The organism is Pseudomonas sp. DWP3-1-3b3 (assembly GCF_049896305.1).
In the GTDB taxonomy this organism is placed as follows: Bacteria; Pseudomonadota; Gammaproteobacteria; order Pseudomonadales; family Pseudomonadaceae; genus Aquipseudomonas; species Aquipseudomonas azotoformans_A.
On sequence record NZ_JAFCUA010000013.1, the window covers coordinates 1 to 56,615 of the forward strand.

Below are 56,615 nucleotides of genomic sequence, written 5' to 3' on the forward strand. Positions count from 1 at the left end.
CTTGCTCGCGAAGGCGGCGTGTCAGCGATTACATCTCTGACTGATCCACCGCTTTCGCGAGCAAGCCCGCTCCCACAGTTTTGATCTCCTACATCAGGTAGATATCAATCGGCTCTGGCTCTGGCTTTGTTTTTGATTTTGATCTTAGGCGGCCCCCCAAATCGCTGTCGGATTACGGGCATACCGAGCCTAGGTGAGGTACCGAGTGTTGGGGCAAGAGCCTTTTGCTTACTTTTGGCTGGGCCGGCATTCCGGCTTTTCAAAAGTGAGCCGCTGTAAGAGCGGAACCAATACCAGCCGTTACCAAAGAAACGGATATGTACCCGATCAAAAAAATCCCCCCGCAATCGCCCGCAATCCCACTTTGAGCTCAACCCTGAATCAATTGAACCTGCGATAAAGCCTGCTCCACCACATTCTCAACGGTAAACCCAAACTTCTCCTGCAACTTGGCCAACGGCGCCGACGCACCAAAGCTGTTCATCACCACCTTGGCCCCGGTCTGCCCGACATACCGGTCCCAACCCAATGGCCCAGCCTGTTCCACCACGACCCGCGCCTTCACCGCTGGCGGCAACACGCTGTCGCGATACGCCTGGTCCTGGTCTTCAAATAACTCCCAACTCGGCATCGAGACCACCCGCGCCGCAATCCCTTCGTTTTCCAACTGTTCATACGCCGCCACCGCCAGACTGACCTCGCTGCCGGTCGCCAGCAGAATCACCTTGGGCTGGTCGGCACTCGCCAGCACATAAGCCCCCTTGGCGGCCCCGGAAGCCGCCGCATACTTTGTACGATCCAACGTCGGCAACGGCTGGCGCGACAACACCACACAGCTTGGCCGATGGGTTTGCGCCAAGGCGACCTTCCACAGTTCCAGGGTTTCATTGGCATCGCCGGGCCGCAGCGTCAGCAACCCCGGTGTGGCGCGCAGTTGCGTGAGGTGTTCGATCGGCTGATGCGTCGGCCCGTCTTCGCCAACACCAATCGAGTCATGGGTAAACACAAACACCACCGGCAATTCCATGATCGCCGCCAGGCGGATCGGCGGTTTCATATAGTCGCTGAACACCAGGAAGGTCGAGGTGTAGGGGCGCAGGTAGGACAGCGCCATGCCATTGGCAATCGCGCCCATGGCATGTTCGCGAATGCCGAAATGCAGGTTGCGCCCGCTGTAGTCATCGGCACTGAAACGCCCGGCACCATCGAAGGTGAGGTTGGTTTTGGTCGACGGCGACAAGTCTGCCGAGCCGCCAAGCAGCCAGGGGATCTGCTGGGCGAAGGCGTTGAGTACCTCGCCACCTGATGCACGGCTGGCTACGCCCTTGGCATCGGTCTCAAAGCTGGGAAGTTGCGCCTGCCACTGTTCCGGCATTTCGCCCGCGCGCATGCGGCGCAGTTCATCGGCCAATTGCGGGTCGAGGTCGGACAGGGTCTGGTTCCACTGTTGATACAGCGGCTCGGCGCGTTCCAGCAGAGCGTCACGCAAAACCGCGCGCGCGTCATCGGGCACCAGGAAGCTTGAGTCCTGCGGCCAGCCGTAAGCGGCCTTGGTCAGGCGGATTTCTTCATCGCCCAACGGTTCGCCATGGGCGGCGGCGGTGTTGTGCTTGTGGGGCGAGCCGTAGCCGATCACGCTGTCGACCACGATCAGGGTCGGTGCGCCGGTATTGCTTTTGAAGGTCTCCAGCGCGGCGCTCAGGGCCTGCAAGTCATTGGCGTCGGTCACGTGCAGCGTGTGCCAGCCATAGGCCTGGAAGCGCTTGATCACGTCTTCGCTGAACGCCAACTCGGTGTGGCCTTCGATACTGATGGTGTTGTTGTCGTAGATCCAGCACAGGTTCGCCAGCTTCAGGTGGCCGGCCATCGACGCCGCTTCGCTGCTGATGCCTTCCATCATGTCGCCGTCACCGCACAGGGTATAGACGTCGTAGTCAAACAACACCTTGCCATCGCGGTTGAAACGCTCACCCAACCAGCGCTCGGCCATCGCCATGCCGACGCTGTTGGCACAGCCCTGACCGAGGGGGCCTGTGGTGGTTTCTACACCAGTGGTCATGCGGTACTCGGGGTGGCCCGGCGTTTTCGAATCGGCCTGCCGAAATTGCTTGATGTCGTCCAGGCTGATCGCCGGCTGGCCCGTGCGCTTGCCATGGGCATCGATCTCTACCACACCGGCCAAGTGCAACAGCGAATACAGCAACATCGACGCGTGTCCCACGGACAACACAAAGCGGTCACGGTTGGGCCAGTCGGGATGCTCCGGGTGATAACGCAGGAAGCGACTCCACAGCGTGTAACCCACCGGCGCCAGGCCCATGGGCGTGCCCGGATGGCCGGAATTGGCCTTCTGTACGGCGTCCATGGCCAGGGTGCGGATCGTGTTGATGCATTGGGTGTCGACAGCGGTGGTGGCATGAGTCATGAAACCGGTCTCCCTCGAATGGCTATCTAGAGTGGAGGGCAGGGCGCCGCAAAGGTTTGATCCAAACACCTGCGCCGCGACGAACGGGGCAGTATTGACCCCGAACATGACAAGACCCCTCGCAATGGTCTAGCTTCTAGGTCGTAGTAAGCCATTGATCAACGTGCGGAGGTACGCCATGCCAGTGAAACACGACCTGTATCTGGATTTGGGGAAGAGCAAGGAAGAGGTTCACGAACGCAGGGCGAGCGACAAACGCCTGGACTCGCTGCTCACTCAATACGATGACGCTGACAAGGAGGTGCTGAAGGCAGAATCGGCAAGCGCCAGCGATGAGGATGTGGAGAAGCTGAAGAAGAAACGGCTGTTGATCAAAGACGACATTGTGGCGAAGTTGGGTTAGGCGATGGTCCGCGCTCCTACAGGGCGCGGACACATTTGTTCAGAATTGTCTGAAGGACAGGGCGGCTTTCACTGCCTATGATGCCCACCGCCCACCCGGCTCTGGGGACTGTTGCGGCGCAAGGATTGCGCTGGTGAGCCGGGTGGGTACTTCATTTCAGGCCAGCAGTGCCTTTGTGCAGTCATCAATCGAGCGCTGCTGCGTCTCTTCATACAGCTTCAACTCATCGACAGTCGGACGGCCCAGCGCCTTTTCGAATTCGGCCTGATTCGAGTTGGCCGCGTAATGACTCTGCGCCGCATCCCCCAGGTTCGACTGGAAAATCCCCGCCGCACTCACCGGCAGAAAATCTTCATACACCAACGGCTCTACATCGATGTGGCCCGCTGCGATCAGTGCTTCAAGAGTACGCGGTTGCTCGGCCGTACCGCGCGCCGCCAGGCCCTGTGCGGTGGTGAAGTAGCGGAAGTACGCCAGGCCCTGTTCACGCATCTGCGCGTGGTTATCCGGGAAGGCCTGGAAGTGATGTTCCATCAATTGCATATAACGCGCGGCGTTGCCCTCATTGGGGAAAGCGCCCAGTTCGTCGCGCGCGGCGTTCAGCAACTGGTCGTACAGCGCGCGGCCTTTGGGGGTGAGCGCCACGCCGCGTTGTTCGATTTCGCCGAAGCGTGCGCTGTGGCTGCCCTGGGCGTCGGTAAAGGCGATGGGTTCGTCGAGGGCCTTGAAGCTGGTCTGGCGCAGCAGGATCGGGCAGCGGCGGCGAGGCGGTCCTTCGATCACGGCTTTTGGCGTGATGCCTTTGCCGGGCATGGCGGCTTGGACCTGGTCGATGTCCAGGGTGCGCGGGGTCAGGTGGTTGATGTGCGGGCCTTTGAAGGCGACCACGTCGGCGATCAGGCGATGCTGGTCGCTCAGTTGCTGGTACTGCGCGCCGGTGACGGTGGCGGTGTGGTGCCAGCGGAAGGTTTCCAGGGCCTGGCGGATGAACTCATCGGCGTCCGCAACGTTGAGGCCGCCGTCTTTTTCCGCTTGTTCGATCAGCGCCAGGGCGCCGGGGGTGAAGATCGAGCGTTTGGCCAGGGCGGTTTCGGCAAAGGCGCGCAGGTCGTGGTTCTCGATCAGTTCCAGGCGCAGCAATGAGGTAAACACGCGAAACGGGCTGGTTTGCAGCGCCTGTTCATGCACGGCGCGAAACGCGGTGGAGTGCACGGGCACGCCAGCCGGTGTCAGGTCGTAGTAGCCCACCGGTTGCATGCCCATCACTGCGAACAGGCGGCTGATGGTCGCCAGTTCTTCTGCCGTGCCCAGGCGGATCGCGCCGTGGCGTTCCATGTCCAGGCGCTGGATTTCGCCGGTGCGTTGCAGCTGCTGCGCCAGGTGCGGCTGGGTGTCGAGCACGTGGGCATTGGTCTCGGCCACCAGCTCCATCAGCGCGCCATACAGGGGAACTTCATCTCGGTACATGTCGGACATGGCCTTGGAAAAGCCCTTGCGGATCTCGTCTGGGCTGACATGTGAAGTGGTGGGCATAGAAAAATTCCTGATGGCGATGACGATAGAGGTGACCTTTGCCTGGATTTTGTTGAGCGCAAGGCACGCTTGCAAACGAAGAATCCTCAGGACTTCATTCTGCAAATGAATGAGATGACGTGAATATGACAAAAAACAGCCCGTGAGAAATTTCATTTAAGGGCGATTTTCCTAACTAATTCTTCACGGAGTCTGCCCCGGTCGGCATGAAAGAATCGTCACGTTTGCAAGGATGAAAACGCCGTTATGCACACCAGACACATAAAAAAATGTTTAGGGGCTGTCGTTAATGAAAATTTCTACACTGGCGTTGTCGATCACCGCCGCCGTTCTTGCACAACAGGCATTCGCTGATGATTTCGGGCTCGGTTCGCTGGGCACGGGCAACGGTCACAGCGGTTTCCTTGAAGACAGTCACGCGGCCATCAGCTCGCGGACCATGTACTACAGCGCGGATAACCGCTCGGGGACCAACAACGACCTGCGCGAAACTGCAACGGCGCTGCGTTTTGACTACAAATCCGGCTTCACCCAAGGCACCGTCGGCCTGGGGTTTGACGTCATGGCCTTCGGCGCGCTGCGCCTGGACGGTGGCGATGGTCACACGGCGGGCGCGGGCCTGTCGGGTAACGGCAACAGCTTCTTCCCGACCAAGAACAACGGCACTGAACCTGCCGATTCCTTTGGTCGTGCCGCTGGCAATGTGAAGTTCCGTGTTTCCCAGACCGAGTTGCATGTCGGTGGCGGCTTGGCGCCGGTGCTGCCGATTTTGGTGTCCAACGACAGCCGAGTGGCGCCGCAGACCTTTGACGGCGGCATCCTGACCTCCAACGACATTCCCAACGTCACCTTTACCGGTGGTGAGTTGAACCGTGCCGAAGGCCGTGCCTCCAGCAACTCCACAGGTTTGAGCGTGGCCGGTGGGACGCGCGACAGTGACAGCTTCAAGTTCGGTGGGGTGGACTACAAGCCGTTTGGTTCTTCCGACAACGTCATCGCGAAAAACCTGACGTTGCAGTACTACTACGCGCAGCTGCAGGACTTCTACAAACAGAACTACTTCGGCCTGGTCCACGTCTTGCCGCTGGGCAATGACCAGTCGTTCAAGACCGACCTGCGCTACTTCGACAGCAGCAGCGACGGCAAGAACGGCGAGAGCGGCTACCAGTTCAACAACAACGGCGGCTACGCCAAGCACGCCGGCGAAGTGGACAACAAAACCTACAGTGCGGCCTTCACCTACCAGTTGGGCGGTAGCAGCTTGATGCTCGGTCACATTGGCGTGAGCGACGACGGCGGCTTCGTGTGGGTGAACCAGGGCAGCCTGGCTGACCCACACGCACAAGGCGCGGGCGGCAGCGACTTCTACCTGTTCACCGATGCTGTGGTCGGCCAGTTCTCCCGCGCGGGCGAGCAGGTCAATTTTGGTCAGTACTCGTATGACTTCAAGGCCTACGTACCGGGTCTGAAGGCATCCGTGGCTTATCTGGATGGCCGGGACATCAAGTCGAAGGTAGCCGGTGGCCCTGACCAGAAAGAAAACGAAGCCGACTTCCGCCTGGACTACGTCGTGCAGGCCGGTCCTCTGAAAGGTTTCGGTACGACTTTCCGTACTGGTACTTATCACGGCAAGAACACCGGCACCGCCGACCAGGACCAGACCCGCCTGATCTTCAACTACACCTACGCGATCTTCTAAGTCTTCATGTGCACCCGGGCGTCATTGGGCTCTACACTGCCTCTCATCTGGTAGGCGATGGAGGATCCGATGACGGCCACACCCGACAACCGAATACGTGCAACCCTCGAAGGCCAACGCCTGGCGCAGCAGGATGCCGAGCGTTGGCGCGAGTGGGGCCCTTATCTGAGTGAACGCCAATGGGGCACGGTGCGCGAAGACTACAGCGCCGACGGTGATGCCTGGACCTACTTCCCCCATGAACACGCGCGCAGTCGCGCCTATCGCTGGGGCGAGGATGGTTTGGCGGGTTTCAGCGACAAGGCGCAACGCTGGTGCCTGGGCCTGGCCCTGTGGAATGAGCGTGACGCGATCCTCAAGGAGCGTCTGTTCGGCCTCAACAACGCCGAGGGCAACCACGGTGAAGACGTCAAGGAACTGTACTTTTTCGTCGACGGCGTCCCGAGCCATGCCTACATGCGCATGCTCTACAAATACCCTCATGCCGCCTTTCCCTACGCCGACCTGATCAGCGAAAACGCCCGCCGTGGCCTGGCGGATGCCGAGTACGAGATCCTCGATACCGGCGTGTTCGAAGACAACCGCTACTGCGATGTCAGCGTCGAATATGCCAAGCATCAGCCCGACGATATCTTCATGCGTGTCACCGTACACAACCGTTCTGACCAGCCAACGCGTGTGCAGGTGCTGCCCCAGCTGTGGGCGCGCAATGACTGGAGCTGGACCTTCGACGCACCCAAGCCGCAGTTGACGCTGGACGGCGAGCAGGTGCTGGCGCGTCATCATGAGTTGGCGGATCGCCATCTCAGCGCCTGGGGCCAGGACGGGATGGAGTGGTTATTCTGCGAGAACGAAACCAATATCCCCCGGCTGGATGGGCAGGCGGCGCCGGGGCCGTTCAAGGACGGAATCAATGATTACGTAGTCGGCGGTGACCACGCTGCGATTCGACGCGACAGCGGGACTAAAGTCGCCGCGCGTTTCATCCTCGACCTGGCAGGCCTGGAAAGCAAAACCCTCTACCTGCGTTTTGCGCCGGTCGACGCGCCGCCGGTCAACGCCCGCAAGCTGTTCGAGCAACGCCGCCAAGAGGCCGATGACTTCTACGCCGCCTTGCAACACGGTATCGCCGATGAGGACGCGCGCAATGTGCAGCGTCAGGCCCTGGCCGGGTTGCTGTGGTCCAAGCAGCTTTACTATTTCGATGTGAACCAGTGGCTCGACGGCGACCCGGCACAACCCGCGCCGCCGCCCGAACGCCTGCATATCCGCAATATCCATTGGCGGCACTTGTCGAATTTCGACATCCTTTCCATGCCCGACACCTGGGAATACCCGTGGTACGCCTCATGGGACCAAGGCTTTCAGGCGGTGGCCATGGCATTGATCGATCCGGGCTATGCCAAGCAGCAACTGTTGCTGCTGGTGAAAGACCGCTTCATGCACCCCAACGGCCAGTTGCCGGCCTACGAATGGCGCTTCGACGACGCCAACCCGCCGGTGCATGCCTGGGCCAGTTGGCGCGTCTATCAGCAGGACAAGGCGCTGACCGGCGTCGGTGATATGGATTTCCTGGAGCGGATTTTTCACAAGCTGCTGTTGAATTTTTCCTGGTGGGTCAATCGTAAGGATGCCGAGGGGCGCAATCTGTTCCAGGGCGGCTTCCTCGGGCTGGACAATATCGCCTTGTTCGACCGCTCGGCCGCACTGCCGCCGGGGTATCAACTGGATCAGGCTGACGGCACGGCGTGGGTTGCGGCCTATGCGCTGGACCTGATGCGCATCGGCCTGGAGCTGGCCAAGCGCAATGGGGTGTATGTCGATATCGCCGTGAAATTCTTCGAGCACTTCCTGTATATCGCCGGCGCCATCAACCGCGTCGACGACGGCGCCGAAGGCCTGTGGGATGAGCAGGACCTGTTCTTCTACGATGTGCTGCACCGCCCCGATGGCCAGAACGAGCCGGTGCGCCTGCGTTCGATCGTCGGGCTGATGCCGCTGTTTGCCGTGCTGGTGCTGGAGCAGCGCGAGCATGAAGGCCTGGAAGGGTTGCGCGAGCGTTTGCTGGGCTTCATGAAGCACCGTCCGGACCTGGCCAAACTGGTCTCGCGCTGGAACGAACCTGGACAGGGTAATCGCCTGTTGCTGGCGCTGCTGCGCGGTGAACGCACCAAGGACCTGTTGCGACGCATGTTGGATGACAATGAGTTCCTGTCGGCGTTTGGTGTGCGCTCTCTGTCCAAGGCGTTCGCCGAACAACCGCTGGCGTTGAAGATGAACGGCAATACCCTGTGTGCGAGCTACCAGCCCGGCGAATCCGACTCGCGACTGTACGGCGGCAACTCCAACTGGCGCGGGCCGTTATGGATGCCGGTGAACTACATGCTGATCGAATCGTTGCGCGAATTTCACCGCTATTACGCCGATAACTTCTCGGTGGAGTACCCGACGGGCAGTGGTTATCTGTCATCCCTGGAGGAAGTGGCTGACAGCCTCAGTCAGCGACTGACCCGGTTGTTTCTACGCGATGAGAATGGCCTGCGGCCGTCGATGGCCGGGTATGCGCAGCTGGAGGCTGACCCGGAGAGTCGCGACCTGGTGCTGTTCCATGAGTATTTTCATGGCGAGACCGGGCGCGGGTTGGGGGCTTCGCATCAGACGGGGTGGAGTGCGTTGGTGGCGTTGTTGCTGCAGCCCAGGTGACGCCGTTCACGGCTCCTTTGGGGTGAGATAGGAGTCGAGCCGGCCTGGCTCTCCAGCGGCAGTCGTGCGCAGGCACTCCATCATTGTTGGCAACCCTGTATCAACGAAGACTTCATCGCGCCAGCACATACCGACTGAGCCGGCGGTTCCAAGCGGAAAATCCAATGACACCAGCAAGCCGCGATGGGCAAAGTGTTCCGCCACCCGCGCCGATGTGACCGATAGCAGGTCGCTGTACTGCAATAACCACAGGTTACCTACCAGGGACGATGACTCGATGCGGCAGGGCAGCGGTGGTCGGCCTGCGTCTGTCAGCGCAGTGTCGAGTTTACTGCGCACCGACGTACCGCTGGGCCAGACAATCCAGTCGAATGTGTAGAGTTCCTCCCACGTCAGGTGGGCGCGTCGGGTCAGCGGGTGGCCGGCACGACAGACGACGCGCATCGGTTCCTGGTAAAGCCGTTCGCAGCGCAGGGAGTGGCGCGGAGCGTAGTTGTCGAGGCGCCCGACCACCAAGTCCAGCTGGCCCAGTTCCAGGCGTTCTAGCAGGGTGTCCATGGCGCTTTCTTCCAGTGCCACGTGGGCGCAGGGGTGGCGGCGCAGGAATGCCATGATTGCTGCAGGTACCAGGTTGGGCGCTGACGCCGGAGACGTGCCGATGGCCACGCGAAAACTGTTGCCATCTTGCAGAGTCTCCAGAGCATGACGCGCCCGCTGCATTTCGCCGAGTACCCTGCGCGCATGGGCCAACAGCATGCTGCCATGGGCCGTGAGGTGCAGGCCTCGGGCGTGGCGCTCGAACAGCGGCGCGCCGATACTCTCCTCCAACTCCTTGAGCCACTTGGACAGCGCGGGTTGGGTGGTGAATGACACTCTGGCGGCCTCGCTGATACTGCCGGTTTCAGCAAGGTTGACCAGAAGCTGCAAATGCTGCAGGCGCAGGCGTCGAGTCCAGTTCATAGGAAAGGGCCATATGCAATTGGGTATGGACACATCATGAATCGGCATTATTCACACAGGGGGCCGGGTTGGATACTCCCAGCCACTGAGTCCGGCTTTGCGGGTGAACCTATGAACAGTCTCACTGATGATGCGCGTGCTGCGTTTTACCAACGAATTGATCAACACCGGCTCATACCGTTGTGGGAGCGCCTGCATAACCTGGTACCCGCGCAGCCGGCTGCCGCTTGTACGCCGGCGCTGTGGCGCTATCGCGACCTACGGCCTTTGCTGGCAGAAGCCGGGCGGCTGATCAGCGCCGAGGAAGCGGTGCGGCGAGTGCTGGTGCTGGAAAACCCGGCGTTGCGCGGAGAGGCATCCATCACCACCAGCTTGTACGCTGGTCTGCAGCTGATTTTGCCGGGTGAGATTGCCGCCAGTCATCGCCATAGCCAATCGGCGCTGCGTTTTGTGCTGGAGGGGCAGGGCGCCTATACCTCGGTAGAGGGCGAGCGTACCCGCATGTCTGCCGGCGACCTGATCATTACACCGTCATGGACCTGGCACGACCACGGTAATCCGCTGACCGAACAGGGTGGCGAGCCCGTGGTCTGGCTCGATGGGCTGGACATTCCCATGGTGCGTTTCTTCGATGCCGGTTTCGCTGAAAACAATGAGCAGGCGGTTTCGGCCCTGACCCGCGAAGAGGGCAACAGCTTGCTGCGATACGGCCAGAACCTGTTGCCGATGCGCCATGAGCCGCGTTCGCTGGCATCGCCGCTTATCAATTATCCCTATGCCCGCACCCGCGAAGTGCTGAGCCGGCTTTTTCAACAAGACCCGCTGGACCCTTGGGACGGCATCAAGTTGCGCTTTATCAACCCGCTCACCGGCGGTTGGCCGATGCCGACCATTGCCAGCTTTATGCAGTTGCTGCCCAAAGGGTTTCGCGGCCAGCCTTATCGCAGCACAGACGCGTGCGTGTTTTCGGTCGTCGAAGGTCGCGGCAATGTGTGTATTGACGGGCAGCGGCTTGTGTTCGAACCCAAGGATGTTTTTGTGGTGCCCAGTTGGGCACAGGTGAGTTTTTCAGCGGAGCCAGAGTGTGTGCTCTTCAGCTTCTCTGACAGACCGGTCCAGCAAGCGCTGGGGCTATTGCGTGAATTGCGCGAAACCTTTTGACGGTGGGAGAAGCTCATGAACTACGTCTTTGAACCCCAACCGGCCACAGCCTTGTTTGTTCAGGGCCGCGACCTGTGTTTTGCCGTGCGCCGAGTATATTGCGTGGGTCGCAACTATGCCGCCCATGCACGGGAAATGGGTTTCGACCCGGATCGCGAACGGCCGTTTTTCTTTTGCAAACCCGGTGATGCTGTGGTGCCTGTGGCCGCAGGCGCGACCTTGGAGCTGGAGTACCCCTCTCAGACCAACGACTACCACTACGAGGTCGAGCTGGTGGTGGCAATCGGCAGGGCCGGACGGAATATTCCTGCGGATCAGGCTGCCGGATATGTCTGGGGGTATGCCGTGGGGCTGGACATGACCCGCCGCGACTTGCAGTTAGGCTTGCGCAAGGCAGGTCGTCCGTGGGAGGCAGGCAAATCCTTCGACCGCTCCGCGCCGATTGGCCCACTGTTGCCGGTCACCGAGGGGCAACCCGGTGGGCCGTTGTGGCTGCAGGTCAATGGGCTGGATCGCCAGCGCAGCAGCCTTGATCGATTGATCTGGTCGGTGCCGGAAATCATCAGTGAACTGTCGCGCTTTTTTGAATTGCGCCCTGGTGACTTAATCATGACTGGCACGCCGGAGGGCGTCGGGCCCGTGCTGGCGGGGGACCTGATGCACGCGGGAATCGAGGGCGTGGGCGAGTTGCATGTACAGGTGATTTGACGGGCAGCTCGACTGCCCAAGGAGTCTTCAATGTCACGTACAACGGTTGACGTGCAAGGTTTTATCGATCGGCACCCGGTGTCGCACTTTCAACTGCGCATCCTGGTGTTGTGTTTTCTGGTCGCTGCATTGGATGGTCTGGACACCGCCGTTGGTGGTTTCATCGCTCCGGTCTTGCGCGATGAATGGGGGCTGACCGCCGGCCAGCTTAACCCGTTGCTGGGTGCGGTATTGCTAGGGTTGATGTGCGGCGCTTTTGTCGCCGGGCCGTTGGCGGACCGGTTCGGACGCAAGCGTGTGTTACTGATGTCGGTGTTAATTTTTGCCGGTGTGAGCGTGGTGTCGTCGACAGCCAACGACGTGCAGACACTCACCGTATTGCGCTTCGTGATCGGGCTGGGCCTGGGCGGCGCGTTACCTAATGCCGTGACGCTGACCAGTGAGTACTGCCCGGCGCGGCATCGCTCGTTGATGGTTACCTTGATGTTTTGCGGATTCACCCTGGGCTCTGCCTTGGGGGGCGTGCTGGTGGCCCATTGGCTGCCGATGATCGGCTGGCGCGGCGTGTTGCTGGTCAGTGGATTGTTGCCGCTGTTGTGTCTGCCGTTGCTTCTGATGGGGTTACCGGAGTCGGTGCGCTTCCTGATCGCGCGGCGCAATGTTCCGGAGCAGGTCAGCCGAATCCTGCGCCGTATCGCGTCGTTCCCCGAGAATGTGCACTTTCACCTGGGAACGGACCAGGCCAAGGGATCACCGGTGGGGCAAATCCTGCGTGGTCGGCTGCGCTTGGGGACATGGATGTTGTGGGGATCGTTTTTCAGCGGTTTCGTGATCATTTACATGATGACTAACTGGCTGCCGACGTTGATCAAGGACACTGGCTTGAGCCTGTCGCAGGCCGCATTGGGCAGTGCGATGTTCCAGGTTGGCGGCACGCTGGGCGCTATCATGCTGGGGGCGGCCATGGATCGCCTGGATGCGTGGCGCGTGCTGACGCTGGCCTATCTGGGTGGCGCGCTGATGATGCTTGCGGTCAGCCAGTGGTATCAATATTTTCCGGTGCTGGTGCTCTGTATCACAGCCATAGGGTTTTGTATCAGCGGCGGTCAGGTCGGGGCGAACGCCTTGGCAGCCGGGTTCTATCCCACCACTAGCCGTGCCACCGGCATTGCCTGGTGTCATGGAGTGGGCCGTGTGGGCTCTATCGGCGGCACGCTGGCAGGGGGGATGTTGCTGGAGACAGGCATGAGCGGGATATTCATTTGGCTGACGTTGCCCGCGTTGTTGGCGGCGGTGTCGGTGTGGGTGATGGGGCGTCATTATCGTCGCGTCTCGAACCTTGGAGGGGCCCGTCATGCAGCTCTATAGTTTTTTCAACAGTTCGGCGAGTTGGCGAGTGCGTATCGCGTTGACGCTCAAAGGATTGGCGTTCGAATCGATTGCGATCAACCTTCGTGAGGGGCGCCAGCATGGCGCCGCTTACCAGGCGTTGAGCGTTTCGGGCAGCGTGCCTTTGCTGGTTGATGGATCGGGACAAGGCATCGGTCAGTCACTGGCGATCATAGACTACCTGGACAGCCGTTTTGCGCGCACGCCTCTGTTACCGGTCGAGCCCTTGGCGCGGGCGCGGGTCTTGGAGGTCGCCCACCTGATCTGTTGCGATATCCACCCCCTCAACAATCTGCGGGTTTTGGGGTATCTACAAAAGACACTACACTTGAGTGATCGACAGAAACAGGCCTGGTATCAGCATTGGGTCGAAGAGGGGTTCCAGGCGCTGGAAACCGCACTGGATCGGCATGGCTACGGGGACTATTGTTTCGGCGACCAGCCCGGGCTTGCGGATTGCTGTCTGGTGCCGCAGGTGGGTAACGCACTGCGTATGGGCTGCGAGGTGCAACGGTTTGAACGTACGCTGGCGGTGTATGAGCGGTGCCAGACACATCCGGCTTTTATCCAGGCTAAGCCTAATCGACAGCCGGATTTTTCCGGCTAAAACCAATGGCCAAAAAAATCCCGCCAGATCGGCGGGATTCAATTGATTCGGAGTGAATCAAGCCGGGAACAGTTCGCTCAGCTTCATCGCCAGCATCATGTCGCCTTCGGTGCGCAGCTTGCCGCCCATGAAGGCCTGCATGCCGTCGGTCTCGCCGCTGACGATGCCTTTCATGGTGTCAGCGTCCATCACCAGGGTGACCTGGGCGTCTGGGTTTTCGCCTTCCAGCAGTTCGCAGGTGTTGTTTTTTACCACCAGCGAGAAGTTCTGGGTGTCGTCGATGCGGAAACCGAACACCAGGTCCAGGCCGTCGGCGGCGGCTGGGTTGAATTTGGCTTTCATTGCTTCTACAGCTTTGGCTACGTCAGTCATGGTTTCGATCCTTTAGGGTAGAGTCCAGTGACCTTGGGGTCACGGTTGGCCGCAGCTCATCGGAACGTGATGAGCTGCGGCGCCTTCAACAGTTGCAAGTGGGCATGACTGTTGAAAGAAGCCAGTGCCACCTCGCGACCGCGGAATTTCAGCTGGTTGAGCGAGGTGTTAACAATTTGCCAGTTCAGTTCGAACGCTTGCGCGGCAGGCATCCGGGTAATCAGGTGGAGCAGGGCGGTGATGGTGCCGCCGGAGGTGAACACGGCGATTTTCTGCGCGTTGTCCGCCGCTTCAAGAATACGTTGCAGGCCACCCTGGACACGTTCCACAAAACCCAGCCAGCTTTCCAGCCCTGGCGGGTCGTAGCTGCCGGCCAGCCAGCGCTCGATGATCAGGGCGAAAATACGCTGGAATTCGCTGCGGTTCTGCGCGGCATTGCGCAGGATTTCCAGGGCTTCGGGTTCGGTGGTGAGCAGGTCGGGGAGCAGGGCGCGGATGATTGCGTCGGCATCGAATTCGTTGAAGGCGCTGTCGGTTTCCAGTGCCGGTACCGGCAGGCCCAGGGCACTGTACTGATCGAACGCAGCGGTGGCGGTGTGCTGCTGGCGGCGCAGGTCGCCGGCCACACAGCGGTCGAACACCAGGCCCATTTCCGCCAGGTGGCGGCCGAGTACCTGTGCCTGCTCCACGCCGACGGGCGACAGGACGTCATAGTCGTCTGCACCGAAGGAGGCCTGGCCATGTCGAATCAGATAGATGCTGCCCACGTCCGTTTTCCCGGTACGTTGAAAGTCTGGCGAGGTTATGAGGATGCCTGCGAGCTGTCAATGAAAAAACATACGCTTGTTTTAAAAGCTCGTTAGAGGGCGCCTGGTGGCGGTTTGAGCACTGGCTCCCGGCAAGCCCCGTCGGTATGCTTGGGCAATCCGCGCCTGGCGCACTGCACTTGTAAGGAGAACCATGGATTTTTTGGCCGAATACGCGAGCTTTCTGGCGAAGACCGTCACCCTGGTGGTCGCTATTCTGGTGGTACTGATCAGCTTTGCGTCGCTGCGCAGCAAAGGCCGTCGCAAATCCGCCGGCCAATTGCAGGTCAGCAAACTCAATGACTTCTACAAGGGCCTGCGTGAGCGCCTGGAATCGACTTTGCTCGACAAAGACCAGCTCAAGGCCCTGCGCAAGTCCGAAGGCAAGGCCGAAAAGAAGAAAGGCAAGCAGAAAGCCGAGGCCAAGCCACGGGTGTTCGTGCTGGATTTTGATGGCGACATCAAGGCCTCGGCCACTGAAAGCCTGCGCCATGAAATCACCGCCCTGCTGAGCCTGGCCACACCGAAGGATGAAGTGGTGTTGCGCCTGGAAAGCGGTGGCGGCATGGTCCACAGCTACGGCCTGGCCTCCTCGCAACTGGCGCGTATCCGCCAGGCGGGCGTGCCCTTGACCGTGTGCATCGACAAGGTCGCGGCCAGCGGCGGCTACATGATGGCGTGCATTGGCGAGAAGATTATCAGCGCACCGTTTGCCATCCTCGGTTCCATCGGTGTGGTCGCTCAGTTGCCTAACGTGAACCGCCTGCTGAAAAAACACGATATCGACTTTGAAGTGCTGACCGCCGGCGAGTACAAGCGCACCCTCACCGTGTTTGGCGAAAACACCGAGAAGGGCCGTGAGAAGTTCCAGGAAGACCTGGACATCACTCACCAGCTGTTCAAGAACTTCGTCTCGCGCTACCGCCCACAGTTGGCCATCGATGATGTCGCGACCGGAGAAGTGTGGCTGGGTGTTGCAGCGCTCGACAAGCAACTGGTCGATGAACTGCAAACCAGCGATGAATACCTGGCCACCAAGGCCAAGACCGCCGAGGTGTTCCACCTGCACTATGCCGAGCGCAAGAGTTTGCAGGAGCGCGTGGGCCTGGCGGCGAGTGGCTCGGTGGACCGCGTGCTGTTGACCTGGTGGAGCCGGTTGACCCAGCAGCGGTTCTGGTAAGGCTGATCAGCGGTGTACAGGTTTCCTGGAGGCCTGTTGCACCGCTGGTATTGGGTTTTTCATCAATGTCCCCACCACTAAAGCCCCCAGCAAGCCCAACAATCCCGCGACCCACAGCACACCACTGAACCCACCCACAAACGCCTGCCGTGCCAGCGGTTGAACCACCTCTCGCGCCGACTTCGGTAGCAATCCCATCGCCGCCGGCATATCCCCGGCCACCACGCGTGAAGCAATCCCGTTCACCTGCGCCTGCCATTGCGGGTCGATGCTTGCACTCAGCAGCTGTTCGCTGTGGCTGCTCAGCAACGCCCCATACACGCCAATCGCCAACATGATTGCGCTGAAGCGCATGGTGGTGCTCATGCCGGAAGCCATCCCTGCGCGGTCCCGAGGCACGCACGCCATGATGTTTTTCTGCGTATCACCATTGAGCAGGCCCGCACCGGCGCCCGTCACGGCAATGGCCAGGGCAAAGGGCAGGTAGCCGCCCAGATTGACCGCCCAGGCACTCAGTAAATTGCCGCAACCCACCAGGGTCAATCCGGCGGCCATCATCGTCGCGGGTGCGAAACGTCCGGCCAGGCGCGCGCCAATGCGTGGGCAGGCCAGCATGGTCACGGCAAACGGCAGCATGCCCAGGCCCGAGGCAATCGCGGAGAAACCCAAGCCGTTTTGCAGGTAGAACGGCAGCAACGTCATCATCACCTGAGCGCAACCGGCGTAGGCAAACATGCCCAGCAGAGCGCCGATAAAGCGTGGGTGGCGAAACAATTGCAGGTCGACCATTGGCCGCTGCTGCAGGCGTTCAACCAGTACGAACACGCCCAGCAATGCCGCGCCGCCGATCAGCCGCGCATAAGTCAGCCGGTTATCCCAGCCAATCCGATTGGCCTCGATCAACCCCCACATCAGGCACAGCAGGCTCGCGCTGAACGCCAGGCTGCCCCAGGGATCGAGCCGTGCGGACTGGGTATCGCGGGATTCCGGAATGGCGCGCAGTACCAGGCTCATCAGCGCCAGGCCCACTGGCAGGTTGAGGTAGAAGATCCAGCGCCAGCCCAAATACTGGGTAATAAGGCCGCCGAGGGTAGGAGCGGCAGTCATCGCCACGCCCATGCACGCGCCCCAGAAGGCCCAGGCTTTGGCCCGTTCCGCTTCATCGTGGAAGGTGTGGCCGATGGATGCCAGGGCTGACGTCAACAACAGTGCCGCGCCCACGCCTTTGATGGCGCGAGCGATATCCAGCAACAGCGCAGTGGGCGCTGCACCACAACCCAGGGAGGCGAGGATGAAAATGCCCAGGCCCCAGATCAGGGTTTTCTTGCGCCCGAAGCGGTCGGCGATACTGCCCGCCGGTAGCAGCAGGGCGGCAAACGCCAGCATATAGGCGCTGACCACCCACTCGATGTCGGCAAAGTTTGCCCCCAGGTCGCGAGCAATGCTCGGCAGGGTCACGGCGACGATATTGGTGTCGAGCACAATCAGCGAGCAGACACCGGAGGCGGTCAGCAAGGTAAGGCGTGGGCTGACCCGGCTCATGATTGAATTACCTCAAAGGCAACACGGAAAATGCAGTTGACGGGCATCGCAAGGGCTCTCTACTGTTCTAGTCGCTCCAGCATATCCGCGCTGCCCAAAGTCCTTGTTAGCCAGGCGGAACCACTTCATTACCTTTGAGCTAATCCAGCAATGGACATCCGCCACTTTCGCTACTTCCTGGCCGTCGCCCGGCAGCGCAATTTCACCCGCGCTGCCGAACAATTGGGGATTGCTCCGCCGACGTTGAGTCGGCAGATCCAGGACATGGAAACCAGCCTGGGCACACGCCTTTTTATCCGTCAGCAGCGCGAAGTCAGCCTCACCGAGGCGGGTGCTGCGTTGTTGATCGAGGCGGAGGTGACGGTGCGTCAGTTCGAGTTCGCCCAGCGTAATGCCCAGCGCGCCGGGCGTGGTGAGATCGGCCACATTGAGCTGGGCTATGTGGCATCGGCGGTGTATTCCGGGGTACTGCAGCGGCAGATGCGCGGGTTTTGCCAGGCGTTTCCCGATGTCAGCGTGAACGTACGCGAATGCGCCATGGCCACGTTGCCGGGTGCGGTTGCGGACGGGCGCTGCGATATCGGTTATATCCGCTCACCGATGACCTTGCCGGAGAGTGTGGAAGCGCTACGCCTCGACAGTGAAGGCTTTGTGCTGGCGCTGCCGCAGGATTCGTGGCTGCTGGGGTTGAAAGCCATCCACTGTGAGCATTTGCAAAACGAAACCTTCATCCTGCCGGAACAGATCAGCGGCACGCTGCACGTGGCCGCCCAAGGCGGTTTTGCGCCGCGCCTGGGGCCGCAACCCGGAGGTTTGGTGGCGGTGGTCGCATTGGTGTCATTGGGGCAGGGCGTGGCCGTGGTGCCGGCGTCGGTGGTGGGGCATGCCAGCTTGCCGGGCGTGGTGTATCGCACGATCCAGGGCAGTGACGCATCGTCCTGGCTGTCGTTGATTCACCGGCGCTTCGAAAAAGCGCCGGCGGTGGTGCGGTACATCCAGCAGGTCAGGGCTCAAGCACAACCTTGAGGGATTTGTCGCCGCGCTCCATCACGGCAAAGGCTTCCTTGAAATCCGCCAGGGCGAACTTGTGGGTGACCACGTCGCGCATGTCGATCTTGCGGTTGCCGATAAAGTCGATGGCGCGCGGGTACATGTAGGGCCCCAGGTGCGAGCCCAGCACATCCAGCTCCTTGCGGTCGCCAATGATCGACCAATCCACTGTGGCCTCGTCATTGAACACGCTGAACTCGACGAAGCGCCCCAGCTTGCGCAGCATCGCCAGGCCCTGGTTGACCGCCTTGTGATGACCGGTGGCTTCGATGTAGATGTCGCAACCGTAGCCGTCGGTGATTTCACGGATCTTGGCCAGCACGTCGACTTCGGCGGGGTTCCACACCTCGTCGGCGCCCATGCGCAGGGCGAGGGCGGTGCGTTCGGGCTTCATGTCCAGCACGATGAGCTTTTTCGGGTTGCGCATGCGCACCGCGCCGATGATGCCCAGGCCCAGTGTACCGGCGCCGGCGACCACCACCACGTCATCGAAATCCACGTTGGCGCGTTCGGCGGCGTGCAGCGAGCAGGCCAGCGGTTCGATCAGGATGGCCTCGTCGGGGGCGATGGAATCCGGCACTTTATGGATGATGCCTTCCTTGGTGAAGATCATGTACTGGGCCATGGCGCCCTGCACATTATTCTGGAAGCCATACAGGTCGTGTTTCTGGCACATCCAGTACTGGCCGTGGTTGCAGAAGCGGCAGCCCCAGCACGGCACGATCTGCTCGGAAATGACTCGGTCGCCAATCTTCACGCCGCGTTTTTCCGCGCCAGGGCCGAGGGCGACCACGCGGCAGACGAACTCATGGCCGGGAATCATCGGCGGTTTCACATAGCGCGGTTGTTCGGCATCACCCCAGAACGAGGGCGCGCCGCGGTAGGTCTTGATGTCACCCATGCAGATGCCGCACAGCTCGACCTTGGTAAGGATTTCCTCAGGGCCTGGCGTGGGCACGTCGACGGTTTCCAGCCGGTAGTCTTCCGGGCCATGGCAGACCACGGCCTGCATGGTTTTCGGAATGATCGGGGACAGTTGTTCTTGCGGGCGTTCGGTGACGGTGGACATGGCTGGCCTCACAACAAAGATGAACCTATCGCTCCCGCGCGGGGAGCGACAATCCGGCAGGGCTTACTTGGCGCCGCTGACTTGCTTGTACAGCGCGTCGGCATTGGCGTTGGTGACCGGCACCCAGGGCAGGATGTAGTTTTTCGCGGTGCCGTCACCCCATTTCACGTCTTTGGCGTAGCGCTCCCAGATCACCGATTTGGGTTTGTAGTCACTGCCGCTGAGTGCGCGCAGGGCCACATCCAGGGCGCCTTGGGACTGGGCCTGGGCGTCTTGCAGGAAGGTGGTGACTTCATCTTTTTTCGCCGCCTGGATCGCGTCCGGCATGCCGTCGATGGATGTGACGGGCACATCCTTGGACGTCAGGCCGTGGGACTTGAGCGCTTGCACGGCGCCGAGGGCCATGTCGTCGTTCTGTGCGATCACGCCGTTGATGCCTTTGGGGTGGGCGTTCAGCCAGTCCTCGGTGAGTGTCAGGGCTTGGGCGCGGTCCCAGTTGGCGGTCTTTTTCTCGATGATCTTGATGTCCGGGTGCTTGCCCAGCACTTCCAGCTCGCCTTTTTCGCGGTCGATCTGTGCCGACTGGCCAATCGGCCCCTGGATGATCACCACATTACCCTTGCCGTTGAGCTTGTCGACCATGGCCTGGGCCTGCAGGCGGCCACCTTCCACGTCGTCATTGCCGACATAAGGCACGGAGGCATCGGCTACTTTCGTATTGGAGGCGATGACCACCACGTCGTTGCTCATGGCTTGCTTGACGGTGCCCACGCCGGCCTTGGTGTCGATGGGCACGAACAGGATGGCGTCGTAGTGCTGGGTCACCATGTTTTCGATCTGGTTGTTCTGGGTCAGCGCGTCGTAGTTGCCATCGAACACCGTGAGCTGCACGGTGCCATCTTTGACGGCAGGGTGCTCCTTGAGCTCGCGCACCCAGTTCTGCATGAATTGGCCCTTGAGGCCGTAGACCGCCGCGCCGACCTTGTAGGTCTTGCCGTCGGCGGCCAGGGCGATGCTGCTGGCGAGGAGGGAGAAGGCCGCAGCGGCGGCGAAGGTCGTACCAAGTTTCATGATGAGCACCCCATTTATTGTTGTAGTCAGTCGGTCATTCATTGCCTTGCACTGATCATATGTTTATCAAATGAAAATCTGATCAGTCAAACGCTTTCGCTAAAAATGCATAAATAGCGTGTTTTAAGGGTTTCTATGAATGAAGTGGCGATTTCTGGCATGCATTTTGTTGTTGTTTGTGTGATATAAATTTCAATAGGTGATCATATGATCGTGCTGGTTTGGCAGCAGTTACAGATCTTGTAATAGTTTTGCGTTGTGGGAATTTTCTGTTTCGGCTGTACGATTCAAGTCCTTTTGTCATCGCAGGATTTGCATGAACACCCTCTCGGAGCCTCCCAGTCGTCTTTCCCCAAGACAACCGCTGCCGCTGTTCCCTCTGAAGCACCCCGTATTCCGACTGCTAACCTTGTACCGGTCCACTGACCGCGCCTTGCCGTGTCCGGCATTCTGAAAATCGATGACTGAAGAGACTTAATAAATGGAATGGTTAGCGGATCCAACGGCCTGGCTCGGCCTGTTGACCTTGATTGTGCTGGAACTGGTGCTGGGCATCGACAACCTGGTGTTTATCGCAATCCTGGCGGACAAGCTGCCGCCGGAGCAGCGTGACCGTGCGCGGTTGATTGGCCTGTCCCTGGCATTGCTGATGCGCCTGGGCTTGTTGGCGAGTATTTCCTGGCTGGTAACCCTGACCCAGCCGCTGTTCGAGGTGTTCGACAAGAGCTTCTCGGGCCGTGACCTGATCATGCTGTTCGGTGGTGTGTTCCTGTTGTTCAAGGCCACCATGGAATTGCACGAACGGCTAGAAGGCCACGTGGCCCAGCGCACAGGCAATGCCGCCTACGCGATGTTCTGGCCGATCGTGGCGCAGATCGTGGTGCTCGATGCGGTGTTCTCCCTTGACGCGGTGATTACCGCCGTGGGCATGGTGGACGAACTGGCGGTGATGATGATCGCGGTGATCGTGTCCATCGGCGTGATGATCGTGGCGAGCAAGCCATTGACCCGCTTCGTCAATGCGCACCCGACGGTGATCATGTTGTGCCTGGGCTTCTTGATGATGATCGGCTTCGCCCTGACCGCCGAAGGCCTGGGCTTCCATATTCCGAAAGGCTACCTGTACGCGGCGATCGGTTTTTCGATCCTCATCGAGTTGTTCAACCAGATCGCACGAGCCCGCCGCAAGAAGTCGGCGCAAGGTGTGTTGCCGGTGCGTGAGCGCACGGCTCATGCGGTGATGCGCTTGCTGGGTGGTCGGAGTCTGGCGGTGGAAGAGGTGAGCGAAGAGGTTGCCGACCTGTTGGGCGAGCCGGATGCGGCGCAAGGCCCGCTGTTTGATCGACGTGAGCGCGTGATGATCAGTGGCGTGCTGCAACTGGCCGAACGGCCGATTCGCACACTGATGACACCACGGGCCAAGGTCGACTGCATCGACCTGGCGGACGATCCCGAGAGTATTCGCCTGAAACTGATGCATTCGTCCTACTCGCGCCTGCCGTTGATCCGCAACGGCGCCGTGGATGAGCCGCTGGGCTTCGTGCACAAGAAAGAGCTGCTCAAGGAATACCTGGCCGGTCATGAGCCGAACCTGGAGTACTTGGCACGCCGGGCGATCAACCTGCTGGACAGCTTTTCGGTGCTCAACGCCCTGGAGCAGATGCGTCAGGAATCTACCCACATTGCGTTCGTGATCAACGAATTCGGTGACTTCATGGGCGTGTTGAGCATGACCGACATTCTCGAGTCCATCGCCGGTGAGTTGCCGGACGCCAGCGAGATCGAGGGGCCGGATATCGTCGAAGAGGGCGCAGGTTTTCGCGCCAATGGTGCGCTGAACCTCAATCAGGTGCGTCAGCGCACGGGCTTCAACGCGGTCGCGACCGACGATTACCAGACCTTGGCCGGCCTGGTGATGAGCCTGCTGGACCGCCTGCCCGTGGTGGGCGACAGCCTGGTGCATGAAGGCTGGCGCCTGAGTGTGGCGGCCGTCGAGGAGCGGCGCGTGACCCAGGTGTCTATGGTGCGTGAAACGTAAAGCGGTCCTTTCCGGCGTGCTTTGACACATACAGCGCCTGGTCCGCCTTGATCAGTGCCTGGTTCAGGGTTTCGCCGTCCTCCACCCGGGCCAGGCCGATGCTGATAGTCACCGGGTGCTGGGTCGCTTCCTCACGCACTCGGGCACAGAGCAGGTTCGCCAAGTGCGCCGCATCCTCGCGGCGCACGCCCGCCAAGTAGATCCCGAATTCTTCGCCGCCCAGCCGGGCGTAATCGAAGTCGACCATGACCGTCTTGATGTCCTGAGCCACACGCTTGAGGACTTCATCGCCAATATCGTGGCCATACACGTCATTCACTTTCTTGAAGTTGTCGATGTCGATCATCGCCAGGTAGTGATCGTGCGCCTTGGGCTGTTGGCTGAGCTTTTTTCCGGCGCTGGTCATGAAGGAGCGGCGGTTGGGGATTTCGGTGAGGGTGTCGAGGTACGCCTGATCCAGCAGCAGTCGGGACATGATGAAGTTATGCAGCTTGGCCTGGCGCAGTTTCAGAAAGCTGTAGAGCGTCAGGAAGGTCAGAAAAACCGAATAGAAAGTCACCAGGGCGCCACGCACTTCCAGCAATGAGAGTTGGGCCAGGTGAAACGGGTTGAGCAATGCCCAGGTGATCAGCATTGTCGCGATGAACGACCAATGCTTGAGTGGTAGCACCGATGCGCTGTAGAGAATGCTCGACGCCGCCAGGATCAACCAACTGGGGTGCAGATCCATTGGCAAGCCTTCGATCAGCAAGCGGGTGCCGAGGGCGATGACCGCGACGAATATCAGGTTGATCCACTGGAAGTGCTGGGCGTTACGGGTGAAACCCAGGGCAATGGTATTGATGGTCAACAGCGCGAGAAAGAGCATCGAAAGCCCGGTAAAACCCTGGCCGCCCGGAAAGCTGACAATCAGGTCGAACACCAGCCAGATGCAGATGCTCGCGATGTAGATCAGCAGGCAGAAGGGCTTGAGTCGCTCGAAATCATGCTGGGCGAACTCACGTTGCAGGGCGGGTGAGGGCTGTTTCTTGAGGACTTCGGCTTCAATGGTCTTGAACATTGCTGACCCTGGATCGGCTGAGACGGCATTGAGCAGAGTAGACGCTGGTCGGTGCCTCGCCAGTGCGGGGTTCAGGCGTATTTGTTCAATATATCCAGAGTGGCGCGCTCGCCGAGGCCGGGGAGCGTTTCCAATAAGGTGCTGTTCTGGTAGACCAGCAGCATCGGAACTCGGGTGACGGCCGGATGTCGGGGGGTGTTTGTGCAGTCGAGAATCAGCACCTTGATCTGTGCCCGGTAGGGTTCGATCAAACGCACAAAGCGTGGCAGCGCGTCCTCGCAAGCGGTACAGCCGGGTGACACAAACACCACAAACACGGCAAGAGGTGTGTCCAGCGCCCGCTCAAAGGCTGCCTTGTCCTCGATGACGGCATTGACGTAGTCCATTGGCGCTCATCCGTAAGTCGTTTGGCTCACACTAAATCGGCAAACGCCTTGCGTCTACTGTCAACTTTCACAGGTCCGTATCGCGCTCCAAGCGCTCTCGCGCCTTGCGCGCCTGGCTTGCGCACTTCTTGTATTCAAGGTTATCCCTTGAGGCCTTCGCCTGGCGGTAACCATGGTGATTCTGGCTGGTGTAGTTGGTGCTCAGGGCTGCGTTGAGCTTGCGCAGTTCTTCCTTGCACGCGCGGCGGTCGTTACTGGCCGAGGCACTGCCGGCCACCAGAAAGGACAGCAAAACCAGGGTGAGGCGCAACTTCATCAGGGCGGAGTCCTTGTCGGAATGAATGTGCCAAGGCTAGCCCAGCATGGGGATTTTTCCACGTGCAAGACGCACTGCAACGGTGCGCGGTAACGACTTTGTGGCGCACGCAAGTGGGGCCTGTCACCGCTGTGTGGGGCCTTGGGTAGCAAAGTGATTTCAGGTGCTGGCTTAACGCCTTACTCCACATCATCTTTTATCTAATTGATTTAGAACAGATTTACCCATGTCGTTTTTTTCTGTTACCGCGTGTGGCACACTTTCTGCTGTCTATTCCGTTGTTACATACTAAGTTCCGGTATAGCGGAATACACAACTCCTGGAGTGCTTGTCATGCATCACCGACCTTCCGTGTTTAAAGCGTGTGTTTTTCTCTTCGCCGCATCGGCTTCCCTCGCCAGCATCGTGCAGGCGGCGGACAGCAAGCTCGATGATGTGCTCAAGCGTGGGCACCTGATCGTGGGTACAGGCAGTACCAATGCGCCGTGGCACTTCCAGGGAGCGGATGGCAAGTTGCAGGGGTTTGATATTGATATCGGCCGCATCGTGGCCAAGGGCTTGTTCAACGACCCGAGCAAAGTCGAGTTCGTGGTGCAGTCGTCGGACGCGCGGATTCCCAACCTGCTGACCAACAAGGTCGACATGAGTTGCCAGTTCATCACCGTCACCGCCAGCCGCGCCCAGCAGGTGGCTTTCACCCTGCCGTACTACCGCGAAGGCGTGGGCTTGCTGCTGCCGAACAACAGCAAGTACAAAGAGATTGAAGACCTGCAAGCCGCCGGCGACAGCGTTACCGTGGCCGTGCTGCAAAACGTGTACGCCGAAGAGCTGGTGCACCAGGCGCTGCCCAAGGCCAAGGTCGACCAGTACGACAGCGTCGACCTGATGTACCAGGCCGTGAACTCCGGTCGCGCCGATGCCGCCGCCACCGACCAGTCCTCGGTCAAATACCTGATGGTGCAGAACCCAGGCCGCTACCGCAGCCCGACGTACGCCTGGAGCCCGCAGACCTACGCGTGCGCCGTCAAGCGTGGCGACCAGGACTGGCTGAACTTCGTCAACACCGCGCTGCATGAAGCCATGACCGGTGTCGAGTTCCCGACCTACAAGGCCTCGTTCAAGCAATGGTTCGGTGTGGACCTACCGGAACCTGCGATCGGCTTCCCGGTTGAGTTCAAGTAAATCGAAAACCTGGGGCGTCGCTGACGGCGCCCCAATCAGGTACTGCTGACCATGAACTATCAGTTGAACTTTGCCGCCGTGTGGCGCGACTTCCCCAGCTTGCTGGCGGGGCTCGGCCTGGGCCTTGAACTGGCGCTGCTGTCGATCGCCATCGGCTGCGTGATCGGCCTGATGATGGCCTTTGCCATGCTCTCCAAGCACCGTGCGTTGCGGGTCTTCGCCTCGGTGTACGTGACGGTGGTGCGCAATACGCCGATCCTCGTGTTGATCCTGTTGATCTACTTTGCATTGCCCAGCCTGGGGATCCGTCTGGACAAGATCCCGTCGTTTATCATCACCTTGTCGCTGTACGCCGGTGCCTACTTGACCGAAGTGTTCCGCGCCGGGCTGTTGAATATTCCCAAGGGCTTGCGCGAAGCCGGGCTGGCCATCGGCCTGGGCGAGTGGCGTATCCGCGCCTACATCACCGTACCGGTGATGCTGCGCAACGTGCTGCCCGCGCTGTCGAACAACTTCATTTCGCTGTTCAAGGACACCTCCCTCGCTGCCGCCATCGCGGTGCCGGAGCTGACCTATTACGCCCGCAAGATCAATGTCGAAAGCTACCGGGTGATTGAAACCTGGCTGGTCACGACGGCGCTCTACGTGGCTGCCTGTTACCTCATTGCCATGCTGCTCCGTTACCTGGAACAGCGTCTGGCGATCCGTCGTTAAGGAGGGCTTTCATGTACGAGTCCCCAAGCTGGCTGCATGAGTTGTGGATCGCCCGGGATACCTTGTGGGCGGGCTTTCAGGCCAGTGTTTATGTTTCGGCGCTGGCGATTATCTTCGGCACCCTGATCGGAATTTTCGCCGGGTTGATCCTGACCTACGGCAAGTTCTGGATGCGTGCGCCGTTTCGTCTGTATGTCGACCTGATCCGTGGCACGCCGGTGTTTGTGCTGGTGCTGGCGTGTTTCTACATGCTGCCGGCGCTCGGTTGGCAGATCACCGCGTTCCAGGCCGGTGCGGTCGGGTTGACGCTGTTCTGTGGCTCCCACGTCTCCGAGATCGTGCGCGGCGCGCTGCAAGCCATTCCCCGTGGGCAACTGGAAGCGGGCAAGGCGATCGGCCTGACGTTCTACCAGTCCCTGGGCTACGTGCTGCTGCCCCAGGCGCTGCGTCAGATTTTGCCGACCTGGGTCAACTCCTCCACGGAGATCGTCAAGGCCTCGACGCTGCTGTCGGTGATCGGTGTGGCCGAGTTGCTGCTCAGTACCCAGCAAGTGATCGCACGCACCTTCATGACCCTGGAGTTCTACCTGTTCGCAGGCTTTATGTTCTTTGTCATCAACTACGCCATCGAGTTATTCGGGCGCTACATTGAAAAGCGGGTGGCCTTGCCATGAACCAACCTCAAACCAACCAACCGCTGCTGAACATCCGTGGCCTGCGTAAGCAATACGGCCAAGTGGAAGTGCTCAAGGGCGTCGACCTGTCCATGCAGCGTGGCAACGTGGTGACCTTGATCGGCTCCAGTGGCTCGGGCAAGACCACGCTGTTGCGTTGCGTCAACCTGCTGGAAGAGTTCCAGGGCGGCCAGATCACCCTGGATGGCGAGTCCATCGGCTACAGCGAAATCGCCGGCAAACGCGTGCGCCACCCCGAGCGGGTGATTGCCCAGCACCGTGCGATGACCGGCATGGCGTTCCAGCAATTCAACCTGTTTCCACACCTGACGGCCTTGCAGAACGTCACCCTCGGCCTGCTCAAGGTCAAGAAGATGGGCAAGGACGAAGCCGTCGCACTCGCAGAAAAATGGCTGGACCGCGTCGGCCTTCTGGAGCGTCGCAATCACTTCCCCGGCCAACTGTCCGGCGGCCAGCAACAGCGTGTGGCCATTGCCCGCGCCATTGCCATGAACCCCAGCCTGATGCTGTTCGACGAAGTCACCTCGGCCCTCGACCCGGAGTTGGTGGGCGAAGTGCTCAGCGTGATCAAAGGCCTGGCGGAAGAGGGCATGACTATGTTGCTGGTCACCCACGAAATGCGCTTTGCCTACGAAGTCTCGGACAAGATCGTTTTCATGAACCAGGGCCGCATTGAAGAGCAGGGCACCTCGAAGGACATCTTCGAGCGCCCGCAATCGCCGCGCCTGGCGGAATTTCTCAAGAACATTCGTTTTTAATCAGGAGCCTTTTTTATGAGCATTACTCGTTACGGTGCCGGTAGCACAGCCGGCGGTGGCCAACCCCGTCCTTTCGCCCGTGCGGTGGAAGCCGATGGTTGGTTGTACGTCTCAGGCCAAGTGCCTGCGGTGGACGGCGAAATCATCACCGGCGGCATCATCGAACAGACCCGCCAGACCATGCGCAACGTGGTGGCGATCCTCGAAGAAGCCGGTTACGAATTGAAGGATGTCGTGCGCGTCGGCGTGTGGCTGGAAGACCCGCGGGACTTCTGGAGTTTCAACAAGGTGTTCGGCGAATACTTCACCCCGGAGCACGCCCCGGCGCGGGCCTGCGTGCAGGCCAACATGATGGTCGATTGCAAGGTGGAGATCGATTGCGTGGCGTACAAGAAAAAAGGCTAAATTGCCCTCAATCTTGAGACCATTGAAGATCAACTGTGGGAGCTGGCTTGCCTGCGATGACCGAGTGTCAGGCAACCTATGTGTTACTGAACCACCGCTATCGCGGGCAAGCCCGCTCCCACAGGGGGCTCTGCGCAGCATTACCACTATGACCGGACACACACTGCCATGACCGAAGACACCATCAAACGCCGCGCCAAAGGCCTGGACCGTGCATTCGATATCCTCGATTTTCTCAAGGAAATCGGCCAGCCCCTGCGCCCGAATGATATTGCCAGCGGCATCGGCAGCCCCAAGTCCACCGTCTATGAACTGGTGGCGTCGCTGCTTGAGCGGCGCATCCTGGAAACGGTAGGCAAGGACGGTCACGTCTACCTCGGCCGCCAGCTGTACTTCCTGGGCCAGGCGCACCTGCGCCATTTCGACCTGACCCGCGAGGCCGATCACGCGCTGCAGGAGATCGTCAGCCAGACCCACGAAACCGCGCAGATGTGCCTGCTCAACGGGCGTAAATACACGGTGGCGCTGATGCGTGAGGGCGAGCGGCATTTCCGTATTTCTTCGGACATCGGCGAAAACGCTCCCATCCCGTGGACCGCTTCCGGCCGTCTGTTGCTGGGGCACTTGAGCGATCAACAGATCATCGACCTGATCGACTGCGACGACTTCATCCTGCCGGACGGTCAGCGCCTGCCGCTGGAGACCTTCCTGGCGCAAATCCGTCAGGCCACCCTCGATGGCTTCTTTTCCTTCGACAGCGTGGCCGACACCTTTACCCATTGCTTTGCCGCCCCGGTGCGGGACGCGCAAGGTATCAGCATCGCGACGCTGTGCATCGTCGCCCCACGCGCCGATGCCACAAAAAACTACAACGACTATCGCCGGGTGTTGATCGACAGCGCCAACAACCTGGCCCGGCGTATCAACGAATAGGAGTTTTCCATGTCTGCCATCAATGCCGTTGAAAAAGGCGCCGCCGCCGTCGGGGCCCACCTGGTCCGTGACGTCAGCCTGCCTGCCCTGGTGCTGCACCGTGACGCCCTGGCACACAACATCCGCTGGATGCAGGACTTCGTCAGCAAGAGCGGCGCGGAGCTGGCGCCCCATGGCAAGACCAGCATGATGCCGGCACTGTTTCAGCGCCAGATCGAAGCGGGCGCCTGGGGCATCACCCTGGCCAATGCCGTGCAGACCCGTGCCGCCTATGCCGGTGGCGTGCGTCGCGTGCTGATGGCCAACCAACTGGTAGGCGCGCCGAATATGGCGTTGATTGCTGACCTGTTGGCCGACAAGGACTTCGACTTCCACTGCATGGTCGATCACCCGGACAACGTCGCCGACCTGGGCCTGTTCTTCGCCGCCCGTGGACTGCGCCTGAACGTGATGATCGAATACGGCGTGGTCGGCGGTCGTTGCGGCTGCCGCAGCGAGCAGGAAGTGCGCGACCTGGCCAAGGCGATCAAGGCCCAACCGGCCCTGGCCCTCACCGGGATCGAAGGCTACGAAGGCGTGATTCATGGCGAACACGCGATCAGCGGCATTCGCGATTTCGCCGCCAGCCTGGTGCGCCTGGCGGTAGACCTGCAGAACAATGGTTCTTTCGACCTGCCCAAGCCCATCGTCACGGCGTCGGGTTCGGCCTGGTACGACCTGATTGCCGAGTCGTTTGAAGAACAGAACGCTGCTGGCCGCTTCCTCAGCGTATTGCGCCCTGGCAGCTACGTAGCTCATGACCACGGCATCTACAAAGAGGCGCAATGCTGCGTGCTCGACCGTCGCAGCGACCTCAGCGAAGGCCTGCGCCCAGCGCTGGAAGTCTGGGCTCATGTGCAATCGTTGCCCGAACCGGGCTTTGCGGTGATCGCCCTGGGCAAACGTGACGTGGCCTACGACGCCGGTTTGCCGGTGCCGCTCAAACGCTACAAGGCCGGTATTTTGCCGGCAGAAGGTGATGATGTGGGCACGTGCAAGGTCACCGCGGTGATGGACCAGCATGCGTTCATGACCGTGGCGCCGGGGGTTGAGTTGCGTATTGGCGACATCATTTCGTTTGGTACTTCCCATCCTTGCCTGACGTTCGACAAGTGGCAGGTCGGCTGCCTGGTGGATGAGCAGTTGCAGGTGATCGAGAGCCTGCAGACCTGCTTCTAGACCGCGTCGCTCCCTTCGCGAGCAAGCCCGCTCCCACACTTGAAATGCATTCCAAATGTGGGAGCGGGCTTGCTCGCGAAGGGGCCATCAGCCCCAACCGAGACAATCGCCATGCCCACCCAACCCCGCATCGCCCTGATCGGCGAATGCATGATCGAACTGCAACACCGCGCCGACGGCAGCCTGCACCAGAGCTTCGGCGGCGACACTTTAAATGCGGCGGTGTACCTGCGCCGCGAGCTGGGCGAAACGGGCAACGTTGATTACGTCACCGCCCTGGGCGATGACAGCTTCAGCGATGCCATGTGCCAGCAATGGGCGCAGGAAGGCCTGGGCCTGGCCATGGTCCAGCGCCTGCCCGGACGCCTCCCGGGTTTGTACTGCATCCAGACCGACGCCAATGGCGAACGCAAATTCCTCTACTGGCGCAACGAAGCCGCCGTGCGTGACTGTTTCACCACGCCCGCCGCCGAGCCGATCCTGGCCGCGTTGCCGGACTACGACGTGGTGTATTTCAGCGGCATCACCCTGGCGGTGTTGGGTGATATCGGCCGTGAGCGTTTGCTGAAAACCTTGGTCGAGACCCGTCGGCGAGGGGGCAAGGTGGTGTTCGACAACAACTATCGGCCGCGTCTGTGGGCCAGTGTGGACGCGGCGCGCGCGGCGTATCACCGTGTGTTGGCCGAGGTGGATATCGCCTTGCTGACCGAGGACGACGAGCGTGCGTTGTTTGGTTATGCCGACAGCGAGCAGGTGTTCGCGGCGTATCCGGGGATTGAAGAAGTGGTGCTCAAGCGTGGGGCGGAGGACTGTCTGATCCGTTGCAAGGGCGAGCGTTTTGGTGTGCCGGCGCTGAAGGTGGAAAAGGTGGTGGACACGACAGCGGCGGGGGATTCGTTCAGTGCGGCGTATTTGGCCAGTCGGCTTAAAGGTTGTTCGCCTGAGCAAGCCGCGTTAGCGGGACATCGGTTGGCAAGCCGGGTCATCCAAGTGCCTGGCGCACTCATCCCCAAAGGTTAAGCGGATCTGTTGTGGCGAGCGGGCTTGCCCCGCGTTGGGCTGCGCAGCGGCCCCCAAAAAAAGCGGGAGCGCTGCGCACTCCAACGCGGGGCAAGCCCGCTCGCCACAGGAAGCCCGCTCTCCACAATGGGCCGGCTACATGCCTGTCAGTCGCGGTAAAACACCTGCACCAAGTGATACCCGAACTTGCTCTTGATCGGCCCGTGAACCACCTTCACCGGCTTCTTGAAGATCACCGCATCAATCGCCCCCACCATCTGCCCTGGCCGCACTTCACCCAAATCGCCGCCACGCTTGCCGGACGGGCAGGTGGAGTACTTCTTGGCCAACACATCAAAGGCTTCGCCCTTGGCAATGCGCTGCTTGAGTTGTTCGGCTTCTTCGCTGGTTTTCACCAGGATATGACGGGCTTGGGCTTTCATTGATCTCTACCAGGTGTGCGACGGCGCGCGATTATGCCTGAACTCATGCGTCGACGCTGATCATGCTACGGATTTTGGTGGCCAGCAGGTCGATGGAGAACGGCTTGGCGACCATGTCCATGCCGTCCTCCAGGAATCCCTGGCGTTCGGCGGCTTTTTCGGCATAACCGGTCATGAACAAGACGCGCAAGCCAGGTCGGTGTTGACGGGCAATCTCCGCCAATTGCCGGCCATTCATGCCCGGCAGGCCAACATCGGTGACCAACAAGTCGACGCGCAGGTCAGACTCCAGCAGCGGCAGTGCCGCCCGCGCATCCGCCGCCTGGTGCGCGGTGTAACCCAGTTCGTCGAGCACATTGACCACCAGCATGCGCACTGCCGGGTCGTCTTCGACCACCACCACGGCTTCGCCGGCCAGGGCCACCGGTGCTTCACCGAGGCTGGCAGGTAAACTGCTTTCCAGCGCCGTGCCATACAGGCGCGGCAGGTACAGACGCACGCAGGTGCCCTGGCCGGGTTCGCTGTGAATGGTCACATGACCACCGGACTGCTGGGCAAACCCGTAGATCATCGACAGACCCAGGCCAGTGCCCTGGCCGATGGGCTTGGTGGTGAAGAACGGGTCGAACGCCTTGGCCAGGATCTTCGGCGCCATGCCAGTGCCGTTGTCGCACACGCCGAGCATCACGTAGTCGCCGGCCTTGACCGGTTCAAGGGTGGTGATGTCGGTGCCGTCCAGGTAACTGTTGGCGGTTTCGATCAGCAGTTCGCCGCCATCGGGCATGGCGTCGCGCGCGTTGATCACCAGATTGAGCAGGGCGTTTTCCAGTTGGCTGGCGTCGGTGTTCACCGGCCAGATGTCGTGGCCCAGTTGCACCTTGAGCCCGATGTGCGCGCCTTTGGTGCGGCGGAACAAGTCTTCCAGGGAGGCGACCAATTGGTTGGGGTCCAACGGGCGCCGGTCCAGCGACTGACGGCGCGAGAACGCCAGCAAACGGTGGGTGAGGGCGGCCGCGCGATGGGCCGAGGACACGGCGGCATCGGTAAAACGGCCGATCTCGTCACTGCGCCCGGCGGCGATATAGCGCTGCATCAGGTCCAGGCTGCCGATGATACCGGTGAGCATATTATTGAAGTCGTGGGCAATGCCACCGGTGAGCTGGCCCACGGCTTCCATCTTTTGCGCATGGCGCAACGCGTCTTCGGCACGCTCACGCTCGTACATCTCGTTTTGCAGGCGCTGATTGGCTTCGGCCAGGGCCTGGGTGCGCTGGGCCACGCGTTCTTCAAGGTTTTCGTTGAGGTGGCGCAGGGCTTCTTCGGTGAGTTTGCGTTCGGTCTCGTCGATCACGAAGATGTAGAAACCATTGACTGAACCGTCATTGCTGAAACGCGGCAGGTACTTCATCAACGCATGGCGCGGACGGCCATCGTGGTGCGGAGTGATGGTCATGAAGCTGCAGGCCTTGCCCTTGAGCGCGGCGGCGATCTTGTCTTCACGCCCGGCGTACACCTCCTCGCCGAGCACTTCGCGGATGGTCTTGCCGTACAGCTCCTGGGGCGTCATGCCGTACCATTCCAGGTACGCGCTGTTGTTCAGGCGAAAGCGCTGTTCATGGTCGACATAACCGATCAACACCGGCATGGCGTTGATGATCAGTTGCAATTCGGTCTGGCTCTGACGCAAGGCCTGCTCGGTGTTCTTGCGCTCGGTGAGGTCCAGCGCGGCCCCGAGAAAACGTGCCGGGCGGCCTTGATGGTCCTTGTAGCAACGGCCACGGGCGAATACCCAGCGTACCTGGCCGTCGGCTTGCAGCAAGCGATACTCCTCGGCGTATTCGGTGCCAAAGGTGATGCAGTGCTTGATGCTGCGCGCCACCATGCCACGGTCTTCCGGGTGCACGCCGTGCAGGTAATCGCTGATCGGCAACGAACGCGCATCGCTGGGGTCGACGCCGTGCAAGTAGGCGAAGTGCGCGTCGGCGATAAAGCGGTCTTCGCCGATGTCCCAATCCCAGGTGCCTACCGCGTCGGTGGCGGCCAAGGCCAACTGCAAGCGTTGTTCGGTGTTGTGTTGGGCCTTGCGGCGTTCGTTGGTTTCGATGGCCGTGACCAGAATCCCGGCCACACGGGCGCTTTCATCGCGGATCGGGCTGTAGGTCAGGTCCAGCCAGATTTCCGTGTCGCGATTGTTGCGTTGCAGCACGAACCGCTGCTCGCTGAAGGTGCGCACCTGGCCGCTGAGCACGGCGTCGTAGATCGGCGCGGTAAAGCCTTCCAGCTCCGGCCAGGTCTGATGCGCCGGCTGGCCCATCGCTTCAGGGTGTTTGTTGCCGGCGAGTTGGGCGAAGCCGTCGTTGTAAAGCTGCGTGAGCTGGCTGCCCCACAGCAGCAGCATCGGCATCGGCGAGTGGACAACGATATCCACGGCGGTGCGCAGGCTTTGCGGCCAATCACTGGCCTCACCGAGCGGGCTTTGCGCCCAGTCCAGCCGCGCAATCAACGCAGCGGCTTCGCTACCGGTGGATGTTCCAATCATGAAAAAGCCCTGAGCGTAACGCTTTGAAAAAAGATGACAACACCCATTATCCCGTGACTTGGGAATGGGTGACTACCCTCGAAAAATAGCATGCATTCGGGGTTTGTCTTCAAATGAGTACGTCAGCGCTGAAACCTTTCATCCGTTCGCCAGTTCAGGCCGGTCGCGAAACTGCTCCAGCGCCTGCGGGTTGGCCAGGGCGTCAGTGTTCTTCACTGGCTCGCCGTGCACCACATTGCGCACCGCCAATTCGACGATCTTGCCGCTGATGGTGCGGGGGATATCGGTGACAGCGAGGATCTTCGCCGGCACATGGCGCGGTGTGGTGTTGGCGCGGATAACCTGGCGGATCTGCTGCTCCAGCGCGTCGTCCAGCTCGACACCCTCGTTGAGGCGCACGAACAGCACCACGCGCACGTCGTCCTGCCAGCGTTGGCCGATGGCCAGGCTTTCCTGGACCTGTGGGACTTTTTCCACCTGGCGGTAAATCTCGGCCGTGCCGATCCGCACGCCACCGGGGTTGAGTACGGCATCGGAGCGCCCGTGAATCAACAGGCTGCCATTGGGGCGCTGTTCGGCGTAGTCCCCCTGAGCCCAGACACCGGGAAATTGGCTGAAATACGAAGCGCGCAGTTTCTTGCGCTCTGGATCGTTCCATAGCCCGATGGGCATGGCCGGGAAATGCCGGGTGCACACCAGCTCGCCTTTTTCGCCGACCAACGGCCGGCCCTGGTCGTCCCACACCTCAATGGCCATCGCCAGGCTCTTGCACTGCATTTCACCGCGACGCACCGGCAGCACCGGGTTGCCGATCACAAAGCAGGAGACGATATCGGTGCCGCCAGACATGGAGGAAAGGCACAGCTCGCCCTTGATCTCGCGGTACACGTAGTCGTAGCTCTGCGGCGACAGGGGCGAACCGGTCGAAATCAAGCCTTTGAGACTGCTCAGGTCGTGGCTCAGGCGCGGTTGCAAGCCGGCTTTTTCCAGCGTGGCGAGAAACTTGGGGCTGGTGCCGAACACGCTGATCTTCTCGGCATCGATCAGGTCGATCAAACGCTCGGGCCCCGGATGAAACGGCGAACCGTCATACAGCACCGCCGTGGCGCCGATGGCCAGTACCGACACCAGCCAGTTCCACATCATCCAGCCGCAGGTGGTGTAGTAGAACAGGCAGTCCTCGCGGGACAGGTCGGCATGCAGGCCGTGTTCCTTGAGGTGGGTGAGCAGCACGCCGCCGGTGCCGTGGATGATGCACTTGGGCACGCCGGTGGTGCCGCTGGAATAGAGGATGTACAGCGGATGGTCGAACGGCACCGCGACGAATTCAGGCGCGCCGCCGGGCTGGTAGAAGTCCTGCCACAGCGCGACGCGGGCGTGGGTTTGATAGTCCTCGATCCTTGCCTGGGGACGCGCGTACGGCACGACGATCAACTGCTCCAGGGACGGCAGGCGTTCGAGGATTTCATTGAGCTTGGCGGTCTGGTCGATGGTTTTGCCAGCATAACGATAACCGGCGCAGGTGATCAGCACTTTGGGTTCGATCTGGCCGAACCGGTCGATCACGCCCTGGGTGCCGAAATCCGGCGACGAACATGACCAGATCGCGCCCAGGCTGGTGGTGGCAAGCATGCCCACCAGGGTTTGCCAGGTGTTGGGCATGCAGGCCGCGACGCGGTCACCCTGCACGACACCGGCCGCCCGCAGGCTGTTTTGCAGGCCGGCGACATGGGCCGCCAGTTCGGCGTAGGTCAATTGCTCGCGCTGGCCGTCTTCGCTGAGGGCGACCACGGCGGGGTGATCGTCGCGACGGCGCAACAGGTGCTCGGCGAAGTTCAGGGTCGCGCCGGGAAACCATTGGGCGCTGGGCATCTCGGCGTCTTCGATCAGCACCGCCGTGGGCGGATTGCGAAATTGCACGTCGAAGTATTCCACGATCGCCCGCCAGAAATCCGCGCGCTGGTCGATGCTCCACTGATGAAGCGCCGGGTAGTCGCGCAGCTGCACGCTGTAGCGCTGGTTGATGTAGCGCCGGAACTGGTCCATCCGCGTGTGGGCGATGCGTTCCGGGGAGGGTTGCCAGAGGATGTCGGACATAGAGCTGCCTCTTATTCTTGAACCAACGCAGATCTAAACTGTGGGAGCTGGCTTGCCTGCGATAGCGGTGTGTCAGTCTGCGATGGGTTAACTGACCCACCGCTATCGCAGGCAAGCCAGCTCCCACATTGGATTATCGGTGCTTGATCTACTGGGCCAGCCAGCCGCCGTCGATATTCCACGCGGCGCCGCGCACCTGGCTGCCGGCTTCGCTGCACAAGAACAGCACCAGCTCGCCCAGTTGCGGCGGCGTGACAAACTCCAGCGACGGCTGCTTCTCCGCCAACAGATCATGCTGCGCCTGCTGCGGGTCAACGCCGGCGGCGGCACGGTCATCAATCTGCTTCTGCACCAGCGGCGTCAGCACCCAGCCGGGGCAGATGGCGTTGCAGGTCACGTTGCTGGTGGCGGTTTCCAGGCCGACGACCTTGGTCAAGCCAATCACGCCGTGTTTGGCTGCCACATACGCCGCCTTGCCCACCGAACCGACCTGGCCATGCACCGAGGCGATATTGACAATACGTCCCCAGCCCTTGGCCTTCATGCCCGGCAAGCTCAAGCGTGTGCTGTGGAACACCGACGACAGGTTGATCGCAATGATCGAGTCCCAGCGCTCCGCCGGGAAGTCTTCCACCGCCGCCACATGTTGAATGCCGGCATTGTTCACCAGGATATCCACGCCGCCGAATTCACGCTCGGCGTAGGCGATCATGTCGGCGATTTGCGCCGGGTCGCTGACGTCCGCCGGGTGATGGCCGACCTTGCCGCCGAACGCCTGTACCTGGGCGATCACCGCGCTGGCGTCGCCGAAGCCGTTGAGGATCAGGTTGGCGCCGGCCTTGGCCAGGCTCAAGGCAATGCCTAAGCCGATGCCGCTGGTGGAGCCGGTGACCAGGGCGGTCTTGCCGTTCAATGTCGTCATGAAAACCTCACACAATGCCGGTGGCGTAGAAAGTACCGATCACCACGAACACCGCGAGGGTCTTGATGATCGTGATGCCGAAAATGTCCTTGTAGGCTTCGCGGTGCGTCAGGCCGGTGACCGCCAGCAGCGTGATCACCGCGCCGTTGTGGGGCAGGGTGTCCATGCCGCCGCTGGCCATGGCCGCGACGCGGTGCAGCACTTCAAGGGGGATATTGGCCGCATGGGCTGCCGAAATAAAGCTCTCGGACATGGCTGCCAGGGCGATGCTCATGCCACCCGACGCGGAACCGGTGATACCGGCCAACAGGGTCACGGTAATCGCTTCGTTGACCAGTGGGTTAGGGATGCCCTTGAGCCAGTCCGCCAACACCAGAAAGCCTGGCAGCGAGGCGATCACGGCACCAAAGCCGTATTCGGACGCGGTGTTCATCGCCGCCAGCAACGCACCGCTGACCGCGCTTTTGCTGCCTTCGGCGAGTTTGCTCTTGATCGCCGACCAGCCAAACACCAACACCATGACGATGCCCACCAGCAACGCCGCTTGCACCGCCCAGATCGCGGTGAGCTTGGCGATTTCGGTGGTCACCGGCGTGGTCATGCCTGGCAGTGCGAGGCTGTGGGTCTTGCCGTACCACTGCGGGATCCAGTGGGTGAACAGCAGGTTCATCACGCCCACCAGAATCAGCGGCGAAAGCGCGATCCAGGGGTTGGGCAGCGCCAGGTTGTCGGCCGTTTCCGGCTCGTTGCGCAGTTCGGTGCCGTAGCCTTCACCGGCCCGTTGCGCCTTGTTGCGCTGGCGTGCCAGGTACAGCATGCCGGCGCAGAACACGAAGATCGTACCGATCAGGCCCAGCCATGGCGCGGCCCAGGCCGTGGTGTTGAAGAAAGTACTGGGGATGATGTTCTGGATCTGCGGCGTGCCGGGCAGGGCGTCCATGGTGAACGAGAACGCGCCAAGGGCGATGGTCGCCGGGATCAGGCGTTTCGGGATATTGCTCTGGCGGAACATTTCCGCCGCGAACGGGTACACCGCAAACACCACCACAAACAGCGACACGCCACCGTAGGTGAGCAGGGCGCAGACCAGCACGATAACCAGCATCGCCTGGCGCGTGCCGAGCAGACGGATTGCTGCGGCCACGATGGAGCGCGAAAAGCCCGACAGCTCGATCAGCTTGCCGAACACCGCGCCGAGCAGGAACACCGGGAAATACAGTTTGATAAAGCCGACCATCTTCTCCATGAACACCCCGGTAAAGGCAGGCGCGACGGCGGACGGATCGGTAAGCAGGACAGCGCCGAGGGCGGCGATGGGGGCAAACAGGATAACGCTATAGCCACGGTAGGCAGCCAGCATCAGCAACGCGAGCGCTGCCAGGGCAATGATCACACTCATGGTGTGTCTCCATCGGATTGTTATTTTTGTGGGGTGTTGCTGTAGGGAGGGGCTATAGCGAGATGTGTGCCAAAACCATAACTTGTTGATATTTATGCAATTTATTAAATTTTGTGGCGACTTTCTTGAATGTAGTCTCTCTTTTGAGACGGGCAGAGATCAAATGTGGGAGCTGGCTTGCCTGCGATAGCGGTGTGTCAGCTACAAACTGACCAGCTGAACCACCGCTATCGCAGGCAAGCCAGCTCCCACAATAGTTCATCTATATATTGAGATTTAAGTCTCTTTATTGAGACTGCTCTATACCCAACGCTACCATCTTCTTGTACAACGTCGACCGCCCAAGCCCCAGCTGCTTGGCTGCCTCCACCACATTGCCCTCACATGCCCTCAACGCTGCCGTGATGATCTGCCGATCAAACCGTTCCCGCGCTGCGTTGAAACTTTCCCCCTCAACCGTCGCGACGGCGCTGCTACGCGCCACCGGCGTAAAGGTGCCAATGGCCGCCCGTATTTCCCTGGCATTCAGTACCAGGTCATCACTCAGCAGCGCCGCGCGCTCCAACACATTGCGCAGCTCACGGATATTCCCCGGCCACGCATGCTGTGCCAGCAGGGCCAGTGCCTCACGGTCCAGTTCATGCTGGCTACGCAACTCCTCAAGAATCGCCTCGCTCAACGCTGGAATATCCTCCAGCCGCTCACGCAACGGCGGCACCTGGATCGGCAGCACATTCAGCCGGTAATACAAGTCGGCGCGGAATTCACCGCGTTTGATCGCCGCTTCAAGATCCATGGAGGTCGCCGCGATCACCCGCACATCGCTGTGCAGCATCTCGTTGGAGCCCACCGGCTCGAACTCCTTCTCCTGCAATACCCGCAGCAATTTGCTTTGCAGCGGCAGCGGCATGTCACCGATCTCATCGAGGAACAGCGTGCCGCCCTGGGCAATCTGGAATTTGCCCGCACGACCCTTGCGGTCGGCGCCGGTAAACGCGCCCGGTGCGGTGCCGAAGAACTCGGCCTCCAGCAGGTCAGCGGGAATCGCTGCGCTGTTGATGCTGACAAAGGCCTTGTGCGCACGGCTTGAAGCGCCGTGAATCGCCTGGGCCAGCAATTCCTTGCCGGTACCGGTCTCGCCCAGCAACAACACCGGCGACTCGGCGCTGGCACTGCGCCGCGCCCGGCGCTTGACTTCGAGGCTGGCGGCGCTGGTGCCGATAAAGTGCGCGAAGTTGTATTTGCTCTGGCGCGAGCGCAGCAACGAGCGTGTCGAGGCCAACTCCTGCTGCATGCTCAGGTAGCGCTCGATCAGCGGTGACAGGTTGCGCAGTTCATCGAACAACGCAAAGCCAATCGCGCCGATCACCGCGCCGGCATCGTTGTGGATCGGCAAACGCATCACCACCAGCGGGCCTTTGGGCGTGTCCTGGATGTCCAGCAGGATCGGCTGATCATTGCGCACCACCTGGCGCAACAGGCTGTTGGAAATCACCTGCTCGCAGGGCTGGCCGATGGCTTCGTCGGCGCTTTTCAGGCCAAAGCGCTTGGCGTAGCGCTCGTTCATCCACACGATGTTCGCGTCGCGGTCGACAATCACCGTGCCTTCGCTGGACTGCTCGATGATCTCGAACAGCGACTGAATGGCCAGGCCGCGAACCTGTTGGTAATCCGTGAGGCTGGTACTCATGAGGATAATCCGCAGGCGGCCGCCAGCAATTCCTGGGTGTAGGGATGCTGCGGCGCGTCAAACACCCGATGGCTCGCGCCAGCCTCAACGACCTTGCCGTCCTTGATCACGATCATGTCGTGGGCCATCGCGCGCACCACCGCCAGGTCATGGCTGATGAACAGGTAAGTCAGGCCGTATTTCTCCTGCAGTTCACGCAGCAGCCCCACCACTTGTTTCTGCACGGTGCGGTCAAGGGCCGAGGTGGGTTCGTCGAGCAGCATCAGCGCCGGCTTGAGCACCAAGGCGCGGGCGATGGCAATGCGTTGGCGCTGGCCGCCGGAAAACTCATGGGGGTAACGGTGGCGGCTGGCGGGGTCGAGGCCCACATCCTTGAGCACCTGCACCACTTGCGCATCGCGGTCGGCCAGGCTGCACGGCGCATGCACCTCCAGGCCTTCGCTGATGATCTGCTCCACGGTCATGCGCGGGCTGAGGCTGCCGTAAGGGTCCTGGAACACCACCTGCATCTGCTTGCGCCATGGGCGCATCTGCTGGTGGTTCAGCGGGTCGAGGGCTTCACCCTGGAAGCGGATGCTGCCCGTGGAGTCCAGCAGCCGCAGGATCGCCTGGCCCAGGGTGGATTTGCCCGAGCCGGACTCGCCGACAATCCCCAGGGTCTTGCCGCGTTGCACGCTGAGGCTGATGCCGTCCACTGCACGCAGGTAGATCTTGCGCCGGAACAAGCCGCCGCCGAGGGGGAATTGCACGCTCAGGTCGTCTACCTGCAACACGGTTTCGCGTTCGTCACTGCACAGCGCATCACCGTCCGGCTCGGCATCCAGCAGCAAACGGCTGTAAGGATGTTGCGGCGCATTGAACAGGCTCTGGCAGTCGGCCTGCTCGACAATCTCGCCCGCGCGCATCACGCACACGCGCTGGGCAATGCTGCGCACCAGGTTGAGGTCGTGGCTGATCAGCAGCAGCGACATGCCCAGGCGTTGTTGCAGGGACTTGAGCAGCAGCAGGATCTTGCGCTGCACAGTCACGTCCAACGCGGTGGTGGGTTCGTCGGCGATCAGCAGTTCCGGCTCGCAGGCCAGGGCCATGGCGATCATCACCCGCTGGCGTTGCCCGCCGGATAGTTGATGGGGATAGGCCTTGAGCCGTTCCTGGGGTTTCTGGATGCCCACCAGGTCGAGCAATTCCAGAATGCGCGCCTGGGCTGCCTTGCCACCCAGGCCTTTGTGCAGCAGCAGGGTTTCACCGATCTGCTTTTCGATGCTGTGCAATGGGTTCAGGGAGGTCATCGGCTCCTGGAAGATCATCGCAATGCGGTTGCCGCGCAGCTTCTGCAGGGTCGCCGCCGTTGCGCCAATCAGCTCCTGGCCGCGGTAGCGGATAGAGCCGGTGGTTTCGGTGCCGGCTTCGGGCAGCAATTGCAGGATCGAGTGGGCGGTCACCGACTTGCCCGAGCCCGACTCGCCCACCAGCGCCAGGCACTCGCCGGGGCGTACGTCCAGGCTCAGGTTGCGCACCACGGTCTGGCCGCTGAAGGCGACGCTGAGGTCGCGGATTTCGATCAGGTTCATAGGCGGTCACTCATGAGCGTGGGTCGAAGGCATCACGCAATGCCTCGCCGATAAACACCAGCAGCGACAGGATCAGCGCCAGTGTGAAGAACGCCGTCAGGCCCAGCCAGGGCGCTTGCAGGTTCTGCTTGCCCTGGGCAATCAGCTCGCCCAGGGAGGCGCTGCCTGCCGGCATGCCGAAACCGAGGAAATCCAAGGCGCTCAGGGTAGAAATCGCGCCGGTCAGGATGAACGGCAGGTAGCTCAAGGTCGCGGTCATGGCATTGGGCAGGATATGCCGGCGAATGATTTTGCCATCACCCAAACCCAAGGCCCGTGCAGCCTTGACGTATTCCAGGTTGCGCCCGCGCAGGAACTCGGCGCGCACCACGTCCACCAGGGCCAGCCAGGAAAACAGCGCCATGATCCCCAGCAGCCACCAGAAATTGGGCTCGACAAAACCGGACAGGATGATCAGCAGGTACAGCACCGGCAGCCCGGACCACACCTCCAGCACGCGCTGGCCAATCAAATCCACCCAGCCGCCGTAATAACCCTGCAACGCACCGGCTGCAATACCGATGGCGGCGCTGATCGCGGTGAGCGCCAAGGCAAACAGGATCGACACCCGCGCGCCAAAGATCACCCGCGCCAACACATCCCGTGACTGATCATCGGTGCCCAGCCAGTTCACCGCCGAGGGCGGGCTGGGGGCAGGGCGGGTCAGTTCGTAGTTGGGCGTGTCGTCGCTGAACGGGATTGGTGGGAACAACATCCAGCCGCCGTCCTGCTCGATCAGCTTTTTCACGTAGTCACTGCGGTAGTCAGCCTGGAAGGGCAACTGGCCGCCGAACTGTTGCTCGGTGTAACGCTTGAACACCGGGAAATACAGTTCGTTCTTGAAACTCAACACCAGGGGTTTGTCGTTGGCGATCAGCTCACCGCCGAGGGTCAGGATAAACAGACCGATAAACAGCCACAGCGACCACCAGCCACGGCGGTTTTTCTTGAAACGCTCGAAACGGCGGCGCGCCACCGGAGACAGGTTAAGCATCAGGCGTTCCTCGCGGCGAAGTCGATACGCGGGTCCACCAGGGTGTAGCAGAGGTCACCGATGAGTTTTATCAAGAGGCCGAACAAGGTGAAGATAAACAACGAACCGAAGACCACCGGATAATCGCGGGAGACGGCGGCTTCGTAGCTCATGCGGCCCAGGCCATCGAGGGAGAAGATCACCTCGATCAGCAGGGAACCGGCGAAAAACACCGCGATAAACGCCTGGGGAATCCCCGAGATCACCAGCAACATCGCGTTACGGAACACATGGCCGTACAACACGCGCCGTTCGCTCAGGCCCTTGGCACGGGCGGTCACCACATACTGGCGCGTGATTTCATTCAAGAACGAGTTCTTGGTGAGGATGGTCAGCGTGGCAAACCCACCGATGACCAGCGAGGTGACCGGCAATACGAGGTGCCAGAAATAGTCGGCAATCTTGCCCACGGTGCTGAGGTCTTCGAAGTTCTCCGACACCAGCCCGCGCACCGGGAACCAGTTCAGTGACGTACCGCCGGCAAACACCACGATCAGGAACATCGCAAACAGGAACGCCGGCATCGCATAGCCGATGACAATCGCGGTGCTGCTCCACACATCGAAGCTGCTGCCATGGCGCACCGCCTTGCGAATCCCCAAGGGGATCGACACCAGGTAGGTGATCAGCGTGGCCCACAGGCCGAGGGAGATGGTCACCGGCATCTTTTCCAGGATCAGGTCGATCACCGTCTTGCCGCGAAAGAAGCTGTTACCAAAGTCCAGTTGCGCGTAGCTCTTGAGCATCAGCCACAGGCGTTCAGGTGCCGGCTTGTCGAAGCCGTATTGTTTTTCGATGTCCGCGATCAACTTCGGGTCCAGGCCACGGCTGGCACGGGAGCCGCCGCTGATGCCTTCGCCGGAGGAACCACCAACGCCACCGCCGCCAATGCCTTGCAAATGGGCAATGGCTTGCTCCACAGGGCCGCCGGGCGCGGCTTGTACGATCACGAAATTCACCAGCAGGATGATCACCAGCGTCGGGATGATCAGCAGCAGGCGCCGCACGATATAGGCAAACATCAGCGCGCACCTCCGCGTTTTTTCAACTCAGCGTTCATTTGTTCGTTGGTCAGGGGCGTGGGGCTGATTTCCCACCAGGTTTCCAGGGCTTCGTCGTTTTTCGCCTCGATGGCCGGGCGGCCGAAGCGGTTCCACCATGCGGCGGACGTGCCGGGCGGGTAGTAGTTGGGGATCCACAGGTAATTCCATTGCAGCACCCGGTCCAGCGCGTGGGCGTAGGTGAGCATTTGCGCCTGGGTGTCGGCCTTGACCAAGCCCTTGATCAGGCTGTCGACGGCCGGGTCCTTGAGCACCATATAGTTGTTGGCGCCGGGATCGAACGCGGCGGCCGAGCCGAAGTAGTTGTACAGCTCCATGCCGGGCGAGGTGGTGACCGGGAAACCGGTGACGATCATGTCGTAGTCCCGTGCCATCACGCGGTTCACATACTGAGAGGAGTCGATACGACGGATATTCAGGGTGATACCGATCTGCGCCAGGTTGCGCTTGTACGGCAGCAACAGGCGTTCCATGCCGCTTTGGGCATTAAGGAAAGTGAATTCCAGCGGTTCGCCCTCGGCATTCACCAGTTTGTCGCCGTCCGGTTTCCAGCCAGCAGCTTCCAACAAGGCCAGGGCTTGCAGTTGTTTGTCGCGGATCATGCCGCTGCCGTCGGTGACAGGCGCCTTGAACACCTGGGTGAACACTTCGTCCGGCACCTGGCCGCGCAAGGGTTCAAGAATCGCCAGTTCTTCCGGGGTCGGCGGCTGGCTGGCCGCCAGCGGGCTGTTGGAGAAGAAGCTCTGCTGGCGGATGTACATATTGCGCATCATCTGCCGGTTGGCCCATTCGAAGTCCCACAGCATCGCCAGGGCCTGGCGCACGCGGCGGTCCTTGAACATTGGCTTTTGCACATTGAACACATAACCCTGGGCTGGTTGCGGCATTTCCTTGGCCAGGTGCGCGCGTTGTAGTCGACCGTCATCCAGGGCCGGGCCGTTGTAGCCGATGGAGTAACCGGTGGCGGAAAACTCGCGGTTGAAATCGTAGGCACCGCCGCGCAATACCTGGCGGGCCACTTCGGTGTCGCCGAAGTACTCCAGGCTCAGGTGATCGAAGTTATACAGGCCACGGCTGACGGGCAGGTCCTTGCCCCACCAGTTCGGATCGCGGGTAAAGGTGATGGTGCTGCCGGAGTCGATCTTGCTGACTTTATAGGGGCCGCTGCCCAGAGGCGCTTCATAGCCGCCGCCATTGGCGAAGTCGCGGGTCTTCCACCAGTGTTCCGGGAAGACCGGCAGGGTGGCGATGTCCAGGGGCAGGGTGCGGTTTTCATTGCTGGAGAAATCGAAACGCACTTGGCGTTCGCCCTCGACTTCGACGTGTTTGACGTCGGCAAACAGGGTGCGAAAGCGCAGGCTGCCTTGGGTCATCAGCAGGTCGAAGCTGTAGCGCACATCTTCGGCGGTGATGGCTTTGCCGTCGGCAAAGCGGGCCTTGGGGTTGAGGAAAAAACGCAGCGACAGGCCGTCGTCGGCGCGCTCCATCTTTTCGGCCACCAGGCCGTAAACGGTATAGGGCTCGTCCAGCGAACGCTGGGCCAGGGGCGCATACAACCAGCCGTCGACCTGAGAAACGCCGATGCCTTTGTCGATATAGGGCAACACGTGGTCAAAGCGCCCGATCTCAATGGCCGAGCGGCGCAGGCTGCCGCCCTTGGGGGCGTTCGGGTTGGCATAGTCAAAATGGGTAAAGCCGGCGGGGTACTTGGCCGGTTCGCCGTACACGGTCAGATACGGTTGCGGTGCCGCGATCACGGCGGTGCTGGCCAGCAGCAGGGCCAGGGTCGAACTCAAAATGTAGGAAAAAGCCAATCGCATTGTCAGCCTTGAACGCCGTGTGAAGTAGAAAAGGGATTTGTACGCTAACGGCATCAGCGTCGCCAGTCATCACATGCACAACGGCCCACCAAAAGGCGGGCCGTTGTTTAAAGCATCAGCGCGGACTGGATCAGTCCTGGCGGCTGGTGACTTCCAGCAGGTGGTAGCCGAACTGGGTTTTCACAGGGCCTTGCACGGTGTTGACCGGGGCGCTGAAGACGACAGTGTCGAATTCCTTGACCATCTGGCCTGGACCGAACGAACCCAGGTTGCCGCCGTCGCGGCTGGACGGGCAGCTGGAGTTGGCTTTGGCGATCTCTGCGAAATCGGCGCCGCCTTCGATTTGGGCCTTGAGTTCGTTGCACTTGTCTTCAGTGGAAACGAGGATGTGACGGGCGGTGGCTTTGGCCATGGGAAGTAACTCCTTGAATGAAAAGGGTGAGCCTACCGGATTCAGGCGGTTATTTCCTGGCAAAGTTCCCGCCGATTGCCTGAGTGGTTCAACCGCGGGCCATGGCGCCACTGCGGGTCAGCCATTCGATAAACAGCGCAAACAGCTCGGCCTGGGAATTGATCGCCAGCTTGGTGTACAGATTCTTACGGTGCATGCGCACGGTTTCCGGCGAAATGCCCAGCACTTGCGCGGTGGATTTCACCGAATGCCCGCGCAGGATCAAGTGGGCGATCTCACGTTCACGAACGGTCAATACGCCGCTGCCAAATTCCATGAACGCGGCTTCAATCTGCTGATGGGCCTGGGTCTGGGTGAAGGCGTCGTCGCTGATCACTTTGGTCAGGCCACCGCTCGTGCCGAAACGGCGCAGTAATTCGCGGACCATGGCTTGGGTGGCTTTCTGCAGGGCCAGTTGTGGCTCAGTGAATTGCCCGGCGCTCAAGCCTTGGAACATGCACAACGAGATCTTGCTCTGCGGGCACAGGTCGACAATGTAGTAGCTCTCCTGGGCGCCGCCGCTGCGCAGGTAATAGGTCTTGTAGTACTCGCTGTTGAAAAAGTCGTCCGGGGCAATCTCGGCCAAGTGGTAGAAACCTTCGGCCAGGCCTTTGTCCACTGCCAGGCAGAAGGGATCGAGCAAGTAGCCACGGGAAAAGTAGCGGTGGATGATCTCGTCCTGGTAAGTGCGGGGAATGCCTTGCTGGTACAGCAAGTGCGGCGGCAGGCCCTGGCGTTCCAGGCTGATCATCATCGATTCGATGGGCGTAAGCGTGCAGAGCGCGCTGGCCAGGTGTTCGAGGAACGAAGCCTCGTCCACATGAATAAGCGCCTGGCCCAGGGCGTGGTGCCAGGCTTCCAGTTGCTGCAGGGAGGGGGCAGGGCTGGTGGTTGTCATGACGGCCAGTCTACCCGGCCGTCGATGCCCAGGCCACAACGCCGAGACGGGCTCGGCGCTATAGGTCATCGGCCTTGGTACTCGCCGCTGGCGCGCAGTTCGGCCGCCGTGTCGAGGATGCACTGGCGCAGGGTCTCCACCACCTCATCGACCTGGGCGTGGGTGATGATCAGTGGCGGTGACATCACGTTCAGATGGCCGATGGGGCGCACCAACAAGCCTTTGGCCTGGGCGCGCAGGTGGATTTTCTCGCCAATGTTGACCGCGTCCGGCAACAGCGCCTTGGTGCGTTTATCCGCCACGAACTCGATGCAGGCCATCAGTCGCTGGCAGCGGATGTCGCCTACCAGGGGCAAGTCGGCCAGGGTTTTCAGGCGTTGTTCCAGATACACGCCGACCTCTTCGACATGGGCCAGCAGGTTTTCCCGCTCGATGATTTCGATATTTTTCAGTGCCGCCACACAACTCACCGGATGCCCGCTGTAGGTGAAACCGTGGGTGAAGCAACGGCCCTTACCCGGCTCACCGATCACTTGCCAGATACGTTCCGAGAAAATGCACGCGCCCAGCGGCAGGTAGCCGGAGGTCAGCCCCTTGGCGGTGGTGATGATGTCGGGCTGCATGCCGAACACCTCTTCGGAGGCGAAAAACGCACCGAGGCGCCCGAATGAGGTCACCACTTCATCGGCGACGTACAGCAGGTCATGACGCTGACAGATTTCCCACATGCGCCGATGGTAGCCCTGGGGCGGAATGATCACGCCGCCGGAACCCATGATCGGCTCAGCGAAGAACGCCGCCACATTGTCCGAGCCGAGGGTGAGGATCTTGTCTTCGAACTCGTTCACCAGGAAATCGAGAAAGTCCGCCTCGCTCATCCCCTCCGGCGCCCGGTAGTAGTTGGGGCAGGAGATGTGGTGGAACAGGTCGCTCATGAAGTCGAATTCCGGCGCGCGGTCGGCGGCCTTATTACCGATCGACATCGTCAGGAACGTACTGCCGTGATAGGCACTGAAGCGCGAGATGATGTGCTTCTTGGTCGGTTTGCCGCGGCTGTTCTGATAGAACTGCACCAGTCGGTACGCCGTGTCCACCGCCGTGGAGCCGCCAGTGGTGAGGAACACATGATCAAGGTCGCCGGGCGCCAGGCTGGCGAGCTTGGCGCAGAGTTCGATGGCGGTGACGTTGGCCATGTCGCAGAACGGGTTGGAGTACGCCAGTTGGCGCACCTGGTTGGCGATGGCGTCGGCCATTTCCTCGCGGCCCAGGCCGATATTCGTACACCACATGCCGCCGACTGCATCCAGGTAACGGTTGCCGTGAGTGTCATAGATGTAGGCGCCGTCGCCCATCGCGATGTTCAACGAGCCTTGTTCACGGTGTTCGTCGAACATATGGAAACCGTGCATGTAGTGGGCTTTGTCGGCAGCGTCCAGTTTGTCGTGGTCGAACTGGGCGAAGAAAGCGGGATTTGGCAGAGTCATGGCATTTACCTTCAATGGCTGGGGGTCACTTGCCGGTCTTGACGGCGTTCCAGGTGCGAGTGATCAGGCGTACAGCGGCCGGCGGCTGGCTTTTCTGGGTGAACAGGCGCTGCATCGTCGTCGGGTCGGGGTAGATGGCCGGGTTGTCGCGGATATCGGCATTCACCAAGGGCTTGGCGGCCAGGTTGCTGTTGGCGTAGTGGATGGTGTTGCTGACGCCGGCCATGGTGCTGAGTTGCAGGAGGAATTCGATGAACCGGTGGGCGTTGGCCACATGGGGCGCATCGGCGGGGATGTAGAAGTTATCGAACCAGATCAGCGAGCCTTCCTTGGGGATGAAATAGTCCAGCGTGATCTTGGCCCCGGCCTCCGTTGCCCGTGCCTGGGACGTGGCGTAGTCGCCGGACCAAGTGGTGGCAAGACACAGATCACCGTTGGCCAAACCGTTGATGAAACCGCTGGAGTCGAATTTGCGGATGTACGGACGCACCGCCATCAACACGTCCTGGGCGGCCTTGAGATCTTTTGGGGCGACGCTGTTGGGGTCCAGGCCGAGGTAGGTCAGCGCCAGGGGAATCATGTCGGTGGGGGAGTCCATGAACGTGATGCCGCAATCGGCGAAGCGCGACACCACCTTCGGGTCAAAAATCATCGCCAGGGAACCGATAGGCGCGTCCGGCATGCGCGCCTTGATCAGGTCGACGTTGTAGGTCACGCCATTACTGCCCCAGGTGTAGGGCGCGGAATAGGTGACGCCGGGGTCGTGGGCTTCCAGGCTTTTCAGTACCAATGGATCAAGGTTTTTCCAGTCCGGCAATTGGGATTTATCCAACGGCTGGAAGACGCCGCCCTTGATCAGCAGCGGTACCAGGGAAGCGTTGAGCAGGGCCAGGTCATACCCGGAGCGTCCGGAAAGCAACTTGCCCTGCACGGTTTCGTAGGAGTCGTAGGTGTCGTAGACCACCTTGATCCCCGTGGCTTTCTCGAAATCGGCCAGGGTGGTGTCGCCGATGTAGTCCGCCCAGTTGTAGATGCGCAAGGTATTGCCTGGGTCGTCGGCGGCTTGGCTCATGGTGGCGCAGGCAAGCAATACGACGCTGAACAGGGCGATAAAGGCTTTACGCATGGGGACCCACCTTGAGTTGTGCTTGTTATCAGGCTGAGGGACTGATTGCACTGTCAGGCAGGTGGCCGGTGGGCGCCATACCCCGTTCGGGTAGGGTTCAGCTCAGGACGATGTAGTCGTTCTGCTGGATGATTGGCCGGTGCGGGCCCTGCACCAGATGAATATAGCGACCGCTCACCAGATCAATGGGCAGGCAGTCGTCGATGTCCAGCACCCCATCGGTATGGGCTTGGGACCAGTGGCGCAGCATCTGTTGCTTGCCTTTGCTCATGGCTTCCTGTTTGTTGCGGGCGACCACCAGCAGGTAGTGGTGGGCTTCACCAAAGCTATTGGACTCGTAACCGCCAAGGTTGATGAAGTACAGGTGGTGCGCCCTAGCAGCAGGGGCCAGATGGCTGAGTTCGACTGTCCAACCGTCCACGCCATCCACGGCCATCCAGGCATCGATATGCACACCCTTGGGGCTGCCGAACCAGTCGGCGCGCAGTTGCGGGTAGGTCGCTTCCAGCGTGTCCGCGACCGCGAACACCACATCGTGCACTTCAATCTTTGCCCGTGGGTGCTTGCCCCCGAGCATGACGACAAACAGCATTACAGGTTCTTCCTGGCGACTTGGCAAAGGCTAACCATACTTCGATTGAACCCTTTTGTCCGGTCAATGCCACACTGTTAATCCGCGAACTCATCAGGAGGTTGTCATGCGTACCATTGATCTGGCGGGCGTTCCCGTCCCTGTCATCGGCCAGGGAACCTGGCGCATGGGCGAAAACCCTGACCAGCACCGCGCCGAAGTCGCGGCCTTGCAACTGGGCATCGACGAGGGCATGACCCTGATCGATACCGCCGAAATGTACGGTGAGGGCGGCGCCGAAACGGTCGTCGGCGAAGCCATTCGCGGCAGGCGCGACCAGGTGTTCCTGGTGAGCAAGGTCTACCCGCACAACGCCAGCCACAAGGGCGTGCCCCGCGCCTGCGAAGCCAGCCTCCAGCGCCTGGGCACGGAGTACATTGATCTCTATCTGTTGCACTGGCGCGGCCAACACCCCCTTGAGGAAACCGTCGAAGCCTTCGAGCGCCTGCGTGAAGCCGGCAAGATCGGCCGCTGGGGCGTCTCCAATTTCGATGTGGCCGACCTGCAGGAACTCGCATCCCCGGCGTGCGCCACCAATCAGGTGCTCTACAACATCGAAGAGCGCGGCATCGAATTCGACCTGCTGCCGTGGTGGCAACAGCATCACTTGCCCTTGATGGCGTACTGTCCGATTGCCCAGGGTGGCGAATTGTTGTCCAGCCCGACCCTCAAGCAGATCGCCCGTCGCCATGAGGTCACTCCTGCCCAAGTCTCCCTGGCCTGGGTGTTGCGCCAGGACGGTGTGATCGCGATCCCCAAGGCGGTCACCCCAGAGCACGTGCGGCTCAACGCAGCCGCCGCCAAGCTGGTGCTGGATGAGCACGACCTCGACGCGATTGACCGCGTGTTTGGCGCACCCAAGCGCAAGCACCCTCTGGCGATGGTTTAGCCTGCTGTCAGGAACGGCGCCTTCCTTGGCACCGTTCCCTGGTTAACCCGATTTAACCCGTAACCGGGCTGCGCCAGTCATCGGACCCGGAAGTACCGGACACTTCGTGGGTCCACACGATCTTGCGATAGGTGAAATACACATCCTCCAGGTGGGTGAAGTGGGCGTTGTCCGGGTCCTGGCAGTTGGGCATGCGTGACTGGATGTCCACGATGGTCGCGCCCTCCAGTTCGATGGTGAAGTAGTGCTCCTGGGTGCCGGCGGACGAGGTGCGCAGCCATTCCAGCCGGCACTTGACCTCTTCGCCGCTGGTGAGTGCGCTGAACAGCAATGGGGAGGATTTATCGAAGACTTTGCTGATCATCATGGGTTTGTGGACCCGCTGGCCGGTGGGCTGGCCGGATTGTGGGTCGCGCGGAATGATCACCTTATGAGCAAACGCCTGGACCAGGATCTGGTCCTCATGGCCTTCCTGGTAAATATTACCTACCGAGTCCTGGGTAAACGTGCCTGCCGTGATCAAACCTTGTTTGACGCCGGTGATGGATAGATAGGCGGGTGTTGGCATGACGGGTTTCCTTGTCTGATTGAAGAGGTAGTTCCAACCGATCATGACACCGGCTGGCAAGTCACCATTACTACAAGAACCGTGCCTGAAAGTGAGCGGGTTAATAAATGCAGGGGTTTGGCGTTAAATAAGGCTGGAGTGATAATCAGGCGAGATGGTTTTGGTGGTTATATGGCGTATTTAGTTGCGCAGAGCTGCGCATTTGATTGCTCAGTGCGCGCGCGAGTTAAATAGGGAAGTTGTAAATAGAGTCTAAATCGCACCTGTGCCTCAGTGCGCAAAATGCTGCGCAGTGGCTTTGTTTGCGCGTTTGTAGGAAAAGGATTAAGTATTTCTCTGTCGCTTGCTGAATGCTTTTGGCGTGGCTAAGGTTTGGGAGCTTTGCAGAAGTTACAGCAAGGTTAAGATGGCCTGTTGGTGTGCTTTTTAAGTGTCGCTAGCTGGCTTTTTCCTGTCTTGGTTAGTTGCATCAGGTGTTGAATGTCGTATTCGGACAAGCTGTGTGATTACTATCTAGAAGTTGCGAGGCTGCCCTGTGCGCAAACAAGTTTTGCGGGCAGCGATATGCGCTTTTCGAGTGAGTATGAAACCTTGGAGTCCGAGCTGGCAAAGGCGCAATCGATCCATGGTAGTGGTCAGCCGGATTGGCACAAAGTCCTGGAAGTCAGTGAAGGCCTGTTACGGCAACAATCCAAGGATCTACGTGTGGCTGTCTGGTTGACCTGGGCTTTGCACCAGCGCGAATCCTATCCAGGGCTGCTGGCGGGGCTCGGGATGTTGCGCTATCTCTGCGAGCATCATTGGTCGGTGGCCTACCCCGAAAAACTGCGTACCCGTGGCGCAGCATTCGCTTGGTTGGTGTTGCGCCTCGAGCCTTTGTTCGCGCAAGGCTTGCCGTTGCAGAACCAGCAGCCCTTGTTTCGCGCTGTGCTTGAGCAACTGACAGGTCTCGATGAGCTATGGGCCAAGCACTTCGCGGATGACGCGCCGCTGCTGCTGCCGATTCGCAGGCAATTGGCTCAACGACTGGAGCGTGCGGCTCAGGACGATACCCCGGCGGCGGGGTTAAGCGGTGTCATTGCGCAGGTCCAGCAAGCGGCCAGCCAATTGCTCAAACCCGAAGCCGTTGTGAACAACGAAAAAGACGCCAGCAAGTTACTACGTACGTTGCAGGAGCAGGCCCGCCCGTTGTGTACCTGGTGGTTGCGCCAGAACGCTACCGACCTGCGCGCCTTGCGCCTCAACCGAACATTGAATTGGTTGGCACTGGCCAGCTACCCGGATGCCGACAACGAACGGGTGACCGCGTTGCGCGGGCCTGCCCCTGACAAGCGCAAGCGTTATCAGGAGCGTTTTGCCCAAGGGCATTACGCCGACCTGGTACTTGAACTCGAGGCCAGTCTGGCCGGTGCCATGTTCTGGTTCGATGGGTTGCGCATGCTCTGGCAATGCCTGGAAGCCTTGCAGGCCGAACAGGCCATGCTCGAGTTGGAAGTTGTCTTCGCCTTGTTGTTGCAACGCTTGCCGGACCTGCCGTCGTTCTGCTTTCACGACCGCGTACCTTTTGCCGACGCCGCCAGCCGTGACTGGATCACGCTGCAGGTCAGCCGGCATTTGCAAGTACCCGAATCAGCCGCCGTGGTGGATTCCGAAGCTGAGCCCTGGGAGCTCGCCTTGCAGGCGGTAGCGCCCAGGTTGCGCAAGGATGGGCTCAAGGCCGCGATCCATGAACTCAAGCAAGGCAGCCTCGCCGCTCGCAGTGATCGCGCGCGTTTTCACTGGCGGCTGGCACAGGCGCGCCTGTGTGTGCAGGCGGGCAAGCATGAGCTGGCGAAGATCCAGCTCGAACACCTGGACCACGAACTGCAACGCACGGGCCTTGAGCGCTGGGAACCGGAGCTGGCACTTCAAGTTGCCCAGCTTCTGTATCGCTGCTGCGACCTGCTGCCACAAAACCACGCCGTGCGCGAGCGCAAGGAAGACACCCATCGCAGGCTGTGCCTCTTCGATCTGGAAGCGGTACTTGAATAGGCTTTCGAGCCACTTGAAAAAGGAGAGACACCATGGCCAAAGAAGCTTCGGTCGCCCCCAAGGAACGCATCAATATCACGTTCAAACCCGCTATCGGCGGAGCGCAGGAAGAAGTCGAACTGCCACTGAAACTGTTGGTGCTGGGCGATTTCATCCAACGTGAGGACGTGCGCAAGCTCGAAGATCGCAAGCCCATCGCGATCGACAAGAACACCCTCGATGACGTGCTGGCCAAACAGGCGTTGAGTCTGACGCTGAACGTGCCCAACCGCCTGCAGGAGGATGCAGGCGTTGAGGAGTTGGCCATTCAGGTGCGCATCAATGCAATGAAGGACTTCAATCCCGCGAACCTGGTTGAGCAGGTGCCCGAATTGCACAAGTTGATGGCGTTGCGCGAGGCACTGATGGCGCTCAAGGGACCCCTGGGTAACACCCCGAGCTTTCGCAAGGCTATCGAGCAGGCCCTGGCGGATGACGAGTCCCGCGCCAGGGTACTGGCTGAGCTAGGTCTGGACAGCCCCGACGCCTGACATTTTTCAGTAAAAGGACACTGACCGCATGACCACACAACAACACACACTGCCAGCACCCACCGATGATCAATTCAGCATTCTCGACAACATCGTTGCCCAGACTCTGCTGAGTGCAGACGACGAGGCGTATGGCATTGCCAAGCGGGGCGTCTCGGCATTTATCGAAGAGCTGATCAAGCCGCAGAATCGTGGTGAGCCCGTCAAGAAACGCTTGGTCGACCGGATGATTGCCGAGATCGACACGAAGCTCAGCCTGCAGATGGATGAGATTTTGCACCACCCGCAATTCCAGGCCCTGGAAGCCGCCTGGAAGGGATTGCAGCTGTTGGTTGACCGTACCAACTTCCGCGAGAACATCAAGATCGAACTGCTGAACGTCTCCCGGCAAGACCTGCTGGAAGATTTCGAGGACTCACCGGAAGTGACCCAGTCCGGGTTGTACAAACATATCTACAGTGCCGAGTATGGTCAGTTTGGTGGTCAGCCGGTGGGCGCGATTATCGCCAACTACTTTCTGTCTCCCAGTGCACCCGACGTGAAACTGATGCAGTACGCATCCAGCGTGGCCTGCATGGCCCATGCGCCATTCATCGCCGCTGCCGGGCCGGCGTTCTTCGGGTTGGAGAGTTTTACCGGCCTGCCGGACCTGAAAGACCTGAAGGACCACTTCGAAGGTCCTCAATTTGCCAAATGGCAAAGTTTTCGCCAAAGCGAAGACGCACGCTATATCGGCTTGACCGTGCCGCGCTTCCTGCTCCGTACGCCCTACGATCCAGTTGAGTGTCCGGTCAAGACCTTCGCCTATCAGGAAAACGTGGTCAACAGCCATGAACATTACCTGTGGGGCAATACGGCGTACGCCTTTGCCACGCGCCTGACTGACAGCTTCGCGCGCTTTCGCTGGTGCCCGAATATCATCGGCCCGCAAAGCGGTGGTGCGGTGGAAGACTTGCCGTTGCATCACTTCCACAGCATGGGTGAGATCGAAACCAAAATCCCGACGGAAGTGCTGGTGTCCGACCGTCGTGAGTACGAGCTGGCGCAAGAGGGCTTCATTGCCTTGACGATGCGCAAGGGGAGCGACAATGCCGCGTTTTTCTCCGCCAGTTCGGTGCAGAAGCCGAAACACTTTGGGCTCAGTCCCGAGGGCAGGGAAGCCGAGCTGAATTACCGCTTGGGTACCCAACTGCCCTACATGATGGTGGTCAATCGCCTGGCCCACTACCTCAAGGTTCTTCAGCGCGAGCAGTTGGGTTCGTGGAAGGAGCGCACAGACCTGGAGCTGGAACTCAATAAATGGATTCGCCAGTACGTCGCCGATCAGGAAAATCCCAGTGCCGAAGTGCGTGGACGACGCCCCCTGCGCGCGGCGCGCATCGTTGTCAGTGACGTCGACGGCGAGCCCGGCTGGTACCGCGTCAACCTGAGTGTACGGCCGCACTTCAAGTACATGGGGGCCGACTTCACGCTGTCCCTGGTCGGCAAGCTCGATAAAGAATGAGCAGCGGCCAGGGAGTGCCCCACCACCAACGCCTTTTCGAGCGTCTTGAACGTCCGGCAGTTACTCCCGCGTGTGGCGTGACATCCGTCGCGATGCATCTGGGAAAAATGCTCAGTATCCGTGCCGGCAGCGTGCAGACACTGCCGGATTATGGCTTGCCCGACCTCAACGACATGAACCAGAGCTTGCATGAGTCATTGACTCAATCGCGTTTGTTGATCGAGCGATTTATCCGGGCGTACGAGCCACGCTTGAAGCATGTGCGGGTCACGACATTGCCGCGGGACCAAGACCCACTGGCGCTGGCCTTCGCTATCGAAGGCACACTGACGGTCAAGGGTATCAAGCAACTGGTGGTGTTTACCGCGCGACTCTGTGACGCCGGTCGGGTAGAGGTTTTGCCGGATGTCTTTTAACCGTTACTACCAAAGTGAGCTCAGTGCGTTGCGACTGCTCGGACGGCAGTTCTCCGAGCGCAACCCTGCGCTGGCCCCTTTCCTCGCAGAG

At 60.6% G+C, this 56,615-nt stretch carries 51 protein-coding genes (1 of these 51 running past the window's edge); 24 read left to right on the forward strand and 27 right to left on the reverse strand.

The annotated features are described in order from the left end of the window. Positions 1-370 precede the first annotated feature (370 nt). Entirely contained in the window at positions 371-2,425 is a 2,055-nt protein-coding gene (tkt, locus tag ACP7BX_RS27455) for a transketolase (protein WP_426132103.1), read from the reverse strand. 178 nt (positions 2,426-2,603) lie between these two features. Between tkt and ACP7BX_RS27460 the strand changes: the two genes are divergently transcribed. Next, positions 2,604-2,828, forward strand: coding sequence for a DUF465 domain-containing protein (locus ACP7BX_RS27460; protein ID WP_038843444.1), 225 nt, complete (start codon positions 2,604-2,606; stop codon positions 2,826-2,828). 156 nt (positions 2,829-2,984) lie between these two features. Here ACP7BX_RS27460 and hglS read toward each other — a convergent pair whose 3' ends face one another. Then, complete coding sequence (hglS, locus tag ACP7BX_RS27465) at positions 2,985-4,361, reverse strand: 2-oxoadipate dioxygenase/decarboxylase HglS (RefSeq protein WP_426132102.1); 1,377 nt, start codon at positions 4,359-4,361, stop codon at positions 2,985-2,987. Positions 4,362-4,650: 289 nt separating this feature from the next. Here hglS and ACP7BX_RS27470 point away from each other — a divergent pair, with 289 nt between their 5' ends. After that, positions 4,651-6,060, forward strand: a complete 1,410-nt coding sequence (locus tag ACP7BX_RS27470) for an OprD family outer membrane porin (protein WP_033902325.1) — start codon at positions 4,651-4,653, stop codon at positions 6,058-6,060. 69 nt (positions 6,061-6,129) lie between these two features. Next, positions 6,130-8,763: an MGH1-like glycoside hydrolase domain-containing protein gene (locus ACP7BX_RS27475; RefSeq protein WP_426132101.1), complete on the forward strand. Its 2,634-nt coding sequence runs from the start codon at positions 6,130-6,132 to the stop codon at positions 8,761-8,763. Positions 8,764-8,769: 6 nt separating this feature from the next. On the opposite strand, the gene ACP7BX_RS27480 is transcribed toward ACP7BX_RS27475, so the two are convergent. Further along, complete coding sequence (locus tag ACP7BX_RS27480; protein WP_426132100.1) at positions 8,770-9,723, reverse strand: LysR substrate-binding domain-containing protein; 954 nt, start codon at positions 9,721-9,723, stop codon at positions 8,770-8,772. Positions 9,724-9,834: 111 nt separating this feature from the next. On the opposite strand from ACP7BX_RS27480, the gene gtdA reads away from it, so the two are divergent. From gtdA to maiA, 4 genes are read left to right on the forward strand one after another with little or no spacing between them, the layout of a single operon-like run. Continuing rightward, positions 9,835-10,884, forward strand: coding sequence for a gentisate 1,2-dioxygenase (gene gtdA / locus ACP7BX_RS27485; RefSeq protein WP_426132099.1), 1,050 nt, complete (start codon positions 9,835-9,837; stop codon positions 10,882-10,884). A gap of 15 nt (positions 10,885-10,899) precedes the next feature. Further along, on the forward strand, positions 10,900-11,592 hold the full coding sequence (locus tag ACP7BX_RS27490) for a fumarylacetoacetate hydrolase family protein (RefSeq protein ID WP_426132098.1): 693 nt from the start codon (positions 10,900-10,902) through the stop codon (positions 11,590-11,592). Positions 11,593-11,622: 30 nt separating this feature from the next. After that, positions 11,623-12,960 (forward strand): MFS transporter, encoded by a 1,338-nt coding sequence (locus ACP7BX_RS27495; RefSeq protein ID WP_426132097.1) that lies wholly within the window; start codon positions 11,623-11,625, stop codon positions 12,958-12,960. Beyond that, positions 12,947-13,588 (forward strand): maleylacetoacetate isomerase, encoded by a 642-nt coding sequence (maiA, locus tag ACP7BX_RS27500; RefSeq protein WP_426132096.1) that lies wholly within the window; start codon positions 12,947-12,949, stop codon positions 13,586-13,588. The genes ACP7BX_RS27495 and maiA overlap by 14 nt, the downstream gene beginning before the upstream one ends. Before the next feature lie 57 nt (positions 13,589-13,645). On the opposite strand, the gene ACP7BX_RS27505 is transcribed toward maiA, so the two are convergent. Beyond that, the gene (locus tag ACP7BX_RS27505) at positions 13,646-13,960 is read right to left on the reverse strand and encodes an SCP2 sterol-binding domain-containing protein (RefSeq protein ID WP_084380048.1); all 315 of its coding nucleotides are present in this window, start codon (positions 13,958-13,960) and stop codon (positions 13,646-13,648) included. Positions 13,961-14,016: 56 nt separating this feature from the next. Then, on the reverse strand, positions 14,017-14,727 hold the full coding sequence (locus ACP7BX_RS27510) for a histidine phosphatase family protein (RefSeq protein ID WP_426132095.1): 711 nt from the start codon (positions 14,725-14,727) through the stop codon (positions 14,017-14,019). A 193-nt stretch (positions 14,728-14,920) separates the two neighbouring features. Here ACP7BX_RS27510 and sohB point away from each other — a divergent pair, with 193 nt between their 5' ends. After that, positions 14,921-15,946: a protease SohB gene (sohB, locus tag ACP7BX_RS27515; protein ID WP_269130901.1), complete on the forward strand. Its 1,026-nt coding sequence runs from the start codon at positions 14,921-14,923 to the stop codon at positions 15,944-15,946. Between the two features lie 6 nt (positions 15,947-15,952). Here sohB and ACP7BX_RS27520 read toward each other — a convergent pair whose 3' ends face one another. Further along, the gene (locus ACP7BX_RS27520; RefSeq protein ID WP_426132094.1) at positions 15,953-17,488 is read right to left on the reverse strand and encodes an MFS transporter; all 1,536 of its coding nucleotides are present in this window, start codon (positions 17,486-17,488) and stop codon (positions 15,953-15,955) included. Positions 17,489-17,638: 150 nt separating this feature from the next. On the opposite strand from ACP7BX_RS27520, the gene ACP7BX_RS27525 reads away from it, so the two are divergent. Then, entirely contained in the window at positions 17,639-18,514 is an 876-nt protein-coding gene (locus tag ACP7BX_RS27525) for a LysR family transcriptional regulator (RefSeq protein ID WP_426132093.1), read from the forward strand. Here the strand turns inward: ACP7BX_RS27525 and ACP7BX_RS27530 are convergent. Beyond that, positions 18,492-19,607, reverse strand: coding sequence for an MDR/zinc-dependent alcohol dehydrogenase-like family protein (locus ACP7BX_RS27530; RefSeq protein WP_038846173.1), 1,116 nt, complete (start codon positions 19,605-19,607; stop codon positions 18,492-18,494). The two genes, ACP7BX_RS27525 and ACP7BX_RS27530, sit on opposite strands and share 23 nt — an antisense overlap. 63 nt (positions 19,608-19,670) lie before the next feature. Continuing rightward, on the reverse strand, positions 19,671-20,678 hold the full coding sequence (locus ACP7BX_RS27535) for a substrate-binding domain-containing protein (RefSeq protein WP_426132092.1): 1,008 nt from the start codon (positions 20,676-20,678) through the stop codon (positions 19,671-19,673). A gap of 481 nt (positions 20,679-21,159) precedes the next feature. Between ACP7BX_RS27535 and ACP7BX_RS27540 the strand changes: the two genes are divergently transcribed. Further along, positions 21,160-22,716, forward strand: coding sequence for a TerC family protein (locus tag ACP7BX_RS27540; RefSeq protein ID WP_426132091.1), 1,557 nt, complete (start codon positions 21,160-21,162; stop codon positions 22,714-22,716). On the opposite strand, the gene ACP7BX_RS27545 is transcribed toward ACP7BX_RS27540, so the two are convergent. The 3 genes from ACP7BX_RS27545 to ACP7BX_RS27555 form a co-directional block, all read right to left on the reverse strand. Beyond that, entirely contained in the window at positions 22,697-23,776 is a 1,080-nt protein-coding gene (locus tag ACP7BX_RS27545; RefSeq protein ID WP_426132090.1) for a diguanylate cyclase domain-containing protein, read from the reverse strand. The genes ACP7BX_RS27540 and ACP7BX_RS27545 overlap by 20 nt on opposite strands. 71 nt (positions 23,777-23,847) lie before the next feature. Next, the gene (locus ACP7BX_RS27550) at positions 23,848-24,162 is read right to left on the reverse strand and encodes a thioredoxin domain-containing protein (RefSeq protein WP_426132089.1); all 315 of its coding nucleotides are present in this window, start codon (positions 24,160-24,162) and stop codon (positions 23,848-23,850) included. Between the two features lie 67 nt (positions 24,163-24,229). Beyond that, positions 24,230-24,478: a hypothetical protein gene (locus ACP7BX_RS27555; protein WP_426132088.1), complete on the reverse strand. Its 249-nt coding sequence runs from the start codon at positions 24,476-24,478 to the stop codon at positions 24,230-24,232. Between the two features lie 333 nt (positions 24,479-24,811). On the opposite strand from ACP7BX_RS27555, the gene ACP7BX_RS27560 reads away from it, so the two are divergent. From ACP7BX_RS27560 to ACP7BX_RS27595, 8 genes are all read left to right on the forward strand, one after another. Beyond that, on the forward strand, positions 24,812-25,660 hold the full coding sequence (locus ACP7BX_RS27560; RefSeq protein ID WP_033902337.1) for a transporter substrate-binding domain-containing protein: 849 nt from the start codon (positions 24,812-24,814) through the stop codon (positions 25,658-25,660). A 51-nt stretch (positions 25,661-25,711) separates the two neighbouring features. Beyond that, positions 25,712-26,374, forward strand: coding sequence for an amino acid ABC transporter permease (locus ACP7BX_RS27565; RefSeq protein WP_010210962.1), 663 nt, complete (start codon positions 25,712-25,714; stop codon positions 26,372-26,374). Between the two features lie 11 nt (positions 26,375-26,385). Further along, complete coding sequence (locus ACP7BX_RS27570) at positions 26,386-27,048, forward strand: amino acid ABC transporter permease (RefSeq protein WP_095016607.1); 663 nt, start codon at positions 26,386-26,388, stop codon at positions 27,046-27,048. Further along, positions 27,045-27,827, forward strand: coding sequence for an amino acid ABC transporter ATP-binding protein (locus tag ACP7BX_RS27575; protein ID WP_065907741.1), 783 nt, complete (start codon positions 27,045-27,047; stop codon positions 27,825-27,827). Before ACP7BX_RS27570 ends, ACP7BX_RS27575 begins: the two co-directional genes overlap by 4 nt. Before the next feature lie 15 nt (positions 27,828-27,842). Then, entirely contained in the window at positions 27,843-28,232 is a 390-nt protein-coding gene (locus ACP7BX_RS27580) for a RidA family protein (protein WP_010210958.1), read from the forward strand. A 168-nt stretch (positions 28,233-28,400) separates the two neighbouring features. After that, complete coding sequence (locus ACP7BX_RS27585) at positions 28,401-29,165, forward strand: IclR family transcriptional regulator (protein ID WP_426132087.1); 765 nt, start codon at positions 28,401-28,403, stop codon at positions 29,163-29,165. A 9-nt stretch (positions 29,166-29,174) separates the two neighbouring features. After that, positions 29,175-30,383 carry an amino acid deaminase gene (locus tag ACP7BX_RS27590; RefSeq protein WP_426132086.1) on the forward strand — a complete coding sequence of 403 codons (1,209 nt, stop codon included), beginning with the start codon at positions 29,175-29,177 and terminating at the stop codon, positions 30,381-30,383. Between the two features lie 111 nt (positions 30,384-30,494). Then, complete coding sequence (locus ACP7BX_RS27595; protein WP_426132085.1) at positions 30,495-31,403, forward strand: sugar kinase; 909 nt, start codon at positions 30,495-30,497, stop codon at positions 31,401-31,403. Positions 31,404-31,549: 146 nt separating this feature from the next. Here the strand turns inward: ACP7BX_RS27595 and ACP7BX_RS27600 are convergent, their stop codons facing one another. The 15 genes from ACP7BX_RS27600 to ACP7BX_RS27670 all read right to left on the reverse strand — a co-directional run bounded on the left by ACP7BX_RS27600 (position 31,550) and on the right by ACP7BX_RS27670 (position 50,547). After that, positions 31,550-31,825 carry a peptidylprolyl isomerase gene (locus tag ACP7BX_RS27600; protein WP_003174397.1) on the reverse strand — a complete coding sequence of 92 codons (276 nt, stop codon included), beginning with the start codon at positions 31,823-31,825 and terminating at the stop codon, positions 31,550-31,552. A gap of 43 nt (positions 31,826-31,868) precedes the next feature. Beyond that, positions 31,869-34,364, reverse strand: a complete 2,496-nt coding sequence (locus ACP7BX_RS27605) for a PAS domain-containing protein (RefSeq protein ID WP_426131959.1) — start codon at positions 34,362-34,364, stop codon at positions 31,869-31,871. A 138-nt stretch (positions 34,365-34,502) separates the two neighbouring features. Next, positions 34,503-36,461, reverse strand: a complete 1,959-nt coding sequence (locus ACP7BX_RS27610; protein WP_426131961.1) for an acetoacetate--CoA ligase — start codon at positions 36,459-36,461, stop codon at positions 34,503-34,505. A gap of 148 nt (positions 36,462-36,609) precedes the next feature. Then, positions 36,610-37,383 (reverse strand): 3-hydroxybutyrate dehydrogenase, encoded by a 774-nt coding sequence (locus ACP7BX_RS27615; RefSeq protein WP_033902345.1) that lies wholly within the window; start codon positions 37,381-37,383, stop codon positions 36,610-36,612. A gap of 7 nt (positions 37,384-37,390) precedes the next feature. Further along, positions 37,391-38,782: a GntP family permease gene (locus ACP7BX_RS27620; protein ID WP_033902346.1), complete on the reverse strand. Its 1,392-nt coding sequence runs from the start codon at positions 38,780-38,782 to the stop codon at positions 37,391-37,393. A gap of 286 nt (positions 38,783-39,068) precedes the next feature. Next, positions 39,069-40,472 carry a sigma-54 interaction domain-containing protein gene (locus ACP7BX_RS27625; protein WP_016976576.1) on the reverse strand — a complete coding sequence of 468 codons (1,404 nt, stop codon included), beginning with the start codon at positions 40,470-40,472 and terminating at the stop codon, positions 39,069-39,071. Beyond that, a complete protein-coding gene (locus ACP7BX_RS27630) occupies positions 40,469-42,043 on the reverse strand; it encodes an ABC transporter ATP-binding protein (protein ID WP_426131964.1) in 1,575 nt (524 codons plus the stop codon). Before ACP7BX_RS27630 ends, ACP7BX_RS27625 begins: the two co-directional genes overlap by 4 nt. Positions 42,044-42,053: 10 nt before the next feature. Continuing rightward, entirely contained in the window at positions 42,054-43,076 is a 1,023-nt protein-coding gene (locus tag ACP7BX_RS27635; protein ID WP_028616409.1) for an ABC transporter permease, read from the reverse strand. After that, positions 43,076-44,137 (reverse strand): microcin C ABC transporter permease YejB, encoded by a 1,062-nt coding sequence (locus ACP7BX_RS27640; RefSeq protein WP_178951644.1) that lies wholly within the window; start codon positions 44,135-44,137, stop codon positions 43,076-43,078. The genes ACP7BX_RS27635 and ACP7BX_RS27640 overlap by 1 nt, the downstream gene beginning before the upstream one ends. After that, a complete protein-coding gene (locus ACP7BX_RS27645; protein WP_177112375.1) occupies positions 44,137-45,996 on the reverse strand; it encodes an extracellular solute-binding protein in 1,860 nt (619 codons plus the stop codon). Before ACP7BX_RS27645 ends, ACP7BX_RS27640 begins: the two co-directional genes overlap by 1 nt. A 130-nt stretch (positions 45,997-46,126) precedes the next feature. Further along, positions 46,127-46,408, reverse strand: coding sequence for a peptidylprolyl isomerase (locus tag ACP7BX_RS27650; protein ID WP_010210937.1), 282 nt, complete (start codon positions 46,406-46,408; stop codon positions 46,127-46,129). A gap of 88 nt (positions 46,409-46,496) precedes the next feature. Beyond that, positions 46,497-47,345 carry a response regulator transcription factor gene (locus ACP7BX_RS27655; protein ID WP_426131967.1) on the reverse strand — a complete coding sequence of 283 codons (849 nt, stop codon included), beginning with the start codon at positions 47,343-47,345 and terminating at the stop codon, positions 46,497-46,499. Positions 47,346-47,410: 65 nt separating this feature from the next. Beyond that, positions 47,411-48,829 (reverse strand): aminotransferase, encoded by a 1,419-nt coding sequence (locus ACP7BX_RS27660; RefSeq protein WP_426131969.1) that lies wholly within the window; start codon positions 48,827-48,829, stop codon positions 47,411-47,413. A gap of 25 nt (positions 48,830-48,854) precedes the next feature. Continuing rightward, on the reverse strand, positions 48,855-49,955 hold the full coding sequence (locus ACP7BX_RS27665) for a polyamine ABC transporter substrate-binding protein (protein ID WP_426131971.1): 1,101 nt from the start codon (positions 49,953-49,955) through the stop codon (positions 48,855-48,857). Positions 49,956-50,052: 97 nt separating this feature from the next. Further along, entirely contained in the window at positions 50,053-50,547 is a 495-nt protein-coding gene (locus tag ACP7BX_RS27670; protein ID WP_426131973.1) for a DUF1543 domain-containing protein, read from the reverse strand. 106 nt (positions 50,548-50,653) lie between these two features. Here ACP7BX_RS27670 and ACP7BX_RS27675 point away from each other — a divergent pair, with 106 nt between their 5' ends. Next, positions 50,654-51,475: an aldo/keto reductase gene (locus tag ACP7BX_RS27675; protein ID WP_426131975.1), complete on the forward strand. Its 822-nt coding sequence runs from the start codon at positions 50,654-50,656 to the stop codon at positions 51,473-51,475. Between the two features lie 52 nt (positions 51,476-51,527). On the opposite strand, the gene ACP7BX_RS27680 is transcribed toward ACP7BX_RS27675, so the two are convergent. After that, positions 51,528-52,043, reverse strand: a complete 516-nt coding sequence (locus tag ACP7BX_RS27680) for an Hcp family type VI secretion system effector (protein ID WP_426131977.1) — start codon at positions 52,041-52,043, stop codon at positions 51,528-51,530. Positions 52,044-52,523: 480 nt separating this feature from the next. Between ACP7BX_RS27680 and tssA the strand changes: the two genes are divergently transcribed. The 5 genes in view from tssA to tssF are tightly spaced (at most 32 nt apart) and all read left to right on the forward strand, a layout consistent with a single transcriptional unit that may run on beyond the window. After that, entirely contained in the window at positions 52,524-54,074 is a 1,551-nt protein-coding gene (tssA, locus tag ACP7BX_RS27685; protein ID WP_426131979.1) for a type VI secretion system protein TssA, read from the forward strand. Between the two features lie 32 nt (positions 54,075-54,106). Beyond that, entirely contained in the window at positions 54,107-54,604 is a 498-nt protein-coding gene (gene tssB / locus ACP7BX_RS27690; protein ID WP_426131981.1) for a type VI secretion system contractile sheath small subunit, read from the forward strand. A 28-nt stretch (positions 54,605-54,632) separates the two neighbouring features. Continuing rightward, on the forward strand, positions 54,633-56,108 hold the full coding sequence (tssC, locus tag ACP7BX_RS27695) for a type VI secretion system contractile sheath large subunit (protein WP_314533332.1): 1,476 nt from the start codon (positions 54,633-54,635) through the stop codon (positions 56,106-56,108). After that, the gene (gene tssE, locus ACP7BX_RS27700) at positions 56,105-56,524 is read left to right on the forward strand and encodes a type VI secretion system baseplate subunit TssE (protein ID WP_426131983.1); all 420 of its coding nucleotides are present in this window, start codon (positions 56,105-56,107) and stop codon (positions 56,522-56,524) included. Before tssC ends, tssE begins: the two co-directional genes overlap by 4 nt. Then, on the forward strand, positions 56,514-56,615 hold the 5' end (the start) of the coding sequence (gene tssF, locus ACP7BX_RS27705) for a type VI secretion system baseplate subunit TssF (protein WP_426131985.1). Its footprint extends 1,686 nt past the window's final position; 102 of the gene's 1,788 nt are visible here — the first part of the coding sequence; its start codon is at positions 56,514-56,516; its stop codon lies beyond the right edge, outside the window. The genes tssE and tssF overlap by 11 nt, the downstream gene beginning before the upstream one ends.

Bases quoted from the DNA above. Each gene is read 5' to 3' on its own strand.
- tkt (WP_426132103.1), bottom strand. From the start codon at position 2,425: ATGACTCATGCCACCACCGCTGTCGACACCCAATGCATCAACACGATC.
- ACP7BX_RS27460 (WP_038843444.1), top strand. From the start codon at position 2,604: ATGCCAGTGAAACACGACCTGTATCTGGATTTGGGGAAGAGCAAGGAA.
- hglS (WP_426132102.1), bottom strand. From the start codon at position 4,361: ATGCCCACCACTTCACATGTCAGCCCAGACGAGATCCGCAAGGGCTTT.
- ACP7BX_RS27470 (WP_033902325.1), top strand. From the start codon at position 4,651: ATGAAAATTTCTACACTGGCGTTGTCGATCACCGCCGCCGTTCTTGCA.
- ACP7BX_RS27475 (WP_426132101.1), top strand. From the start codon at position 6,130: ATGACGGCCACACCCGACAACCGAATACGTGCAACCCTCGAAGGCCAA.
- ACP7BX_RS27480 (WP_426132100.1), bottom strand. From the start codon at position 9,723: ATGAACTGGACTCGACGCCTGCGCCTGCAGCATTTGCAGCTTCTGGTC.
- gtdA (WP_426132099.1), top strand. From the start codon at position 9,835: ATGAACAGTCTCACTGATGATGCGCGTGCTGCGTTTTACCAACGAATT.
- ACP7BX_RS27490 (WP_426132098.1), top strand. From the start codon at position 10,900: ATGAACTACGTCTTTGAACCCCAACCGGCCACAGCCTTGTTTGTTCAG.
- ACP7BX_RS27495 (WP_426132097.1), top strand. From the start codon at position 11,623: ATGTCACGTACAACGGTTGACGTGCAAGGTTTTATCGATCGGCACCCG.
- maiA (WP_426132096.1), top strand. From the start codon at position 12,947: ATGCAGCTCTATAGTTTTTTCAACAGTTCGGCGAGTTGGCGAGTGCGT.
- ACP7BX_RS27505 (WP_084380048.1), bottom strand. From the start codon at position 13,960: ATGACTGACGTAGCCAAAGCTGTAGAAGCAATGAAAGCCAAATTCAAC.
- sohB (WP_269130901.1), top strand. From the start codon at position 14,921: ATGGATTTTTTGGCCGAATACGCGAGCTTTCTGGCGAAGACCGTCACC.
- ACP7BX_RS27520 (WP_426132094.1), bottom strand. From the start codon at position 17,488: ATGAGCCGGGTCAGCCCACGCCTTACCTTGCTGACCGCCTCCGGTGTC.
- ACP7BX_RS27525 (WP_426132093.1), top strand. From the start codon at position 17,639: ATGGACATCCGCCACTTTCGCTACTTCCTGGCCGTCGCCCGGCAGCGC.
- ACP7BX_RS27530 (WP_038846173.1), bottom strand. From the start codon at position 19,607: ATGTCCACCGTCACCGAACGCCCGCAAGAACAACTGTCCCCGATCATT.
- ACP7BX_RS27535 (WP_426132092.1), bottom strand. From the start codon at position 20,678: ATGAAACTTGGTACGACCTTCGCCGCCGCTGCGGCCTTCTCCCTCCTC.
- ACP7BX_RS27540 (WP_426132091.1), top strand. From the start codon at position 21,160: ATGGAATGGTTAGCGGATCCAACGGCCTGGCTCGGCCTGTTGACCTTG.
- ACP7BX_RS27545 (WP_426132090.1), bottom strand. From the start codon at position 23,776: ATGTTCAAGACCATTGAAGCCGAAGTCCTCAAGAAACAGCCCTCACCC.
- ACP7BX_RS27550 (WP_426132089.1), bottom strand. From the start codon at position 24,162: ATGGACTACGTCAATGCCGTCATCGAGGACAAGGCAGCCTTTGAGCGG.
- ACP7BX_RS27555 (WP_426132088.1), bottom strand. From the start codon at position 24,478: ATGAAGTTGCGCCTCACCCTGGTTTTGCTGTCCTTTCTGGTGGCCGGC.
- ACP7BX_RS27560 (WP_033902337.1), top strand. From the start codon at position 24,812: ATGCATCACCGACCTTCCGTGTTTAAAGCGTGTGTTTTTCTCTTCGCC.
- ACP7BX_RS27565 (WP_010210962.1), top strand. From the start codon at position 25,712: ATGAACTATCAGTTGAACTTTGCCGCCGTGTGGCGCGACTTCCCCAGC.
- ACP7BX_RS27570 (WP_095016607.1), top strand. From the start codon at position 26,386: ATGTACGAGTCCCCAAGCTGGCTGCATGAGTTGTGGATCGCCCGGGAT.
- ACP7BX_RS27575 (WP_065907741.1), top strand. From the start codon at position 27,045: ATGAACCAACCTCAAACCAACCAACCGCTGCTGAACATCCGTGGCCTG.
- ACP7BX_RS27580 (WP_010210958.1), top strand. From the start codon at position 27,843: ATGAGCATTACTCGTTACGGTGCCGGTAGCACAGCCGGCGGTGGCCAA.
- ACP7BX_RS27585 (WP_426132087.1), top strand. From the start codon at position 28,401: ATGACCGAAGACACCATCAAACGCCGCGCCAAAGGCCTGGACCGTGCA.
- ACP7BX_RS27590 (WP_426132086.1), top strand. From the start codon at position 29,175: ATGTCTGCCATCAATGCCGTTGAAAAAGGCGCCGCCGCCGTCGGGGCC.
- ACP7BX_RS27595 (WP_426132085.1), top strand. From the start codon at position 30,495: ATGCCCACCCAACCCCGCATCGCCCTGATCGGCGAATGCATGATCGAA.
- ACP7BX_RS27600 (WP_003174397.1), bottom strand. From the start codon at position 31,825: ATGAAAGCCCAAGCCCGTCATATCCTGGTGAAAACCAGCGAAGAAGCC.
- ACP7BX_RS27605 (WP_426131959.1), bottom strand. From the start codon at position 34,364: ATGATTGGAACATCCACCGGTAGCGAAGCCGCTGCGTTGATTGCGCGG.
- ACP7BX_RS27610 (WP_426131961.1), bottom strand. From the start codon at position 36,461: ATGTCCGACATCCTCTGGCAACCCTCCCCGGAACGCATCGCCCACACG.
- ACP7BX_RS27615 (WP_033902345.1), bottom strand. From the start codon at position 37,383: ATGACGACATTGAACGGCAAGACCGCCCTGGTCACCGGCTCCACCAGC.
- ACP7BX_RS27620 (WP_033902346.1), bottom strand. From the start codon at position 38,782: ATGAGTGTGATCATTGCCCTGGCAGCGCTCGCGTTGCTGATGCTGGCT.
- ACP7BX_RS27625 (WP_016976576.1), bottom strand. From the start codon at position 40,472: ATGAGTACCAGCCTCACGGATTACCAACAGGTTCGCGGCCTGGCCATT.
- ACP7BX_RS27630 (WP_426131964.1), bottom strand. From the start codon at position 42,043: ATGAACCTGATCGAAATCCGCGACCTCAGCGTCGCCTTCAGCGGCCAG.
- ACP7BX_RS27635 (WP_028616409.1), bottom strand. From the start codon at position 43,076: ATGCTTAACCTGTCTCCGGTGGCGCGCCGCCGTTTCGAGCGTTTCAAG.
- ACP7BX_RS27640 (WP_178951644.1), bottom strand. From the start codon at position 44,137: ATGTTTGCCTATATCGTGCGGCGCCTGCTGCTGATCATCCCGACGCTG.
- ACP7BX_RS27645 (WP_177112375.1), bottom strand. From the start codon at position 45,996: ATGCGATTGGCTTTTTCCTACATTTTGAGTTCGACCCTGGCCCTGCTG.
- ACP7BX_RS27650 (WP_010210937.1), bottom strand. From the start codon at position 46,408: ATGGCCAAAGCCACCGCCCGTCACATCCTCGTTTCCACTGAAGACAAG.
- ACP7BX_RS27655 (WP_426131967.1), bottom strand. From the start codon at position 47,345: ATGACAACCACCAGCCCTGCCCCCTCCCTGCAGCAACTGGAAGCCTGG.
- ACP7BX_RS27660 (WP_426131969.1), bottom strand. From the start codon at position 48,829: ATGACTCTGCCAAATCCCGCTTTCTTCGCCCAGTTCGACCACGACAAA.
- ACP7BX_RS27665 (WP_426131971.1), bottom strand. From the start codon at position 49,955: ATGCGTAAAGCCTTTATCGCCCTGTTCAGCGTCGTATTGCTTGCCTGC.
- ACP7BX_RS27670 (WP_426131973.1), bottom strand. From the start codon at position 50,547: ATGCTGTTTGTCGTCATGCTCGGGGGCAAGCACCCACGGGCAAAGATT.
- ACP7BX_RS27675 (WP_426131975.1), top strand. From the start codon at position 50,654: ATGCGTACCATTGATCTGGCGGGCGTTCCCGTCCCTGTCATCGGCCAG.
- ACP7BX_RS27680 (WP_426131977.1), bottom strand. From the start codon at position 52,043: ATGCCAACACCCGCCTATCTATCCATCACCGGCGTCAAACAAGGTTTG.
- tssA (WP_426131979.1), top strand. From the start codon at position 52,524: ATGTCGTATTCGGACAAGCTGTGTGATTACTATCTAGAAGTTGCGAGG.
- tssB (WP_426131981.1), top strand. From the start codon at position 54,107: ATGGCCAAAGAAGCTTCGGTCGCCCCCAAGGAACGCATCAATATCACG.
- tssC (WP_314533332.1), top strand. From the start codon at position 54,633: ATGACCACACAACAACACACACTGCCAGCACCCACCGATGATCAATTC.
- tssE (WP_426131983.1), top strand. From the start codon at position 56,105: ATGAGCAGCGGCCAGGGAGTGCCCCACCACCAACGCCTTTTCGAGCGT.